Origin of the sequence: Allobosea sp. BE125 (genome assembly GCF_031456075.1) — a bacterium.
GTDB lineage: Bacteria > Pseudomonadota > Alphaproteobacteria > Rhizobiales > Beijerinckiaceae > Allobosea.
In genome coordinates, this window is record NZ_JAVDTY010000004.1 from 57334 (window position 1) to 112650 (window position 55317).

General features: G+C 67.0%; 55 protein-coding genes (1 of these 55 only partly in view). 26 read left to right on the forward strand and 29 right to left on the reverse strand.

The features are described from left to right. The 8 genes from J2Y55_RS11035 to mutL all read left to right on the forward strand — a co-directional run. Positions 1-988, forward strand: the 3' portion of a protein-coding gene (locus tag J2Y55_RS11035) for a bifunctional riboflavin kinase/FAD synthetase (protein WP_310152212.1). Its footprint begins 11 nt before the window's first position; 988 of the gene's 999 nt are visible here — the last part of the coding sequence; its start codon lies off the left edge, out of view; its stop codon occupies positions 986-988. A 206-nt stretch (positions 989-1194) separates the two neighbouring features. After that, positions 1195-4152, forward strand: a complete 2958-nt coding sequence (ileS, locus tag J2Y55_RS11040; RefSeq protein WP_310152215.1) for an isoleucine--tRNA ligase — start codon at positions 1195-1197, stop codon at positions 4150-4152. Continuing rightward, positions 4152-4631 carry a signal peptidase II gene (gene lspA, locus J2Y55_RS11045; protein WP_310152218.1) on the forward strand — a complete coding sequence of 160 codons (480 nt, stop codon included), beginning with the start codon at positions 4152-4154 and terminating at the stop codon, positions 4629-4631. Before ileS ends, lspA begins: the two co-directional genes overlap by 1 nt. 74 nt (positions 4632-4705) lie before the next feature. Then, a complete protein-coding gene (locus J2Y55_RS11050; RefSeq protein WP_310152221.1) occupies positions 4706-5371 on the forward strand; it encodes a hypothetical protein in 666 nt (221 codons plus the stop codon). A gap of 79 nt (positions 5372-5450) precedes the next feature. After that, positions 5451-6743: a M16 family metallopeptidase gene (locus J2Y55_RS11055; RefSeq protein ID WP_310152224.1), complete on the forward strand. Its 1293-nt coding sequence runs from the start codon at positions 5451-5453 to the stop codon at positions 6741-6743. A 56-nt stretch (positions 6744-6799) separates the two neighbouring features. Then, a complete protein-coding gene (locus tag J2Y55_RS11060; protein ID WP_310152227.1) occupies positions 6800-8095 on the forward strand; it encodes a M16 family metallopeptidase in 1296 nt (431 codons plus the stop codon). 45 nt (positions 8096-8140) lie between these two features. After that, positions 8141-9463, forward strand: coding sequence for a glucose-6-phosphate isomerase (locus J2Y55_RS11065; protein WP_310152229.1), 1323 nt, complete (start codon positions 8141-8143; stop codon positions 9461-9463). A 181-nt stretch (positions 9464-9644) separates the two neighbouring features. Then, positions 9645-11459 carry a DNA mismatch repair endonuclease MutL gene (gene mutL / locus J2Y55_RS11070; protein ID WP_310152233.1) on the forward strand — a complete coding sequence of 605 codons (1815 nt, stop codon included), beginning with the start codon at positions 9645-9647 and terminating at the stop codon, positions 11457-11459. A gap of 58 nt (positions 11460-11517) precedes the next feature. On the opposite strand, the gene J2Y55_RS11075 is transcribed toward mutL, so the two are convergent. From J2Y55_RS11075 to J2Y55_RS11085, 3 genes are all read right to left on the reverse strand, one after another. Further along, entirely contained in the window at positions 11518-12159 is a 642-nt protein-coding gene (locus tag J2Y55_RS11075) for a glutathione S-transferase family protein (RefSeq protein WP_310152236.1), read from the reverse strand. A 129-nt stretch (positions 12160-12288) separates the two neighbouring features. Further along, positions 12289-12849 (reverse strand): 16S rRNA (guanine(966)-N(2))-methyltransferase RsmD, encoded by a 561-nt coding sequence (rsmD, locus tag J2Y55_RS11080; RefSeq protein ID WP_310152239.1) that lies wholly within the window; start codon positions 12847-12849, stop codon positions 12289-12291. Positions 12850-12875: 26 nt separating this feature from the next. Continuing rightward, entirely contained in the window at positions 12876-14669 is a 1794-nt protein-coding gene (locus J2Y55_RS11085; RefSeq protein WP_310153312.1) for a pseudouridine synthase, read from the reverse strand. A 749-nt stretch (positions 14670-15418) separates the two neighbouring features. Between J2Y55_RS11085 and J2Y55_RS11090 the strand changes: the two genes are divergently transcribed. Beyond that, positions 15419-15880, forward strand: a complete 462-nt coding sequence (locus J2Y55_RS11090; RefSeq protein WP_310152242.1) for a nucleoside deaminase — start codon at positions 15419-15421, stop codon at positions 15878-15880. Positions 15881-16041: 161 nt separating this feature from the next. After that, positions 16042-16329 carry a hypothetical protein gene (locus J2Y55_RS11095; RefSeq protein WP_310152245.1) on the forward strand — a complete coding sequence of 96 codons (288 nt, stop codon included), beginning with the start codon at positions 16042-16044 and terminating at the stop codon, positions 16327-16329. A gap of 148 nt (positions 16330-16477) precedes the next feature. Here J2Y55_RS11095 and J2Y55_RS11100 read toward each other — a convergent pair whose 3' ends face one another. Together J2Y55_RS11100 and J2Y55_RS11105 are read right to left on the reverse strand one after the other, a co-directional pair. Beyond that, a complete protein-coding gene (locus J2Y55_RS11100; protein WP_310152248.1) occupies positions 16478-16795 on the reverse strand; it encodes a hypothetical protein in 318 nt (105 codons plus the stop codon). A gap of 61 nt (positions 16796-16856) precedes the next feature. Beyond that, positions 16857-17219: a hypothetical protein gene (locus J2Y55_RS11105; protein WP_310152251.1), complete on the reverse strand. Its 363-nt coding sequence runs from the start codon at positions 17217-17219 to the stop codon at positions 16857-16859. Here J2Y55_RS11105 and J2Y55_RS11110 point away from each other — a divergent pair. The 3 genes from J2Y55_RS11110 to J2Y55_RS11120 all read left to right on the forward strand — a co-directional run bounded on the left by J2Y55_RS11110 (position 17218) and on the right by J2Y55_RS11120 (position 21248). Next, complete coding sequence (locus tag J2Y55_RS11110) at positions 17218-19857, forward strand: methyl-accepting chemotaxis protein (RefSeq protein WP_310152254.1); 2640 nt, start codon at positions 17218-17220, stop codon at positions 19855-19857. The two genes, J2Y55_RS11105 and J2Y55_RS11110, sit on opposite strands and share 2 nt — an antisense overlap. A 67-nt stretch (positions 19858-19924) precedes the next feature. After that, on the forward strand, positions 19925-20254 hold the full coding sequence (locus J2Y55_RS11115) for a hypothetical protein (protein ID WP_310152257.1): 330 nt from the start codon (positions 19925-19927) through the stop codon (positions 20252-20254). Between the two features lie 160 nt (positions 20255-20414). Continuing rightward, positions 20415-21248: a GNAT family N-acetyltransferase gene (locus J2Y55_RS11120; protein ID WP_310152261.1), complete on the forward strand. Its 834-nt coding sequence runs from the start codon at positions 20415-20417 to the stop codon at positions 21246-21248. A gap of 195 nt (positions 21249-21443) precedes the next feature. On the opposite strand, the gene J2Y55_RS11125 is transcribed toward J2Y55_RS11120, so the two are convergent. Continuing rightward, the gene (locus tag J2Y55_RS11125) at positions 21444-22187 is read right to left on the reverse strand and encodes a sulfite exporter TauE/SafE family protein (RefSeq protein ID WP_310152263.1); all 744 of its coding nucleotides are present in this window, start codon (positions 22185-22187) and stop codon (positions 21444-21446) included. A gap of 107 nt (positions 22188-22294) precedes the next feature. Here J2Y55_RS11125 and J2Y55_RS11130 point away from each other — a divergent pair, with 107 nt between their 5' ends. Further along, positions 22295-23038, forward strand: a complete 744-nt coding sequence (locus tag J2Y55_RS11130; RefSeq protein WP_310152267.1) for an ArsR/SmtB family transcription factor — start codon at positions 22295-22297, stop codon at positions 23036-23038. On the opposite strand, the gene J2Y55_RS11135 is transcribed toward J2Y55_RS11130, so the two are convergent. The 5 genes from J2Y55_RS11135 to purD all read right to left on the reverse strand — a co-directional run bounded on the left by J2Y55_RS11135 (position 22998) and on the right by purD (position 27261). Next, positions 22998-23870 carry a patatin-like phospholipase family protein gene (locus J2Y55_RS11135; protein WP_310152270.1) on the reverse strand — a complete coding sequence of 291 codons (873 nt, stop codon included), beginning with the start codon at positions 23868-23870 and terminating at the stop codon, positions 22998-23000. The two genes, J2Y55_RS11130 and J2Y55_RS11135, sit on opposite strands and share 41 nt — an antisense overlap. Positions 23871-23882: 12 nt before the next feature. Next, positions 23883-24608: a haloacid dehalogenase type II gene (locus tag J2Y55_RS11140; protein ID WP_310152272.1), complete on the reverse strand. Its 726-nt coding sequence runs from the start codon at positions 24606-24608 to the stop codon at positions 23883-23885. 205 nt (positions 24609-24813) lie between these two features. Next, positions 24814-25728 (reverse strand): alpha/beta fold hydrolase, encoded by a 915-nt coding sequence (locus J2Y55_RS11145; RefSeq protein ID WP_310152275.1) that lies wholly within the window; start codon positions 25726-25728, stop codon positions 24814-24816. Continuing rightward, positions 25725-25925 carry a type II toxin-antitoxin system VapB family antitoxin gene (locus tag J2Y55_RS11150; RefSeq protein WP_310152278.1) on the reverse strand — a complete coding sequence of 67 codons (201 nt, stop codon included), beginning with the start codon at positions 25923-25925 and terminating at the stop codon, positions 25725-25727. Before J2Y55_RS11150 ends, J2Y55_RS11145 begins: the two co-directional genes overlap by 4 nt. Before the next feature lie 58 nt (positions 25926-25983). Beyond that, complete coding sequence (purD, locus tag J2Y55_RS11155; RefSeq protein ID WP_310152280.1) at positions 25984-27261, reverse strand: phosphoribosylamine--glycine ligase; 1278 nt, start codon at positions 27259-27261, stop codon at positions 25984-25986. A 92-nt stretch (positions 27262-27353) separates the two neighbouring features. On the opposite strand from purD, the gene xseA reads away from it, so the two are divergent. Next, on the forward strand, positions 27354-28883 hold the full coding sequence (gene xseA / locus J2Y55_RS11160; protein ID WP_310152283.1) for an exodeoxyribonuclease VII large subunit: 1530 nt from the start codon (positions 27354-27356) through the stop codon (positions 28881-28883). 48 nt (positions 28884-28931) lie between these two features. Here xseA and J2Y55_RS11165 read toward each other — a convergent pair whose 3' ends face one another. Continuing rightward, the gene (locus tag J2Y55_RS11165; protein ID WP_310152286.1) at positions 28932-29825 is read right to left on the reverse strand and encodes a dienelactone hydrolase family protein; all 894 of its coding nucleotides are present in this window, start codon (positions 29823-29825) and stop codon (positions 28932-28934) included. A gap of 168 nt (positions 29826-29993) precedes the next feature. Between J2Y55_RS11165 and J2Y55_RS11170 the strand changes: the two genes are divergently transcribed. Next, on the forward strand, positions 29994-30191 hold the full coding sequence (locus J2Y55_RS11170) for a DUF2093 domain-containing protein (protein ID WP_310152290.1): 198 nt from the start codon (positions 29994-29996) through the stop codon (positions 30189-30191). On the opposite strand, the gene lpxK is transcribed toward J2Y55_RS11170, so the two are convergent. The 5 genes from lpxK to J2Y55_RS11195 all read right to left on the reverse strand — a co-directional run bounded on the left by lpxK (position 30162) and on the right by J2Y55_RS11195 (position 34559). Beyond that, positions 30162-31181: a tetraacyldisaccharide 4'-kinase gene (lpxK, locus tag J2Y55_RS11175; protein ID WP_310152295.1), complete on the reverse strand. Its 1020-nt coding sequence runs from the start codon at positions 31179-31181 to the stop codon at positions 30162-30164. The two genes, J2Y55_RS11170 and lpxK, sit on opposite strands and share 30 nt — an antisense overlap. Next, positions 31181-32482: a 3-deoxy-D-manno-octulosonic acid transferase gene (locus J2Y55_RS11180; protein ID WP_310152298.1), complete on the reverse strand. Its 1302-nt coding sequence runs from the start codon at positions 32480-32482 to the stop codon at positions 31181-31183. Before J2Y55_RS11180 ends, lpxK begins: the two co-directional genes overlap by 1 nt. Continuing rightward, positions 32479-33228 carry a lysophospholipid acyltransferase family protein gene (locus J2Y55_RS11185; protein ID WP_310152301.1) on the reverse strand — a complete coding sequence of 250 codons (750 nt, stop codon included), beginning with the start codon at positions 33226-33228 and terminating at the stop codon, positions 32479-32481. Before J2Y55_RS11185 ends, J2Y55_RS11180 begins: the two co-directional genes overlap by 4 nt. A 164-nt stretch (positions 33229-33392) precedes the next feature. After that, positions 33393-33629, reverse strand: a complete 237-nt coding sequence (locus tag J2Y55_RS11190; RefSeq protein ID WP_148663372.1) for a DUF4170 domain-containing protein — start codon at positions 33627-33629, stop codon at positions 33393-33395. 117 nt (positions 33630-33746) lie between these two features. Continuing rightward, positions 33747-34559 carry a 3'(2'),5'-bisphosphate nucleotidase CysQ gene (locus J2Y55_RS11195; protein WP_310152307.1) on the reverse strand — a complete coding sequence of 271 codons (813 nt, stop codon included), beginning with the start codon at positions 34557-34559 and terminating at the stop codon, positions 33747-33749. A gap of 265 nt (positions 34560-34824) precedes the next feature. On the opposite strand from J2Y55_RS11195, the gene J2Y55_RS11200 reads away from it, so the two are divergent. Further along, entirely contained in the window at positions 34825-35346 is a 522-nt protein-coding gene (locus J2Y55_RS11200) for a DUF6101 family protein (RefSeq protein WP_310152312.1), read from the forward strand. Between the two features lie 24 nt (positions 35347-35370). Here the strand turns inward: J2Y55_RS11200 and J2Y55_RS11205 are convergent, their stop codons facing one another. The 3 genes from J2Y55_RS11205 to J2Y55_RS11215 are packed head-to-tail and all read right to left on the reverse strand — an operon-like array spanning position 35371 to position 37305. Continuing rightward, positions 35371-35823, reverse strand: coding sequence for a GNAT family N-acetyltransferase (locus tag J2Y55_RS11205; protein WP_310152315.1), 453 nt, complete (start codon positions 35821-35823; stop codon positions 35371-35373). Further along, positions 35820-36764, reverse strand: coding sequence for a 4-hydroxybenzoate octaprenyltransferase (ubiA, locus tag J2Y55_RS11210; RefSeq protein WP_310152318.1), 945 nt, complete (start codon positions 36762-36764; stop codon positions 35820-35822). The genes J2Y55_RS11205 and ubiA overlap by 4 nt, the downstream gene beginning before the upstream one ends. Positions 36765-36819: 55 nt before the next feature. Continuing rightward, positions 36820-37305 (reverse strand): hypothetical protein, encoded by a 486-nt coding sequence (locus J2Y55_RS11215; RefSeq protein WP_310152321.1) that lies wholly within the window; start codon positions 37303-37305, stop codon positions 36820-36822. 185 nt (positions 37306-37490) lie between these two features. On the opposite strand from J2Y55_RS11215, the gene J2Y55_RS11220 reads away from it, so the two are divergent. From J2Y55_RS11220 to J2Y55_RS11235, 4 genes are all read left to right on the forward strand, one after another. Next, positions 37491-38237, forward strand: coding sequence for a 16S rRNA (uracil(1498)-N(3))-methyltransferase (locus J2Y55_RS11220; RefSeq protein WP_310152327.1), 747 nt, complete (start codon positions 37491-37493; stop codon positions 38235-38237). Between the two features lie 198 nt (positions 38238-38435). Beyond that, a complete protein-coding gene (locus J2Y55_RS11225) occupies positions 38436-39608 on the forward strand; it encodes a carboxylate-amine ligase (RefSeq protein WP_310152331.1) in 1173 nt (390 codons plus the stop codon). A gap of 320 nt (positions 39609-39928) precedes the next feature. Then, positions 39929-41308 carry a glutamate--cysteine ligase gene (locus J2Y55_RS11230; protein ID WP_310152335.1) on the forward strand — a complete coding sequence of 460 codons (1380 nt, stop codon included), beginning with the start codon at positions 39929-39931 and terminating at the stop codon, positions 41306-41308. An 81-nt stretch (positions 41309-41389) separates the two neighbouring features. Beyond that, on the forward strand, positions 41390-41551 hold the full coding sequence (locus J2Y55_RS11235; RefSeq protein WP_310152338.1) for a Flp family type IVb pilin: 162 nt from the start codon (positions 41390-41392) through the stop codon (positions 41549-41551). A gap of 40 nt (positions 41552-41591) precedes the next feature. Here J2Y55_RS11235 and J2Y55_RS11240 read toward each other — a convergent pair whose 3' ends face one another. After that, complete coding sequence (locus tag J2Y55_RS11240) at positions 41592-42473, reverse strand: LysR substrate-binding domain-containing protein (protein WP_310152341.1); 882 nt, start codon at positions 42471-42473, stop codon at positions 41592-41594. Between the two features lie 168 nt (positions 42474-42641). Here J2Y55_RS11240 and J2Y55_RS11245 point away from each other — a divergent pair, with 168 nt between their 5' ends. Beyond that, a complete protein-coding gene (locus J2Y55_RS11245) occupies positions 42642-43025 on the forward strand; it encodes a DUF1127 domain-containing protein (protein WP_310152344.1) in 384 nt (127 codons plus the stop codon). 168 nt (positions 43026-43193) lie between these two features. On the opposite strand, the gene J2Y55_RS11250 is transcribed toward J2Y55_RS11245, so the two are convergent. The 6 genes from J2Y55_RS11250 to J2Y55_RS11275 form a co-directional block, all read right to left on the reverse strand. Then, a complete protein-coding gene (locus J2Y55_RS11250) occupies positions 43194-44123 on the reverse strand; it encodes a DUF937 domain-containing protein (protein WP_310152347.1) in 930 nt (309 codons plus the stop codon). 52 nt (positions 44124-44175) lie between these two features. Further along, on the reverse strand, positions 44176-45597 hold the full coding sequence (locus tag J2Y55_RS11255) for an MATE family efflux transporter (protein WP_310152350.1): 1422 nt from the start codon (positions 45595-45597) through the stop codon (positions 44176-44178). After that, entirely contained in the window at positions 45594-47456 is a 1863-nt protein-coding gene (locus J2Y55_RS11260; RefSeq protein ID WP_310152352.1) for a monovalent cation:proton antiporter-2 (CPA2) family protein, read from the reverse strand. The genes J2Y55_RS11255 and J2Y55_RS11260 overlap by 4 nt, the downstream gene beginning before the upstream one ends. A gap of 116 nt (positions 47457-47572) precedes the next feature. Continuing rightward, positions 47573-48370, reverse strand: coding sequence for an HAD family hydrolase (locus J2Y55_RS11265; protein WP_310152357.1), 798 nt, complete (start codon positions 48368-48370; stop codon positions 47573-47575). Positions 48371-48478: 108 nt separating this feature from the next. Continuing rightward, positions 48479-49147 carry a glutathione S-transferase family protein gene (locus J2Y55_RS11270; protein ID WP_310152360.1) on the reverse strand — a complete coding sequence of 223 codons (669 nt, stop codon included), beginning with the start codon at positions 49145-49147 and terminating at the stop codon, positions 48479-48481. Next, entirely contained in the window at positions 49144-49638 is a 495-nt protein-coding gene (locus tag J2Y55_RS11275) for a MarR family winged helix-turn-helix transcriptional regulator (RefSeq protein ID WP_310152363.1), read from the reverse strand. The genes J2Y55_RS11270 and J2Y55_RS11275 overlap by 4 nt, the downstream gene beginning before the upstream one ends. Positions 49639-49801: 163 nt before the next feature. On the opposite strand from J2Y55_RS11275, the gene ispH reads away from it, so the two are divergent. The 3 genes from ispH to rnhA all read left to right on the forward strand — a co-directional run bounded on the left by ispH (position 49802) and on the right by rnhA (position 52313). Then, positions 49802-50770, forward strand: coding sequence for a 4-hydroxy-3-methylbut-2-enyl diphosphate reductase (ispH, locus tag J2Y55_RS11280; RefSeq protein WP_244548467.1), 969 nt, complete (start codon positions 49802-49804; stop codon positions 50768-50770). A gap of 24 nt (positions 50771-50794) precedes the next feature. Beyond that, a complete protein-coding gene (locus tag J2Y55_RS11285) occupies positions 50795-51760 on the forward strand; it encodes a homoserine kinase (protein WP_310152371.1) in 966 nt (321 codons plus the stop codon). A 106-nt stretch (positions 51761-51866) separates the two neighbouring features. Next, entirely contained in the window at positions 51867-52313 is a 447-nt protein-coding gene (rnhA, locus tag J2Y55_RS11290; protein WP_310152375.1) for a ribonuclease HI, read from the forward strand. A gap of 24 nt (positions 52314-52337) precedes the next feature. Here rnhA and J2Y55_RS11295 read toward each other — a convergent pair whose 3' ends face one another. Together J2Y55_RS11295 and J2Y55_RS11300 are read right to left on the reverse strand one after the other, a co-directional pair. Then, positions 52338-53546 carry an ABC transporter substrate-binding protein gene (locus J2Y55_RS11295; RefSeq protein ID WP_310152378.1) on the reverse strand — a complete coding sequence of 403 codons (1209 nt, stop codon included), beginning with the start codon at positions 53544-53546 and terminating at the stop codon, positions 52338-52340. 56 nt (positions 53547-53602) lie between these two features. Beyond that, positions 53603-54547 carry an alpha/beta fold hydrolase gene (locus tag J2Y55_RS11300; RefSeq protein WP_310152382.1) on the reverse strand — a complete coding sequence of 315 codons (945 nt, stop codon included), beginning with the start codon at positions 54545-54547 and terminating at the stop codon, positions 53603-53605. A gap of 94 nt (positions 54548-54641) precedes the next feature. On the opposite strand from J2Y55_RS11300, the gene J2Y55_RS11305 reads away from it, so the two are divergent. Then, the gene (locus J2Y55_RS11305; RefSeq protein WP_310152385.1) at positions 54642-55151 is read left to right on the forward strand and encodes a MarR family winged helix-turn-helix transcriptional regulator; all 510 of its coding nucleotides are present in this window, start codon (positions 54642-54644) and stop codon (positions 55149-55151) included. Positions 55152-55317 lie beyond the last annotated feature (166 nt).

The following is a 55317-nucleotide window of genomic DNA, read 5'->3' on the forward strand; positions in this document are numbered from 1 at the left end:
CGCCGATGCGCCGCCTGCCGACGCGCAGCCTGCTGACGTACATGCCGCCTTCGTTCTCGACATCGAGAAACCGGTTCCGGACGCCTTGCGCGGTGCGGTCCTGGCGCTCGGCAATTTCGATGGGGTCCATCGCGGCCATGTCGAGCTTACCCGCGTGGCGGTCGCGATGGCGGGCGAGCGTGGGACGAAAGCCGCCGCACTGACCTTCGAGCCGCATCCGCGCAGCGTCTTCCGCCCCGACCAACCGGTGTTCCGTTTGACGCCGCCAGCCGTGAAGCTGGAGCTGCTCGGCCAGGCCGGCTTGCCATTGACCTTTATCCTGCCTTTCGACCGCGGTGTCGCGGCGATCAGCGCCGAGGCCTTCGTCGATGATCTGCTGCTCGGCAAGCTGGGGGCAGCCGGGCTCGTCTGCGGCTATGACTTCCATTTCGGCCAGGGCCGCGCCGGCTCGCCCGAGATGGTGCAGGCCCGCGCAGGCGCGCGAGGCGTGCCCGTCGCGGTCGTGCCGCCCTATGCCTGGGCCGGCGAGCCGGTCTCCTCGACATTGGTCCGTATCGCGCTCGAGGCCGGCGATGTCGCACGCGCCGCGGATTTTCTGGGCCGGCCCTGGTTCGTGCGCGGTGTCGTTGCCCATGGCGACAAGCGCGGCCGCGATCTCGGCTATCCCACCGCCAACATGCACCTCGCCCGCGATTGCAAGCTGCGCTACGGCATCTATGCGGTCAGGATGAAGATCGACGGCGTCTGGCATGATGGCGTCGCCAGCTTCGGCAGCCGCCCGACCTTCGACGACGGTGCGCCGCGATTGGAGACCTTCGTCTTCGATTTCTCCGGCGACCTTTACGGCAAGCAGGTCGATGTCGCGCTCGTCTCGTGGCTGCGCGGCGAGGCGAAGTTCGATACGCTCGAAGCGCTGATCGTGCAGATGGACGCCGATAGCGTGGCAGCGCGCGACATCTTGGCGAAAACGCCGCCCTTCCTTCCGTAGACCGCGTTTGCTAGAAGCCGCAGATGCTTGCTGATCGCGCCACGTTCATAGACCTCCGGCGAATTACGGGCCCGGCTGCCGCCCTGCGCTGACGCGCGGGCGCTTGCGCAAGCCGGGGTGACCATCGCTTCCCAGTTTCACGATGGACCAGCGCCGCGCCAGCCTCGAATGGCCCGCTTGTCCGCATTGCCCGAGCCGGACCCGAGATGACCGACAAAGCCGCCGACAAGACCGAAACCGTCGACTATTCCCAGACGCTGTTCCTGCCCCAGACCGAGTTCCCGATGCGCGCGGGATTGCCGCAGCGCGAGCCGGAACTGCTCGCCCGCTGGGCCAGGATCGACCTCTACAAGAAGCTGCGCGCCACCGCGAAGGGCCGCGACCGCTTCGTGCTGCATGACGGCCCGCCCTACGCCAATGGCAACATCCATATCGGCCATGTGCTCAACAAGGTGCTGAAGGATCTCGTCGCGCGCTCGCAGCAGATGCTCGGCTTCGATTCGAACTATGTGCCGGGCTGGGACTGCCACGGCCTGCCGATCGAATGGAAGATCGAGGAGCAGTACCGCGCCAAGGGCCTCAACAAGGACGATGTGCCGGTCGTCGAATTCCGCAAGGAATGCCGCGCCTTCGCCGAGAAATGGGTCGATATCCAGCGCGAGGAGTTCAAGCGCCTGGGCGTCGAGGGCGATTGGGCCGACCCTTATCTGACCATGGCCTATCCCGCCGAGGCGCAGATCGCCCGCGAGATCATGAAGTTCGCCGAGACCGGCCAGCTCTATCGCGGCTCCAAGCCGGTGATGTGGTCCGTGGTCGAGAAGACCGCGCTGGCCGAGGCCGAGGTCGAGTATGAGGAACATGTCAGCGACACGGTGTTCGTGGCGTTCCCGGTCGTCGCGCTTGCCGGCAGTCTCGCTGGTGCCTCGATCCTGATCTGGACGACCACGCCCTGGACGATCCCCGGCAACCGCGCGATCTCCTTCCACAACAAGATCGCCTATGGGCTTTACCGCATCACCGCAGCGCCCGAAGGCAATTGGGCCAAGGTCGGCGCGACCTATGTGCTCGCCAAGAACCTCGCCGAAGGCGTCTTCAAGGCGGCGAAGGCGGAGGCTTTCGAGCTGGTTTCGGATGTATCTGCCCATGAGCTCGCAGGCCTGACCTGCGCTCACCCGCTGCGCGGCCAGGGCTATGATTTCGACGTGCCCCTGCTCGATGGCGACCATGTCACGGACGATGCCGGTACCGGCTTCGTCCACACCGCGCCCGGCCATGGCCGCGAGGACTTCGACGTCTGGATGGCCAATGGCCGGATGCTGGCCGAGCGCGGCATCGAGACCCATATCCCCTACACCGTCGATGCCGATGGCCGCTTCACCAAGGATGCGCCCGGCTTCGAGGGCAAGCAGGTCATCACCGACAAGGGCGAGAAGGGCGACGCCAACGAAGCCGTGATCAAGGCCCTTGCCGCCAGCGGCCATCTCGTCGCGCGCGGTCGGTTGAAGCACCAGTATCCGCATAGCTGGCGCTCTAAGAAGCCGGTCATCTTCCGCAACACGCCGCAATGGTTCATCGCCATGGACAAGGCGGTCGAGAGCCTGGGCAATCGCACTTTGCGCGAGGTCGCGCTCGGTGCGATCAAGGACACGCAATGGGTGCCCGCCGCCGGTGAGAACCGCATCAACGGCATGATCGCCAACCGCCCCGACTGGGTGGTCTCGCGCCAGCGTGCCTGGGGCGTGCCGATCACCGTCTTCGTCGAGAAGGAGACGGGCGCCATCCTGGTCGACGCCAAGGTCAACGCCGCGATCGCCGATGCCTTCGAGCTGGAAGGCGCCGACGCCTGGTTTACCGATCTGGACGGCGCGCGCTTCCTGAAGCCTTTCGGCTACGATCCGGCTGCCTATGAACGCGTCACCGACGTGCTCGACGTCTGGTTCGATTCAGGCTCGACCCACGCCTTCACGCTGGAGAAGCGCCCGGATCTGCGCGCCCGCCGGCGCGGCGATGGCGGCAATGACCGGGTGATGTATCTCGAAGGCTCCGACCAGCATCGCGGCTGGTTCCATTCGAGCCTCTTGGAAAGCTGCGGCACGCGCGGCCGAGCGCCCTTCGACGTTGTCCTGACCCACGGCTTCTGCCTCGACGAGAAGGGCGAGAAGATGTCGAAGTCGAAGGGCAACGTCACCGCCCCGCAGGACATCATCAAGGATTCGGGTGCCGACATCCTGCGCCTATGGGTCGCGGCGGCCGATTATTCCGACGACCTGCGCATCGGCAAGGAGATCCTCAAGACCTTCGTCGAGACCTATCGCAAGCTGCGCAACACCACGCGCTGGATGCTCGGCACACTCGCCCATTTCAGCGAGGATACCCGGGTCAACGAGCCGCAGACGATGCCGGAGCTGGAGCGGCTGATGCTGCATCGGCTCGCCGAGCTCGGGCCGCAGGTCGAGGAGGCCTATCGCACCTACGACTACAAGAAGGTGGTGAACCTGCTCTCGCAGTTCATGAACACCGAGCTTTCGGCTTTCTATTTCGACATCCGCAAGGACGCGCTCTATTGCGATCCCTTGTCGAGCCATGTCCGCAAGAGCGCACTGACGGTCGTTGATCATCTCTTCCGTTGCCTGGCCACCTGGCTTGCGCCGATCCTGGTCTTCACCACGGAAGAGGCCTGGCTGGAGCGCTATCCCGACCAGAAGGCGATGGACGCCTCGGTGCATCTGGAACTCTTCGCGCAAGCGCCCGAAGCTTGGCTCGATCCGGAGCTCGCCGAGCGCTGGAGCAAGATCCGCCGCGTCCGCCGCGTCGTCACCGGCGCGCTGGAGTTGGAGCGGGCGGGCAAGCGCATCGGCTCCTCGCTGGAGGCCGCGCCCAAGGTCTATATCGACGATCCCGATCTGAAGGCGGCGCTCTCGGGCGTCGATCTCGCCGAGATCAGCATCACCTCGGGCATCGCGATCAGCGCGGGCGAGGGTCCGCAGGACGCTTTCCGCCTGGCCGATGTACCGGGCGTCGCGGTCGTCTCCGCGCGGGCGCCGGGCGTCAAATGCGCCCGCTCGTGGAAGTATTTCGATCCCGCTTTGGCCGATCCGGCCTATCCGGAGGTGACGCCGCGCGACGCCAAAGCCTTGCGCGAGCTTGGGCAGCGGGCGCGATGATGCCGGCGCGCCGCCTCGGCGTCTTCATCGTCGCTCTGGTCTTCGGGCTTGATCAGGCGCTCAAGCTCTGGCTGCTCTTCGGCGTTCGGCTGGCCGAGAACGGTCCCTTCGAGGTTGCGCCCTTCATGGAGATCGTGCTCGCCTGGAATCGCGGCATCTCCTATGGCCTGTTCCAGCAGGATGGCGACCTCGGCCGCTGGTTCCTGGTCGTGATCTCGTTCGTTGCCGCGATCTGGCTCGGGCGCTGGATGTGGCGCGAGACGCGGCGATTGACCGTCGTCAGCCTGGCGCTGATCGTTGGCGGAGCGCTGGGCAACGGCCTCGACCGTGCGGTCTATGGCGCCGTCGTCGACTTCGTTCACCTGCATCACGGCAGCTTCAGCTGGTACATCTTCAACATCGCCGATGCGGCGATCGTTGTCGGCGTGGCCGCTCTGCTATATGAGTCCTTCCGTTCCAGCCCGGATAAGCCGGCATGATGTGCGCTTCGCCATCGTTTTGCCGCGTGCCTGGGGTTGAAGTGGGGATGAAAAAATCCCGAGGGAGGTTTGAGATGGCTCATCGCATCCGCGTGACGCATTGGCTCCTGGCCGGTGGGCTGCTGCTTGCGGCCTCGCCCGCCTTCGCGCAGGAAGGCATGCTCTTCAAGAATCTGATGGAGGGCGTCATTGGCGGCAAGGGCAATAACGACATCGAATACCGGCAGCGGCCGCCGCTCGTGGTGCCTCCCGGTTCGACCCTGCCGCGGCCGCAGGAGCCGGCGAGCACGCGCAATGCCGCCTGGCCGAACGATCCCGACATCGCTAAGCGTCGCGCCGAGGATGCGCGCGCGCTGGTGCCCGCGACCGAACGCGAGAAGTACAAGGACAATCAGCGCCCGCTGCTGAGCCAGGAAGAGCTGCAGAAGGGCCGTGTCGCAGGCCGCGACAGCCGGCCGTTCCAGCCGCAGCAGTCGAAGACCTATGAGGAAAACATCGCCCCGATCCGGACCGGCCGCGACATCGCCGCGAACAAGAATGCCGAGGATCTGGCGAGCCTGACTTATGGCAGCGAGCCGGAGCGGAAATATCTCTACGAGCCGCCGGTCGGCTATCGTCGCCCGGCCGGGACGGCGCCGGTTGGACCCGGTCGGAATGGCCCGCGCGAGGACACGCAAGCCTCGGGGCAGAAGGAATTCGTTCAGGGTACGCCCATGCCGACCCTGCCCGCGATCAACTGAGACGGGCGTCGCGTCTGGTTCTCTCGGGGATGGCGGCCTATATGGGTTTGATAACCCGCCGCCAATCAAGGGTCCCGCGATGACGATCCATATCCCGCCGACCCGCATGAGCGCGCCTGTCGAGTCGTTTCGACTCGACAACGGCCTGGAGGTCGTGGTGGTGCCCGACCATCGCGCCCCGGTCGTCACCCATATGGTCTGGTACCGCAACGGCTCGGCCGATGACCCGGCGGGCAAGTCCGGCATCGCCCATTTTCTCGAACATCTGATGTTCAAAGGCACGGCCCGCTGGCCGGCCGGCGAATTCTCCAAGATCGTCGCCGGCTTCGGCGGGCAGGAGAACGCCTTCACCTCCTACGACTACACCGCCTATTTCCAGCGCGTGCCGAAGCAGCATTTGCGCGCCATGATGGATTACGAGGCCGACCGGATGACCGGGCTCGCCTTCGACGAGAGCGTCGTCGGGCCCGAGCGCGACGTCGTGCTCGAAGAGCGCCGTATGCGCGTCGATTCCGACCCGGCGGCTCAGCTCAGCGAGGAGTTCTCCGCGGCGCTGTTCGTGCATCACCCCTATGGCACGCCGATCATCGGCTGGGAGCACGAGATCGAGGAGCTGAACCGCGACGACGCCTTCGCCTATTACCAGCGCTTCTACACGCCCGAGAACGCGATCCTGGTCGTTGCCGGCGATGTCGAGGGCGACGAGGTACGTGAGCTCGCCGAGGCGACCTATGGCCAGATTGCAGCGCGCGGCGAGACCCCTTCCCGCAAGCGTCCAGCCGAGCCCGATCCGCGTGCGGCGCGGCGCGTCACGCTGAGCGATCCGCGCGTGCACCAGCCTTCGCTGCGCCGGGGCTGGCTGACGCCGACCTATCTCAGCGGCGATCGGACCGAGGTGTTCGCGCTGGAGATCGCTGCAGAAATCCTTGGCGGCGGCACCACATCGCGACTTTATCGCAGCCTCTGCGTCGAGCAGGAGCTCGCCGCCGGCGCCAGCGCCTATTTCATGGGCTCAATGGTCGATCGTTCGGCTTTCCAGGTCTCGACCAGCCCGCGCCCTGGCGTGGAGATGGCCGTGCTCGAAGCCGGCCTCGATGCCGCGCTCGCGACCTTCCTGGCGGAGGGGCCCAGCGAGGTCGAACTCACGCGCGCCCGCACACGCCTCGTTGCCGAGACGATCTTCGCCCGCGACAGCCAGTCTTCGCTCGCCCGCATCTTCGGGGCCTCGCTTGCCGTCGGTGAGACCGTCGAGGATGTGCTGACCTGGCCGGAGCGCATCGAGGCGGTTCCGCGCGAGGCTGTCGTCGAGGCAGCGCGCCGTTATCTCCGGCCCGACCGTTCGGTCACTGGCCTTTTGCTGCCGGTCGCCTGACCGCCTGCCCTCCTTTCAACCGGGCGGGGCGTCACGTCCCGTTTTCAGGAAGCGACATGAACGCGCCCATTCCCGTTGCCCATTCCGCGATCGCCGGCCCCTCCGTCGCAGTGCAGAAAGTCCGCTCCACTGCCGGCGTCGAGGCCTGGCTGGTCGAAGAGCATAGCCTGCCCCTGATCGCGATCGACTTCGCCTTCGACGGCGGCGCGACCCGTGACCCCGTGAACGCGGCCGGCAGCGCTTATATGATCTCCGGTTTGCTCGATGAAGGCGCTGGCGATCTCGATGCCGAGGCCTTCCAGGGCAAGATGGCGGATCATGCGATCAGCCTCGGCTTCGACGCGCGCCGCGACGATTTCCATGGCCAGCTCCAGACCCTGTCGCGCCATCGCGATACCGCTTTCGAGCTGCTGGCGCTGGCGCTCAACGCGCCGCGTTTCGATGTCGACGCGGTCACGCGGGTGAAGTCGCAGATCGTCGCCGGACTGCAGCGCCAGGCGCAAAACCCTGAGACGCTCTGCCGCAATGCGCTTTATGCGGCGGCCTATCCCGGCCACCCCTATGGCCGGCCCGAGAAGGGCGATATCGACAGCGTCTCGAAATTGCAGGCGGCAGGGCTGAAGACGCTCACCCGCGATCTGCTCAGCCGGGGTGGCCTCAAGATCGTCGTGGTCGGTGACATCACCGCCGACGAACTGGCGCAACGCCTCGACCAGGTCTTCGGCGCCTTGCCGGAAGGCAGGCCGCGCGCTCTGCCGGGCACGCCGCTGCCGATCCAGGGGCTGGGCCAGACCCATGTCATCGATCTCGACGTGCCTCAGACCGTGCTGCGCTTCGTCGGGCCGGGATTGATGCGCAATGATCCCGATTTCATCGCGGGCAGCGTGCTGAACCATATCCTCGGCGGCTCGGCCTTCACCTCCCGCCTCTTCCTCGAAGTGCGCGAGAAGCGCGGCCTCGCCTATGGCGTCTCCTCCAGCCTGCTGCCCCTGCGCGAGAGCGCCATGCTCGTCGGCGGCACCGCGACGCGCAACGACCGCGCGGCGGAATCGCTTGCCGTCATCCGCGAGGAGATGGCCAAGCTCGCAAATGAGGGGCCAAGCGAGCATGAGGTCGAGGAGGCCAAGCGCTACATCATCGGCTCCTATCCGCTGCGCTTCGACACCTCGCCCAAGATCGCCGCCGAACTGCTCAGCCTCGCGGTCAACGGCTTCGAGCCAGAGTTCCTGAGCGAGCGCAACCGGCTCTTCGCCGAAGTCACGCTCGCCGATATCGGCCGCGTGGCCAAGCGTCTGTTCGGCGATCCGCGCTTGCTGGTGCAGGCGGTTGGCCGGCCGGTCGGCCTCGTCTGAACCCTCTCGTCCTTTCCCTTAGGCACAGCGACGGACCTCATCACCATGCTGCAGCAAAGCTTCGATCTTGCGCTCGAATCCGGTGTCGGCAAGGGCGGCATTCCCGATGCCGCTTTCGAGCAGGCGCTGGCCGATCTTGCTCCCGCATTAGCGCGGCTGCAGGGCCAGGCGCGGGATCATTCGCTGCCGCTGCTCGGCCTGCCCGCCGACACGGCCGATCTGCCGCCGGTCCATGCCGCGGCCAAGCGCCTCAAGGCGGGCGCGACCGACATCCTCGTGCTCGGCACCGGCGGCTCCAGCCTCGGCGGCCAGACGCTGGCGCAGCTTGCCGATTACGGCATCTCCGGCCTGTCGCGCTTCGCGGCCGAGCCGCGCGTCCACTTCATCGACAATCTCGACCCCGACACCTATTCGCAGCTGCTCGCCAAGCTGCCGTTCAAGACGACGAAATTCGTCGCCGTCTCGAAATCGGGCGGTACTGGCGAGACCCTGCTGCAGAGCATCACGGTGATCAGCGCCCTGCGTGCCGCAGGCTTTAGCGATGCCGAGATCGGCGAGCGTTTCCAGGGCCTGTCCGAGCCGGCGATCCCCGGCAAGCTGCATCCGCTGCGCGCACTGCTGGAGCCCTTCGGCGTGCCCTTCCTCGAGCACCATACCGGGGTCGGCGGGCGCTATTCGGTGCTGACCAATTGCGGTCTGTTGCCGGCCGCTGCGCTCGGTCTCGACATCGAGGCTCTGCGTGCCGGCGCCGCCAAGGCCGTGGCGCCGGTCCTGGCCGGCAAGAGCGTGCGCGAAACGCCGGCTGCGGTTGGTGCGGCGCTGCATCTTGCCGCGATGCGCTCAGGCAAGAACATCGCCGTTCTCATGCCCTATGCCGACAAATTCGCGCTGCTGACGCGTTGGTGGATGCAGCTCTGGGCCGAGAGCCTGGGCAAGGACGGGCAGGGCACGCAGCCTGTCGGTGCGCTCGGCCCGGTCGATCAGCATTCGCAGCAGCAGCTCTATCTTGCCGGCCCGAAGGACAAGTTCTTCACGGTGCTGACGGTCGGCGCCAAGGGCAAGGGTCCCAGGATCGATGCCGAACTGGCCGGCAAGATCGGCCAGGACGATTTCGCCGGCAAGACGATCGGCGATCTCGTGGCCGCCCAGGGCGTCGCGATGATCGACACTTTCGCCCGGAACGGCTGCTCGGTGCGCCGCTTCCATATCGATGAGATCGACGAGACCATCCATGGCGAGGTGCTGATGCACTTCATGCTCGAGACGGTGCTGACCGGCTATGCCATGGGTGTGGACCCGTTCGACCAGCCGGCGGTCGAGGAAGCGAAACTCCTCGCCAAGCGCTATCTTGCCGAGGGGCGCAGCTGAGTCGCAGCCGTCATTCCGGGGCTTCGCCCTCGGGTCCGACCTTTGGTCGGCCTAAGGATAAACTCCGCGAATAACCCGGAGTCCATGACGAGTTGATCGGGAACAGTTTGCGGCCGGCTCGCCCGGTCGTAGGTTCCGGGTTCGGCTCTGCGAGCCGCCCCGGAATGACCGATGGAGCGCTATGACCGTTCGCCGCCTTGATCCCGTTCTCGTCGACCGTATCGCCGCCGGCGAGGTGATCGAGCGGCCGGCGGCTGCCGTGAAGGAGCTGGTCGAGAACGCGATCGACGCCGGCGCGCGCGCGGTTTCGGTCACGATCGCAGCCGGTGGTCGCGAATTGATCCGCGTCGTCGATGACGGCTCCGGCATGTCGCCCGAGGATCTGGCGCTGTCGGTCGAGCGCCACGCCACCTCGAAACTGCCCGATGGCGACCTTTTTGCGATCAAGTCACTGGGTTTTCGCGGCGAGGCGCTGCCCTCGATCGGTTCGGTCGCGCGGCTCTCGATCGCGACCCGCCGGCATGATTCCGCCCATGGCCACGGGCTTGTCGTCGAGGCTGGTGAGAAGGGCGTGGTGCGCCCGGTCGTGGCAGTGGCAGGAACGCGCATCGAGGTCAGCGATCTTTTCGCCTTCACTCCGGCGCGGCTCAAATTCCTGAAGAGCGATCGTGCCGAGGCGCAGGCCGTCTCGGAGATGCTGCGTCGGCTCGCCATCACCCATCCCACGATCCGCTTCGCGCTCGATGGCGATCACGTCTCCGGCTTCGACTGGCCGGCGGAGGCGCATGGCAGGGATGGCATGCTGCGCCGGCTGGCGCGCGGGCTCGGGCGCGATTTCCCCGAGAACGCGCTGCCGCTCGACGTGGCGCGCGAGGGCTTCCGCGTCACGGGCTTTGCGGGCCTGCCGACCTTCCATCGCGGCACCTCGGCCGGGGTGCATCTGGCGGTGAACGGCCGGCCGGTGCGTGACAAGCTGCTGCTCTCGGCCGTGCGCGGCGCCTATGCCGATGTCGTGCCCTCCGATCGGCATCCGGTGTTGTTTCTCGATGTCGCCTGCGAGCCGCGCCTCGTCGACGTCAACGTCCACCCGGCCAAGAGCGAGGTGCGTTTCCGCGATCCCGCCTTGGTGCGCGGCCTTGTCGTCTCCGGGCTGAAGGCGGCTCTGGCCGAGGCCGGCCATCGCGCCACCACGACCGGCGGGGCTCGGACGCTGGAGGCCTTTCGCGCAGTGTTCGCGGGCAATGGCAGTGCTTCCGTCCCGCGTCCGCATTTTCCCGAGACGCCGGCCTGGCCCAGGCCTGCCGCCGGCTTCGGCGAGGCGGCCCAGGCGGGCTTCGAGGGCTTCGCTGCGCCCTCTGCCGATGCACGCGCCCATGTTGCCGAGCCCGCTCCCGATGCGCTCGACCGGCCGCTCGGAGCGGCCCGCGCGCAATTGCACGAGACCTATATCGTTGCCCAGACCCGCGAGGGCGTCGTCATCGTCGACCAGCATGCCGCCCATGAGCGGCTGGTCTATGAGCGGTTGAAGGCCGAGCGCGCCAGGTCGGGCATCGCCCGGCAGGCGCTTTTGCTGCCGGAGGTCGTCGAACTCGACCCCGTCGATGCCGATCGCCTGAATGCGGCGACCGACGAACTGGCGACGCTGGGGCTCGGCATCGAGGCTTTTGGGCCCGGCGCGGTGCTGGTGCGTGAAGCGCCGAGCCAACTCGCCGGCGGCAATCTCCAGAAGCTCGTGCGCGATGTCGCCGATGCGCTGGCCGAGCACGGCCAAATCTCCTCGATTCCGGGTTCGCTGGAGCGCCGGCTCGACCATGTGCTGGCGACGATGGCCTGCCACAACTCGGTGCGCGCCGGCCGCCGCATGCGCCCCGAGGAGATGGACGCGCTGCTGCGCGAGATGGAGGTCACGCCCAATTCAGGCCAGTGCAACCACGGCCGGCCGACCTATGTCGAGTTGAAGCTCACCGATATCGAGAGGCTGTTCGGGCGGCGGTGAGGATCAGGTCGCGGTCTCATGAGAACGCTACGACGCTTCTGCGCCGCGTGCCTCGGTCTCATAGCCATGGCTGCGGTATGTGTTCTTGTGCATGGGCACGCTGAACGGCTGGCCGCTCGATCACGCGGCGTAAATACGCGCCCAAATGCGATCGGCTGGCGGCGGGCCGGGGCATACCGCGGGACCAGCACGCGAGGGTGAACACATAGGCGTCGACAGCCGAGTATGTATCACCCAGGAACCACGGGCCGCCATGACGCACCAGCTCGTCTTCCAGGCGGTCGAACTGGCTATTCACGCGCTGCTCTGCGGCCTGTTTGATCTCGGCTTGCGCTTCGGTGGAGACGGCGACCTTGTTGGGATGCAGGTAGAGCGACAAATTCGCGTGCAGTGCGGTTGCAAGCCACATAAGCCATTTGTAAAATTGCGGCCTGAGCACACTACCTTGTGCAGGTATGAGCGTTGCTCCTCCCTTCAACTCAAGCAAGTGAAGGATGATGGCCGTGCTCTCGTAAAGAACCAGGCCGTCGCTTTCCAGAACAGGCACGAGACCATCTGGGTGAAGGGCGCGATAGGATGGGTTGTTGCTCGGGCCTTTATGCAGATTGACGAATGAAAGTTCGTATTCCGTGCCGATTTCTTCAAGGACAATATGGGCGGCGAGGCTGATAAAGCCGGGGTAATAATGAAGTCGCAGCATGCAGATCTCGCAATCCGAGACGGCCTCAAGCTCGCTTGTCCCGAGCACTGACCTGGGGGAGGTCAAGTTGCGCCCACAGGATGAAGTGCTCCAGCTTCTGGCACAAGATCGACCCTGCGGGCTGATATCCTATGCCAGCCGCAGCAGAACCACCTGCGTCTCGCCATAATCACGGCGCTCGACCACGGTGAAGCCCTCCGGCACGGCGATCTCCACGCCCGCTGCCTCTTCCAGCACGATGAGCGCGTCCTGCGTCAGCCAGCCGCCCAGCTGGGCCGAGACGAGCGCCTTTTCGCCCAGGCCCTTGCGATAGGGCGGATCGCAGAACACCAGCCCGAACGGCGTCATCGGACTCGCCGGGCCGAGCTTGGTGGCATCGCGGCGGAAAACGCGGCTATGGCCGGCGAGGCCGAGATTCATCTGGTTCTCGCGGATCAGGCCGCGCGCCTCGGTGCCGTCATCGACCAGCAATGCGAACTCCGCTCCGCGCGAGAGCGCCTCGAACGCCATCGCGCCCGTACCGGCGAAGAGATCGAGGACGCGCGCACCCTCGACCACGTCGTCATAGGCGTGGGCGAGCACGTTGAAGAGCGATTCCCGCAAACGGTCGGAGGTCGGGCGAATGGTCCCGATCCCCGGTTTGGGGCCGGCGAGCGGCCGCCCGCCGAAGCGTCCGCCGACGATCCTCATCGCCTCAATCCTTAGTCGCCATTGCTTCAGTCACGCTTGCCGCGCCCGGCGCCGCCCGGGCGCGGACCCTTGCCGCCGCCACCCGGACGACCGCCGCCGGGCTTGCCGCCGAAGGGGCGACCGCCGGAGGGTTTGGCTCCGGAAGGTTTGCCCCCGAACGGCTTAGCTCCGAAGGCCTTGCCGCCGCTGCGCTCGCCGCCTGCGCTGCGACCAGCCGGCCGCTCGCTCGAGCGCGCGGCATAGCTCTTGGGCGCGCCGCCCGGCTTGTCACCGAAGCTGCGGCCGCGCGGCCTGTCATCGCCGCTGCGCTCGGTGAATCGGCGCGCGGGGCGTTCGCTGCTGTCTCGCGGCGCGCGTTCGGGACGCTCGCTGCGCGGCGCAGCATCCTGGCGTGGCACCGCATCCTGCCAGGGACGCTCGGAGGCGCGGTCGCGGCCGCCGGTCTCCTCGCGCGGGCGGCGGGCGGGGCGTTCGCCGCTGCTGGCGCGCTCCTGTGTGCGAGGCGGACGTCCCGCGGCTGCGCCGCGCTCGCTACGTGGCAGGCGGTCGGGCCGGCGCTTGGGGTTCACGCCCTCGCGGGCCGGGCGCTCCTCGCGGGCAGGGCGCACCGCGCTGGCCGAAGCGCTGACGCGCTCGACCAGCACGCGCCGGCCATTGGGATCCTCGATCGCTTTGTCACGGCGGCGGACCACCTCGCCGGTGGCCTCGCGCGTCTGGCGTTCGATCTTGGGGTCCGCGCCACGGCGCGGCGGTGCCTTGCGCTCGCGCTGCGGCTCCGCCTCGGCATCGCGCCAGACGGTGCGTTTCCACGGCTTCTCGCTGCGGTCGTCCTTGGAGGGCGTGCGCACGGCGTCGCTCTGCCAGCGCTCCCGCTCGGGCTTGCCGTCGCGGTCGCCGGCCTCACGCCGACGCGGCCGGTCGTCGCCGCTGGGCGCGCGCGGGGGCGCCGCCGGCATCTCGTCGCGACGCGGCGCCTCCAGATCGACGCCGGCTTTCGCGATCAGCTCTGTGCCGAGCTGGTCCCTGAGCACGCGCGAACGGATCTCGTCGACCTCGCCCTCGGGCAGGTCGCCGAGCTGGAACGGGCCGAACGAGACCCGGATCAAACGGTTCACGTCGAGGCCGAGATGCTCGAGCACCGTCTTGACCTCGCGGTTCTTGCCCTCGCGCAGATCGACCACGAGCCAGGTGTTCGAGCCCTGCTGGCGCTCGAAGCGGGCGACGATCGGACCGTAGGCAATGCCCTCGATGGTGACGCCGTCGCGCAGCGTGTCGAGCTTGTCCTGCGTCACGGAACCGAAGGCGCGCACGCGGTAGCGCCTGAGCCAGCCCGTCTCGGGCAACTCCAGCATGCGTGCGAGACCGCCGTCATTGGTCAGCAGCAGCAGGCCTTCGGTATTGATGTCGAGCCGGCCGATCGAGAGCACGCGCGGAAGCTCTTCCGGCAGCGAGTCGAACACGGTCGGCCGCCCCTCCGGATCATGGTTCGTCGTCACCAGCCCGCGCGGCTTGTGATAGAGCCACATCCGTGTGCGCTCGCGCGCCGGCAAGGGCTCGCCATCGACCAGAACGACGTCATTGGGGCCGATATCGAGCGCCGGGCTTTCCAGCACCTTGCCGTTCACGCTGACGCGGCCTTCCCCAATCATCGCCTCGCTGTCGCGACGCGAGGCGACGCCGGCCCGCGCCATCACCTTGGCGATGCGCTCGGGTTCCTGCGCGGCAAGCGAAGCGAGGAGCTTGGGCTCGGCTGCAGCGTCTTCACGGCGCGGCCGTTCGAAACGCGTATCGTCACGCTGGCCGGAGCTCTTGCCGCCCAAATTCTTGCTACCAAAGCTCTTGCCACGCGGCGCGGCGCCATCGCGGGGCGGACGGCTGGAGCTACGCTCACCCTCGGCTCTGGCGCGGAACGGCCTCTCGCCGCCTTCGCGGGGTGGCCGGCTCGCGCTGCGCTCGCCGTCAGGCCTGGCGCGGAAGGGGCGCTCGGCCCCGCTGCCGGCACCGCGGCTTGGACGGTCTTCGCTGCTGCGCTCGCGATAAGGCGCGCGCTCGCCTTCGGGCCTGGCCCGGAACGGACGCTCGCCACCGGCGCGCGGCGGGCGCGGAGCACCATCGCGCTGGCCGGCCGGCTTGTCGAAACGACGCTGGGGGCGTTCGCCGCCTTCGGACGTGCCTCGGCCCGGGCGTTCGCCACCCTCGGAGCGGCTGTGGAACGGCTTGCGCTCGCCACTTGGTGCGCCGGAGCGCGCTGGCCCGCGACCGGCGCCATCGCGTCCGAAACCGCCGCCGCGAGAGCCGCCATCCTTGCCGCCGCCTTGGCCGCCACCGCGGCCGCCGGCGCCGCCGCCCTTGCGCGGGCCACGGCTTTTCTGGTTGTTGTCGTCGCTCATGATCGCTCCGAAGCATGGTCCGCAGAAGTGGAATGCACTTTCGCGAAAGGCCGATGCTCAAATATTTGATGTCGCGCGCGTCCCCAACCGGCACAATCGAGCCGGACGGAACGCTGACTGATAGCCGGCGCTTGTAGCAGAGCGCCTTGCCGCTCGCGAGCGGTAAAGCAGGGTTTTTGATGGTGCAGGCGAAGGCAAATGGCGTGGACGGCATGGCGCTTGCCCTGAAGGAGGCGCGCGCGGCTGCCTCGCGCGGCGAGGTTCCGGTCGGGGCGGTGGTCCTGCGCGAGGGCGCCGTGCTGGCGCACGCGGGAAACCGCACGCTGGAACTGAAGGACCCGACCGCCCATGCGGAGATGCTGGCGCTGCGCCTGGCTTGCCAGGAGATCGGCAGCGAGCGATTGATCGGCTGCGATCTCTACGTCACGCTCGAACCCTGCCCGATGTGCGCCGCCGCGATCTCCTTTTCCCGCATCCGCCGGCTCTATTTCGGCGCAGGCGATCCCAAGGGCGGTGCGGTCGAGAACGGGGTCAGGCTCTATGCCAACCCGACCTGCCACCACGCGCCGGAGGTTTATGGCGGCCTGAGCGAAAGCGAGGCTGCGGGGTTGCTGCGGGAGTTCTTCAAGGCGAAGCGATAGGGTGCCGTCTGCCGATACGGTCGCCTTGATGCGATCTTTATCTTTCCGCTCCGCAACCGAATGGAACCACGACGCGGGAGCAGGGCACTCTCCGTATTCGGGCCGGCTGGTGTGGACCTTGACGCGCCATGACACCTCTGGCCGTTGAGGAGCTCAATCCAATGATCGCGCGTATCGATCCGGTCGCCCGTGGCCTCGTCGGCAGGTTCATTTTCAAGGTTTCCGTTTCAGCGGTGCTGGCGCTGTTCGGCAAATCAGGGTTTCTCCTGGCTTTGCCGGGATTGCTGGCGCTCTACGCAATGATCACGGCCATGACAGCCGTGATGCAGGGGCAGCGCTTCACGATGCATGCGCTCAATCAGTGGGATGAGGTGCTCTGGTTGAGCATCGCCGCACTGGGCTGTTCGCTGCTGCAGAAAGCCTTGTTGTTGCAACAGGCTGCGCAGTGACAATTTCGGCTTTCGATGTTTCAGGGCCTGTTCGGGACGATCGCAAGAGATGGTCGCGTGAATCGCGAGGCGGCGGTAGCGTCTCGATCAACGGTTTCTTGATGATGCGCCTGGACAGCCGATCTTAGCGGCCGACACCCGCCACGCCTCAATGAGGCATGTTCAGCCAAGCACGGAAGCCGACGATGCTGGCCAGAAGCACCAGCAGGACAAATGTGTGCAGCAGGTCACGACGTGCTCCGCCGTCGCGCCGAGATTGCGGCGTCGCCCGGCGAATGGGTTCACTGCGGCGCAGCAGCGTTTCATAGGTGACCATCACAACCTCCTGCGGGAGCCCGGATGATCGGTCGCCGATGCGTAAGATTGCGATCGGGAAGATCTGGTCGGGCATAAAAGACGCATAAGACGGCGTGAGCCTGATGCGCTGGCCGGGCGGCTGGATTCCGGAGATCTTGCGGGGCGTCATTTCAGGTGTCAGGGGCGCTACATGTTTCGTTCCGTTGGCGGCCAGCTTGGTTGCTCGCCATTCAAGGCTGAAAACCGCATTCGGTCAGCCGGATCTGTGACCAGACCCCTCCAACGCCAGCGATCTTGCAAGGAAACACTGCTTGAACATCCCGGCTGCAATCCGCTGCCGGCCGAAAATTTCCTCGATACCGGATGACGCCGGGCGGCCGTAGGCGTTTGATCCAGATCAAATGCCGCTTCAGCAGGGTAGCAGAAGAACCGATCGTTAAGGGATCGAGGCGGGTAGATGGATGCAAGGCGCCCGCCCGTGAATCAAGAATAATTGTGATGGTAGTTGCCATGCGACTGTCGCTTTTCAAGCCGATTTCCTGGAGCGTCGGCGCAAAGATCTCTGTAATCATGGCTTTGCTGATGATTCCCATGGGGCATTTGGCCTTTTTGTTCGTTCAGCAGGTCAGGAAGGATATCGCCTTTTCATCGCTCGAGTTGGATGGTGCAGGGGTCCTGACGAATCTCTGGCTGGCCTTGTCGGGCGCGACGCAGCCTGATGCAGGTTCGGTCAGCTGGAACACCGCCTTGGCCGGGGTTGCGGCGGTGGAGGCGGCCTCGGATCGGTTCAAGGCGCGCGAAACGGTTGCCGAATTCAAGCAGGCGCTGACGGATCCGAAGGCGCGGCCAAAGGCTTGGGAGGCAGGCCAGAGCGCCATCCAGAAGATCGCTGACGGCTCCAATCTGACGCTCGATCCCGATGTCGATTCCTACTATGTGATGGATGTCGCGACCGTGCGGCTGCCGGAACTGGCGGTTGCCAGGGCGAGCTTGACGGCAGCGCTGCTGCCCTATCTCGGCGGTGCTGCAGCCAAGCCGACGGCGGCACATCAGGATGCCCTGGTCCAGGCCGCGACGCGCTTCAGCATCGCGCTCGCCGCGGTTCAGTCCTCCGTCAAGTCAAGCATCGACGGCAATGCCGATGGCACGGTCGGCCGGGCTTTGAAGGCAGCCATAGCCGAATTCGATACGGCGACGGCGCGCGAGACGAAGCTCGTCGACAGCCTGCGCGCGGCTTTGGCTGGCGACCGGCCCAGCCCGCTTCTGAAGCCTGATGTCGACCAGGCCACAGCCGCAGCGGCGAAGTCTGCCGACGCATTGTGGCTCGGAACGCATCGGGAGCTGACGCGTCTGATTGAAGCCCGCATCGATGGCTTCAAGAATAAGATTTTGCGTGACCTGCTGATTGCTGCGGCCGCTGCCGTTGCCGCGATGGCGGTGGCTCTGGCTTTCGTCCGCACGATCCGTAATCCCATCGCCGACATCATCGCGACGCTGCGCCGCTTCCAGCAGAACGACTATGCGGCGCCCGTGCCGCATGTCGGGCTCGCCAATGAGATCGGCGAGATCGCCCGCGCGGTCGATCGCGGCAAGGCGGAGGCCGAGCGCACCGCCCTGACCGTAGCGGCGATGAATCAGTCGCCGAGCATGCTGATGATCACCGATCCCGACGAGAACATCTCCTTCATCAGCGCCTCTTTGACGATGCTGCTGAAGCGGCTCGAGCCGACCCTCCGCCAGGCCGATCCAGATTTCTCCGTCGAGGCGATGATCGGTCGGCATCTCGACTGTTATCGCACCAACCCCAATCTGACCCGCAAGCTGCTCGTCGACAATGAAGAGGTCCGCAAGGTTCGCTACGACATCGCCGGCGAAGTCGTTCTGGTCGACATGGCCTATGTTCGCGGAGCCGATGGCGTGAAGATCGGCCACACGCTCATCTGGCGCAACGTCACAGCGGAACTGCTCGGCGAAGCCGAGGTCGCGGCCGTAGTCACGGCAGCCCAGCAGGGGAATTTCTCGGCAAGGTTGCCGCTCTCGGGCAAGGAAGGCTTCGTGCGCGAGATTGCCATCGGCCTGAACAATGTTTCGGCGCTCGTCGAACAGGCGACCGGCGAGTTCGCCGAGGTGATTGATGCCGTTGCGAACGGCGATCTGACGCATGCGGTCAAGGGCGACTACCAGGGCGTACTGGGTTCGTTGAAGGACGGGATCAACGCGACGGTCGACCGCCTGTCCTCGACAGTGCGCACGATCCAGACGACCTCGGCGGATGTCGGCCTGGCCGCGCGCGAGATCACCATGGGCGCCGACGACCTGTCGAAGCGCACGGAGGAGCAGGCTTCCTCGCTGGAGGAGACCGCGGCCACGACCGAGGAGCTCGCAGCCTCGGTGAAGGCCTCGGCCCAGGCCTCGAAGCAGGCCGCCGCGATCGCGACCGAGGCGATGCAGGCGGCGCAGTCGGGCGGAACGATCGCGACTGAAGCGGTCGCCGCCATGGCGCGCATCGAGAGTGCCTCGCAGAAGATCTCCGACATCATCCGGGTGATCGACGACATCGCCTTCCAGACCAATCTCCTGGCGCTGAACGCGGCGGTGGAAGCCGCGCGCGCCGGCGATGCCGGCAAGGGCTTTGCCGTGGTGGCTTCGGAAGTGCGCACGCTGGCGCAACGCTCGGGCGCCGCAGCCAAGGACATTTCAGGGCTGATCTCCTCGTCCAACATGGAGGTCGGCGAGGGCGTCAAGCTGGTGCGCCAGGCCGGCGATGCCCTGACCCAGATCCTGGCGGCTTCGCAAAAGGTCGCGGCCACCATCGCCGAGATCTCGGCGGCCTCGGGCGAGCAGGCCAACGGCATCGACGAGATGAGCCAGGCTGTCGCCCATCTCGACGAGATGACGCAGGCCAATGCGGCGCTGGCCGAACAGAGCGCGGCCTCGGCCGGTTCGCTCTCGGGCCGCATCGTCCAGCTCAACGACCTCGTCGCCGCCTTCAGGACAGGCCCTGAGGGCGCGACCGCCTCATCGGCCAATTACGCCCCGGCGCCAGTCAGGGCAGCCCCGGTCGATCATGGCTCGGAGCCCGCGCGCCTGCGCAAGCTCGCCGAAGCCGCCTTCGGGCAGGCCAAGGCCAGGGTTCCAGAGAGGCATGCTCCTGCCTCGATGCGCGTTTCTGCCCCGGCCAAGCGCGCCGTCAGCGGCCGCGCCAGCAACGCCGGGTGGGAGGAATTCTGAACCTTAAGCAGGTTGGGCGCCCGCCGACTGCGCGCCCTTTCTCGCTGGACTGAAACATGGGTGCTTCATGGACGACACGGAAAGACTGAATATCTGTCAGCGCGCGTTGGGTATGATCCTGACCGAGCACGACAAGGCGCTGGAAAGGCTGCGGCGCGAAACAAATCTCTACGAAAGCGCGCGCTTCAGCCAATCCGCCGACACAGCGGCGATTGCCACACGGGCGCTTTGCCAAACAAGTGCGCTCAGCGCCCAAAATGCGCTTGCGCGCATGCACACTGCCTTGCTGGCCGTAACCACCGCACAGGCGATCATCAAGGCTGATGAAGCCGAAGCCTGCCTGTTGGACAGTGGCAATCAGTGCAGCTCCGGGCCTCCAGCCCGATCGTCGCTCTGAGCTTGATGCTGTGTCATGCGCGTCTCTGGCCATGCGCGCCTCTGAAAGCCGATCCGGACTTGAAAAGAGATCACCGCAGGCCGATCGGCCGTGCCTATGCAGCGCTTAACATGCAGCGCTAGAATGGGTTTATGCAGATTCCCCGACTGCGCGCAGCCGCATGAGCGCGCGCCTCATCCGCACGCTCGCATTGGCCGAGGTCGAGCAACTCATCGACTGGGCGGCCGCTGAGGGCTGGAATCCAGGCCTCGACGATGCTGCGGCTTTCCAGGCGAGCGACCCCGAGGGGTTCATCGGTGCCTTCGTCGATGGCGAGATGGTCGCTGCCATCGCAGCCGTCGCCTATGGGGCGAGCTATGGCTTCATCGGGCTCTATATCAGCCGCGCGGACAGGCGCGGTCAGGGCCATGGCAAGGCCGTCTGGGATGTCGGCATGGCGCGGCTCGCGGGGCGCACGATCGGGCTCGACGGGGTCGATGAGCAGTTCGAGAATTACCGCCGGAAAGGCTTTGCGCCGGCTTACCGCACCATTCGTTTCGGCGGCGCCTTTACCTGCGCGCCGGTGGAGCGACGGGAGCTGAGCATCATCACGCCCGAGCTCTTGCTTCAAGTCGTGGCCTTTGATCGCGGGAGCTTTCCGGAACCACGTGAGGCCTTTCTGGCGCGCTGGCTCATGCCACCGCATTCGGCCTGCGTCGCGACCTCGCAAGGCGCGGTCACAGGCTATGGCGTGATGCGCAAATGTCGTGCGGGCTGGAAGATCGGCGGATTATCGGCGCTGGATGACGCGGCCGCCATTGCGCTGGTTTCGCATCTGGCATCTTCCGTCGAAGGCGAGGTCTTCATCGATGTGCCGGCCGCGCGCCGGCAATTCATCGACCTGCTGACGGATGCAGGCCTTCGCCCGGGCTTCGAGACGACGCGCATGTATCGGGGCGAGCCGATCCCGCTCGCGCCCGAATTGTTCGGCGTGACCACGCTGGAGCTCGGCTAGATATTTTTCCGCACGACCTCTCACCTCCGCGGCCTCTCCAGTCATTGCGAGGAGGGTGAGCGACGAAGCAATCCAGGAGGTCTCGCTCGACAGCCGCTGGATTGCTTCGCTTACGCCCGCAATGACGGCTGGATCTGAATGAAAGCGCCCTGGGCCGGACCCTGAATTCGAGAGTTCTGGGAGCGCAGGCCGCGCTCAGCCAAGCGCTCTGATCACCAGATAGCTGCCCAGTGCCAAGAGCCCCGCGAAGAAACAGATCTTGAAGGTCGCGGCGGAAATCCGGGCGCGGATCGCCGTGCCGGCGGCTTGCCCGGCGAGCGCCGGCACCAGCGCCAGCAACGAGTGCCAGGCGACGCCCATATTCAATGCGCCGGCTCCGACCAGCCCGATCGACAGGGCCAACGTCGAGACGATGAAGGAGATGCCGAGCGCCTGGATCAGCTCATCCTTGTCGAGGCCGAGCGCCTGCAGATAGGGCACGGCCGGCAGCACGAAGACGCCGGTGGCGGCGGTCGCGACACCGGTCGCGATGCCGATGACGGGTCCGAGCCAGCGCTCAGTGTGGGTGGGCACGCGCAGCTTGGCGGCCTTCAGCCCGACCAGCGCATAGAGCACCAATGCGATGCCGAGCCAGAGCGTGGCCGAGCCGTCCTTCTGTTGCTGCAGCAGCCCCGCGCCCGCCCAGGTGCCGATGCAGATGCCCATCAGCATCGGCCAGAGCCGAAGCAGGATGGCTTTCAGCCCGGGGCCGGTCGCGATCTGCCAGCCATTGGTGACGAGGTTGGGCACGACCAGCAGGGCCGCCGCCTGGGCTGGCGCCATCACCACGCCGAGAATGCCGACCGCGATGGTCGGCAGGCCGAGCCCGATGACGCCCTTGACGAAGCCGGCAAGCAGGAAAGTCGCGGCGATGAAGAGGATGAGGTGCAGGTTTTCCATGGCCGGTTTTCTGGCATTGTTGCCGTATCCTGTCGCCGCCCGATACTACGGTCGCGGCCGTAGCATTCCGGCTTGGTCCCGCCCGTGCCGAGGAGCAAGATGCCGGCATGAGCACGCACGGTCCTTATCTCGCCGAGATCGCCCATCTGATGGGAGACCCCGCCCGCGCCAACATGCTGCACGCGCTGATGGATGGGCGGGCGCTGACCGCCAAGGAACTAGCCTATCTCGCCGGCGTCGCACCGCAGACCGCGAGCGGCCATCTCGCCAAATTGATGCAGGGCGGATTGCTTGGTGTCGCTGCGCAAGGGCGCCATCGCTATTACCGGCTGGCGAGCGCCGAGGTCGCGACAGCGCTGGAAGGCTTGATGGTGCTGGCCGGCACGCAGCCCACCAATCGCCGCTTGCCTTCGCGCGTCGGCGAGGAGCTGAGCCGGGGCCGCACCTGCTACGATCATTTCGCCGGCCGGCTGGGCATCGGCATCCATGACGCGCTCGTCATGGGCGGACATCTGAACGTCGCCGATGGCGGCTATGGCCTGCGCGTCTCCGGCGAGGCGGTTTTTGCCGCGCTCGGCGTCGATCCCGCGCTACTGAGGGGGCGCCGCGCCGCCCTGCGTCCCTGCCTCGACTGGAGCGAGCGCAAGCCGCATCTCGCCGGCAGCCTTGCCGCCGCTCTGGCTTGTCGTTGCTTCGAGACGGGCTGGGTGCGCCGCAAGAAGGACAGCCGCGCCGTGGTCCTGACCGAAGAGGGCAGGGCAGCCCTGGGCGCCGCGTTGCCGGGCTTCCGCTGCGATGAACCGGAGGCTGTCAGCCCCGCCGTTCGAGCGCCTGAGACAGCTTTCGCTTGACCTCGTCCTTGACCGGCTCGGAGGCTTCCAGGATCGTCTGCGCCTTGAAGAAGTCGAGCCCGCCAATGCCGTCGACGCCGGCGCGGATCAGTATATCGGGCGGCTGACGCTCGACCATGCGCTGCACGATCGTCCGCGTCAGGATCTGGCTGACGCCGAGCATCGCTTCCAGCGGCTCCGGGATGCGTATCTCGCTGACCGTTGCGGGCGCGCTGGTGTCGACTGCCATGACGATGCGGCCCGGCGCCAGCAGGCGGTCATAGGGCAGAGGATTGATCGCGCCGCCATCGATCAGGACATGGCCGTCGATGACGACCGGTCGGATCAAGCCCGGGATAGCAAGCGACGCCGCGACCGCCGGCGTCAGCGGCCCGTCGCGCAGCAGGACCTCGGCATGGAGGTGGTAGTCGGTGGCGAGCGCCGCGAAGGGGATCTGCAGTTGATCGAAACGGTCGGGCACGGCTTCCGGCCAGAACAGGTCGAGCATGCGCTCGCCGTCGATCAGCACGGGGTTGCCCAGCCCGCGCATCAGATCGGTGAACTTGCCGATGCGGGCGTCGAGCAGCCTTGCGATCACCCGGGCGCGGTCGCGGAAGGTCAGCGCGACATGCTCGCGCAGCTCCTTGCCTGAGATACCTGCCGCGAAGGCTGCCCCCACGATCGCGCCCATCGAACAGCCGGCGATCAGAGCAGGTTTGACACCGAGCTCGTCGAGCGCCTCCAGCACGGGAATATGGCTCAAGCCCCGCGCCCCGCCGGCTCCGAGCACCAAGAAGAGCTCGGGCTCGCCGGAGGCAGGCCGGGATGGAGCGAGTGAGGGCGAGCGCGACATGCCGACGACGCCTCAGGCGCTACCCGCCTCGGCCTTCACTGCCGCCGCGAAGTCGCCAAGGCTGGTGAAGCGGACATCGTAACGCGGCATCGCGCCCGGGTTCATCGTGGCGCCAAAACCCTCATCGGCATGGCGCCGATAGATCCAGCAGGAGGCGAGGCCGATCGCATTCGCCGGCTTGTGATCGTGGAACATGCTCTCGGCCGTGTGGAGGATGTCAGCCTTGGCGATGCCGCGATCGGCGAGCGCGGTCAGCATGTAGTCGAAATTGGCAGCGGCCGGCTTGTAGCTGCCGATATCCTCGGCTGTGTAGATCGCATCGAACGCCACGCCGAGCCTGGCATTGCTGAAGGCGAAGGACTCGTTGTCGACATTGGACAGGATGACGAGCTGATAGTGCTGCTTGAGTTCGCGCAAGGCCTCGACCGTGTCGGAGAAAGCCGGCCAGTCGCGGACCGAGCGGCCGTAAGCCAGGCATTCCTCCCAGCTCACGGTCACGTTCCATTCCTCCGCCAGCCGCTTGTAGACCACGGCGAGAAGCTCCCGGTAGAGCTTGCCCGGCGTCTGCAATTGCTGGCGCGATTCGTGCCGGGCATGGGCCTCGAGCACGTCATTGCGGCTCAGCGGCCGCGCGGCCTTGCTCACGAGCGGCTGCAGCGCCGCGACCATCCCGCTCTCCCAGTCGATCAGCGTGCCATAGCAATCGAAGGTCAGGGCTTTGAAATCGGTCAGTTTCATCGAAAGCTCCTGATCGGAATGCGGCGGAGGTTAGAGCATCGGCCCGAAAAGTGGGAACCGGTTTTCGGGACAAGCCGATGCAAGATCGCCAGGGCATCGGCCCGAAAAGTGGGAACCGGTTTTCGGGACAAGCCGATGCTGTAGGGCAGTGATGCCGGGCCGGGAACCCTGAACCGGCGACGCCCCGCCATTCCTCGCAGGCCAGTCAGGCGGCGGGCTTGGACAAAAATGGGCGCAGCGCCGCGAGCGTGGCCGAAGGGTTTTCCTCGGGCAGGAAATGGCCGCTATCGACCGCCAGCCCTTCCGCCTGCGGGGCGAAGGTCGTGCGCCAGATCTCAAGCGGACTTGCCCCCTTGGCCGGGATACCGGCCTCGCCCCAGAGCGCCAGCACGGGGCAGAGGATCTTTTTGCCGGCTGCGAAATCGGCCTGGTCCTGGGCGAGATCGGTCGTCGCGCCGGCGCGGTAATCCTCGCAGGCGGCATGGATGCGCGCGGGATCGTTGAAGGATTCGCCATAGGAGGCGAGAGCGAGCCTGTCGAACAGCTTGAGGTTCTTGGCGCGGGTCCAGCTTGCGATCGTGTGGTCGAGCCAGCCGAGCGGGTCGGCCTTGATCAGGTTCTCCGGAACCGGCTCGGGCTGGGCCAGGAAGGTCCAGTGATAGACCTGCATGGCGCGCGCCGCATTCATGCCTTCCCACATCGAGAGCGTCGGCAGGATGTCGAGCAGGGCCAGGCGCTCGACCCGACCGGGATGGTCGAGCGCCAGCCGATAGGCGACGCGCGCACCGCGATCATGCCCGACGACGGCGAAGCGGACATGCCCGAGCGCCTGCATCACCGCGACGATGTCCTCGCCCATGCCGCGCTTGCTGTAGGTCTCCTTGCCGCCATCGCCATGTGGCGCCGCCGACCAGCCATAGCCACGCAGGTCCAGGCAGATGACGGAATGCGTCTTGGCGAGTTCCGGCGCGAGCTTGTGCCATTCGGCATGGGTCTGCGGAAAGCCGTGGATCAGCACCACCGGCGGGCCTTCACCGCCGACGCGGGCGAAGATCCTGCCGACGGGGCCGCCGATCCAATGCGCCTTGAAGCCGGGAAAGAGGGAGTCGAGATTGCTCATGGGGAACCTGTCTCGCGGACTGAAACTTTCTGATCCGCATTCGTGGCGGCATCAGCCACCCGTTGGGCGGAGGCGATGAGGCGCTGGAGTCTTTGCTCCGCTGCGATCCGTACGGCCGTGTCGATAGGCTCGCCTGTTCGCTCAACGAGCTCTCGAATAAGTGCTTCCGTCTCTGCGTCGTCGATCTCGAAAGCCATGGAGGAACTCCCAAGTGCAGGTTTCTGCCGGAAGCCTACTATGGCTGCCGCTGCCGCGTCAGCCTTGCTCGCGCTTCACCGCCTGCCAGCCGATGTCGCGGCGGCAGAAGCCGCCGGGCCAGTCGATGAGAGCGACCGCCGCATAGGCACGTTCTTGCGCCTCGCTGACGGTCTTGCCGAGGCCGACGACGTTCAGCACCCGCCCGCCATCGGCGACGAGGTCGGTGGCTGTCTGCTTCGTTCCGGCGTGGAAGACGAGCACATCGTCCAGCGCCGCGGCTTTCTCGACGCCCTTGATCACGCTGCCCTTCTCGGGTCTGGCCGGATAGCCCTTCGCCGCCAGCACGACGGTCAGCGCAGCCTCGTCCGACCAGCGCAGATCGAACGCATCGAGCACGCCGTCGCAGGAGGCGAGCAGGGCTGGCACGATGTCGCTCTTGAGGCGCGGCATCAGCACCTCGCATTCGGGGTCGCCGAAGCGGACATTATATTCGATCAGCTTCGGCCCCTGCGCCGTGATCATCAGGCCGGCATAGAGAATGCCCTTGAACGGGATGCCGCGCGCGATCATGCCGGCGAGCGTCGGCCGGATGATCTCGGCCATCACCTGCTCTTCCAGCGCCGGCGTCATCACCGGGGCGGGCGAATAGGCACCCATGCCGCCGGTATTGGGGCCGGTGTCGCCGTCGCCGACGCGCTTGTGGTCCTGGGCGGAAGCCATCGCGATGGCATGCGCACCATCGCAGAGCGCGAAGAAGCTCGCCTCCTCGCCGATCATCCACTCCTCGATCACGACCTCGGCGCCGGCCGCGCCCAAGCCGCCCGAGAACATCATCTCGATGGCCTCGTTCGCCTCGGCCAGCGTTTCCGCCATGACCACGCCCTTGCCGGCGGCGAGCCCGTCGGCCTTGATCACGATCGGCGCGCCCTGGCGCGCGACATAGGCCTTGGCCTGGTTCGCATCGGTGAAGCGGCCGAAGCCGGCGGTCGGGATGCTGAATTCGGCGCAGAGCTCCTTGGTGAAGGCCTTCGAGCCTTCGAGCTGGGCTGCGGCCTTGGACGGGCCGAAGGTCTTGATGCCGGCGGCGATGAGATCGTCGGCGATGCCGTCGACCAGCGGGCCTTCCGGGCCGATAACGGCGAGACCGATGCCATGCAGCTTGCAGAAGCTCGCGACGGCGGAATGGTCGGCGATGTCGAGCACGACATTCTCGCCGCATTGCGCGGTGCCGGGGTTGCCTGGGGCGATATAGAGCCGGTCGCAGAGCGGTGAACCCGATATCGCCCAGGCCAGCGCATGCTCGCGTCCGCCCGAACCGATCAAAAGGATGTTCATCGTGTCGTCTCCACTGCCTGCCCGCGCAATAGCTGCCGGGAAGGCAGGGGGCAATGCTTCTGCTCCGGCGTTGAGGCCGCTAAGGTCGCGCCATGGATATCGAATCGCCTGACGTAAAACCCTCCAACACGCCGGAATGGTCGGTCTCCGACCTGTCGGGTGCGCTCAAACGCACATTGGAGGACGCCTTCGGCTTTGTGCGCGTGCGTGGCGAGATCTCGGGCTATCGCGGCCCGGTCGGCTCCGGCCATGTCTATTTCTCGCTGAAGGACCAGAACGCCAAGATCGACGCTGTGATCTGGAAGGGCGTCTTCGGCCGGCTGAAGACGCGGCCCCAGGAGGGGCTGGAAGTCATCGCCACCGGCAAGATCACCACCTTCGCCGGCAAGTCGAGCTACCAGATCATCATCGATTCGCTGGAGCCTGCCGGCGTCGGCGCGCTGATGGCGCTGCTGGAGGAGCGCCGCAAGAAGCTCGCGGCGGAAGGCCTGTTCGATGAGGCGCGCAAGCAGCTCATCCCCTATCTGCCTGGTGTCATCGGCGTCGTCACCTCGCCGACAGGTGCCGTCATCCGCGATATCCTGCACCGTCTGGAAGACAGGTTTCCGCGCAATGTGCTGGTCTGGCCGGTGCGCGTGCAGGGTGAGACCAGCGCCAACGAGGTGGCCGCGGCCATCGCCGGTTTCAATGCGCTGCCTCGGGGTGGGCGCATTCCGCGTCCCGACGTCATCATCGTCGCGCGCGGCGGCGGCTCGCTCGAAGACCTGATGGGCTTCAACGAGGAGGCGGTGGTGCGTGCGGCAGCCGCCTCGCAGATCCCGCTCGTCTCGGCCGTCGGCCACGAGACCGACTGGACCTTGATCGACCATGCGGCCGATCTGCGCGCGCCGACGCCCACAGGCGCTGCCGAGAAGGTCGTGCCGGTCCGCGCCGAACTGATGAGCCTGGTCGCCGACCTGTCGCGCCGGCAGGCCGGCGCGATGCGCCGCCTGTCCGACCGTCGCCGCAGCGAACTGCGCGCGCTCGCCCGCGCCTTGCCCGCGCCGGAGGCGGTGTTGTCGGGGCCTCGTCAGCGGCTCGATCTCGCCGCGACGCGGCTCGCGCCGGCGCTGGCGCGCAATGCCCGAGCCCATGAAACGCGCTTGGCTGGCCTTGCGCAGCGGCTTGGCCGGCATTCGCCGTCTGCGCGCCTGGCCGGCTATGCGGCCAGGCTCGATGGCTTGTCGAGCCGCTTGCGCGCCGGCCGCGATGCCTTGCTGCGCGCGGAGAGATTGCGGGTTTCGCGGGCGGCGGAGCGGGTCGAAGATCTCGCCCAGCGCTCTCGCCGCGCCTTTGCCCAGGGCCTCACGCGCCGCCGCGACGGGCTCGGTTCGCTCTGGGCGCTGATGCGTTCGCTGGGCCCGGACTCCGTCCTGGCGCGCGGCTATGCGCTGGTGCGCGACGAGGCCGGAGCGCTGGTGCGTGGTGTCGCGCAGGCGCATGCCGGCCAGGGCTTGAGCGTTCAGGTCAGCGATGGCCGCTTCGCCGTCACGGTCTCGGGAGGAGGGGACGCACCGCCGCCCCGGCCCGCGCGCCCGCCGCGCAAGGAGGCGCCGAAGGCAGGGCAGGGCGATCTGTTTTAGCTCGCGACCTGCTTTACTCGGTTGCGTATGGAGCAGGGCTTCAGGGGCTCAGAGCCCCTTCAGGAAAGCCTTCACGCGCTTGAGCGCATCCTCGCGCGCGGCAGGGTTGGTGCCGACCATGGCCTTGCCCGTCCCCGTCGCCGAATAGGCGATGTCGGAGCGCTCCTTCACCTCCAGGCGCGGATGGTCGAAATCGTGCACGGCGCCCGCATAGACCACGAGGTCGACCTTTTCGCCGCGAGCCTGCGCGGCTTTCGCCAGAAAGTCGCAAGGGGCGGGCGGTGTCCAGTCGTCGGCCTCGCCGACAAGGATCAGCACCGGCAGCCTTGCGGCGAAGCTGGCCGATTCCGACTGCAGGCGGCAGCTCGGATAGAAGGCGATGGCGCGGGCGAAGTCCGGCTTGCCGTCGGCCGGCCGCCGGTCCTTGCGGATCGCCGCCAAGACGGCCGATCCGCCACCCGACCAGCCCATCAGCGCGATCATGTCTGCCCGGACATCCTCGCGCGTCTGCAGCCAGCGGCGTGCGGCGGCCGCGTCCGCGACGCGTTCCCGGCTCGGGCGCACGGTCACGTCCTTGACGCCGCATTGCGAGCCGAGCCGGCGTGAGCCGTAGCTGTCGGGTATCAGGACCATCAGCCCGGCTTGCGCGAGCTGCTCGCCCCAGTCGGAATGCCGCAGCGACAATGTGCCGTTGTCGCGCCATAAACCGTTGCAACCATGCAGCGCCACGACGGCCGGAAATGGTCCCGGCCCCTCCGGCCTGTAGAGCACGGCGTCGATCTGCCCGTCGTCATTGGGAATGCGCACATGCTCGTAACCGCCTGCTGAAGCAGCCGAAGACAGAAGCAGCGCAGCTCCGGTCAGGGCTGCGAGAGCATTGCGCGAAAAAGTGGGTACCGGCTTGTCGCGTGAGCCATGCGCTGGACCGTTAGAATCGATCACGTCCGACGCCTTCGGACGGAAGCGTCGGCAGGCGACGTGATCGAGGAAACGCATCAAACTGGACATCATCGACGGGCACGCTATCACAGAGTCAGGATTATTTCGATAATCCGTTTTCCGATCAACGGTTTCGATGCATTCGAGATGAATATCAGCGAACGTCCCCCGATGCCTGGACCAGAGGCCGCCATCGACTACGGCCATGGCGAGTTCCGCGTCGTGCGGCCCGGCGCCTTCGTGCGCTGCGCGGTCACGGGCGCGCCGATCCGTCTCGACGATCTGCGTTACTGGTCGGTCGAGTGGCAGGAAGCCTATGTCTCGCCCGAGGCCGTGCAATTAAGGCTGCGCCGCGCCGGTCGCGGCTGAGGCCAGCACGCTCCTCACCAGGCCCGCAAGGCGCGCCGGATCCTCGAAGACGAGCGCGACCGGCACGACGACGAGCCGCCCCCGCTCGGCTTCGGGCCAGAGCGGGCCGAGCTTGGTCATGTCCTTCTCGGTCGTCGCGATCAGGCAGCCCAGCCTCCGCGCCTCCGCGATCAGGCTGGAGACATCGTCCGCGCTATAGGGATGGTGATCGCCGAAGGTGCGTTGCGACAGGATTTTGGCCTTGGCCGCGAGCAGCGTCGCGGCGAATTTCTCCGGCCGGCCGATGCCCGAGACGGCGATGACCGGATGTCCCTCCAACCGCGAGGCCATCTCCCGCGACGGCTCGAGCCGGGCCCGCAACAGCTCCAGGCCTGCCATTTGCGCCGCGAGCGCCACGGCGTCTCCGGCCGCTCCGTCGCCGATCATGAGGATGGCGTCGGTCGCCGCGAACTGGCCGGCGAGCGGCGCCCGCAGCGGCCCGGCGGGAACGCACAGGCCGTTGCCGACTCCGCTCGCGCCATCGACCACCGCGATCCTCAGATCCTTGGCGAGCGAGGGGTTCTGCAGCCCGTCATCCATGACGATGACGCTGGCGCCGAGCCGCTTGGCGAGGCCTGCGCCGGCGGCTCGCTCGCGCGCCACGATCGTGCGTGCTTGGGCGGCCAGAAGCAGCGCCTCGTCGCCGACATCGCGGGGGCCGTGGCGCGGCTCGACCTCGAGCGGCCCCGCAAGCGCGCCGCCATAGCCGCGCGTCAGCATGAAGGGCGTCTCGCCCAGGCTCCGCAGCAGCGCCGCCAATGCGATCGCGGTCGGGGTCTTGCCGGCGCCTCCAGCGACGAAATTGCCAACGCAGATTACGGGAATGCCGGCCTTCGCGCCGCGCCTGCGCATGCGCAGGCGCGTGATCGCGCCATAGAGCCAGCCGAAAGGTTGGAGCAGGCGCGCTCGCGTTCCGGGGCGTGGCCGCCACCAGAATTCCGGCGAGCGCATCAGGAGGCCGTCTCGCGCTGGCCGATCGCGACGCGCATCAGCAAGGGCTCGATCGTCTGCATCGTGCGGTTGAGCGCTCCACCGAGCTGGTGACTGGTCTGGGCCGCCGCGCGCGCCGCCTGCCGGGCCGCGGCCGGTTCGCTCAGCCAGCGATGCACCGCGCCGGCCAGCGCCTGCGTGTCGGCGACTTCGCGAGCGCCGCCGCCGCGGTCGAAGGCCGCGAAGACGTCGGCGGCGTTATGGACATGGGGGCCGTGCAGCAGGGCGCAGCCGAGCTTGGCCGGCTCGATCGGATTATGGCCGCCGACAGGCGTGAGCGACCCGCCGATGAAGGCCACTTGCGAGAGTCGGTAGAACAGGCCGAGCTCGTTGACCGTATCGGCGATGTAGAGTTCGACATCACGCTCCGGCATGCCGCCTTGTGAGCGCAGAGCTGTGGCGATGCCATTGGCCTGCGCCAGCGCATCGACCTCGGCGCCTCGCTGGGGGTGGCGCGGCGCGATGATGGTGAGCAGCTTCGGCAGATGCGCCTTGAGGCCGAGATGCGCCGCGATCACCTGCTCGTCCTCGCCGGGATGGGTGCTGGCCGCGATCCAGACGGGCCGCCCGGTGGTCAGCCCGTCGAGGATCGCCAGCGTGTCGGCATCGGCGGGCGGGGCGGGTACGTCGAATTTCAGATTGCCAGCGATGCTGACCCGGGGTGCGCCGAGCTGCGCCAGGCGTTCGCCGTCCCCCTGGGACTGGGCGAGGCAGGATTCGAAGCAGGAGAGCAGATAGCGCGAGGTCTGCGGCAGCTTGTACCAGCGCCTGAAGGAGCGCTCCGACATGCGCGCATTGACCAGGACCAGCGGGATCGCGCGCTTGCGCGCCTCGATCATCAGATTGGGCCAGATCTCGGACTCGCAGATCAGGCCGAGTTCCGGCCGCCAATAGTCGAGGAAGCGGCGCATATAGCGCGGCACGTCGAGCGGCAGATATTGATGGATCACGCCGGCGGGCAGCCGCGCGGCGAGCAGTTTCGCCGAGGTCACCGTGCCCGAGGTCACCAGCACCGCAAGCCCGCGCCGCTTCAGCTTCTCGACCAATGGCAGCAGCGTCACCGTCTCGCCGACGCTGGCGCCGTGCAGCCAGACCAGGGTCTTGTCCGGGCGCCGGACGCCGGGATAGCCGCGTCGCTCGGCAAAACGTGTTGGATCTTCCTTGCCGCGCCGCCGTCGCCAGAGCAGCAGCCCGGCTGCCGCCGGTTCGAGTAGCGCGGTCATCACGCGGTAGCTCTGCAGGATGGAACCCTTGCCGATCATGCCGCTTTGCCCGCCGTCGCTCGTGCGGCCGGTTGGGCCTGTCTCAGCCCTTCGCCAGGGTCGCGCGCGCCGATCAGCGCATAGGCGCGGGCATGGACGGCATCGAGCCCGGCTTCCAGGGCGAGGCGCGCGGCCTCGCAGCTCGCCTCATCCGCCTCCCGCTCGACGCGGATCGCCTCGCCGACGACGATCGCGCCGCGCCCGAAGGGCAGGCCGATCGAAGCACGGTCCCAGCTCTTGAAATCGATGCGCCGGCTGGTGACGACGGCGATCGGGTGGATCGGCCGGCCCGAGGCGCGCGCCAGGGCGATGATGCCGGGGCCGGCGATGCGGGCGCGCTTGGGGATGTCGGCGGTCAGCACCATGGTCTCGCCGGCGGCCAGCCGCCGCATCATGGCGAGGAAGGCGCTGGCGCCGCCCTTTTCCCGGATCTTCTTGCCCAGAGCGCCCGAACCCCGGATCGCGCCGATGCCCAGCTGGCGCAAGGCGACAGCATTGAAGCCGCCATCGCCATGGCGCGAGACCAGGGAGCAGGCCGGCATCCAGTCCGGCCGGGAGAACGGGATCATGATGTGCTGGCCGTGCCACATCGCAATGATCAACGGCAGCTCCGGGCGCACCTTCTCATAGATGTCGGCCGGCTCGACGACGAACCGGTTCGTGCGGCGCACGAGCTTGAGATAGCCGGCCAGGAGCCGGCCGAGCGTCTCCTGCGCCGCGCGTGTCTTGAGAAGGGAAAAGCCCATTGCTGATGATTGAACCGATAGGGGAAGATTGAGGCCGCGATCTGACCGTGGGCGCGAGAGCAGGATGCGAAAAAGTGGGAACCGGTTTTTCGCGTCGATCCGGCTCTCGCGTGTCCGCTGCAGCCTGACGGTTCAGGACTTGACGGGTTCAGGAGTTGGCGATTTCAAGACTTGGCGGGCTCGGGATCGAGCAGGCGGTGCAGGTGGACGATGAAATAGCGGGTCTGCGCCTGGTCGACGGTCGCCTGCGCCTTGGCCTTCCAGGCGGTATGGGCACTGGCGTAGTTCGGGAACACGCCGACGATGTCAACCTTGGCGAGATCCTTGAAGGTGATGCCTTCGAGCGAGCTCAACTCGCCACCGAAGACGAGATGGAGAAGCTGTTTCTGTTCCGGTTCCATATCGATCCCTCCAGCCATGTTCGTCCGATTGCGGCACCAGATAAGCCATTCGCGTTGAAGGCGCGAGTGCCGAACGCCCCGCGTTCGGCAATTCCCGGTCCGTAAACTGCTTGAAACTCAGATGCGCTGCGGCTGTCCGTCGCGCAGGCGCTGCAAGGCGCGCAGCAGCGGCTCCGCCAGGCTGCCGCTGCTGGCGACGAGCATGCCGTGAACCGGGGTCTCGCGGTTGTAGATCGCGGGCTGGCCCTCGCCGCTGGTCATGCGGCCGCCGGCCTCGCTCAGGATCAGATCGGCTGCGGCGAGATCCCAATCGCGCGCGTCGGGCGAGATCAGTCCGGCATCGATCGTGCCGTCGGCGATCCGCGCCAGTCTGAGCGCGAGCGACGGAATCTTGTCGGCCGGCTCGAAGGCCTCCAGCCGCGCCAGCGCGTCGAGCATCGGCTTGGGGCCGGCGATGCGCGCCTCCTTCAGGCTCGCGATTTGCGAAGCCACGATCGCCGCGCCGTTCAGGAAGGCGCCGGCGCCGCATATCGCGGTATAGGTTGCGTGGCAGGCCGGCGCATGCACCACGCCCAGGATCGGGACGCCCTCGTCGAGCAGGGCGACGCAGACGGCCCAATCCGGCGAACCGCTCATGAAGGCGCGCGTGCCGTCGATGGGATCGACGACCCAGACGAAGCGGCGCGACAGCCGCAGGGCATCGTCGACAGTTTCCTCGGAGAGCCACGCTGCGTCGGGCAGCAGCACCGAGAGTTGGATCCGCAGAAAGGTGTCGACGCCGATATCGGCTTCGGTGACGGGCGAGCCGCCGCTCTTCGACCAGGTCCGTGCCGCCGTCTTCTCGCCGGGGCGAAATAGCGCGAGCGCAATTTCGCCCGCTTCGATGCAGCTTGCGCGAACCGCCGGCAGGAGATCTGAGGCGATGGGCATCGGGGGCCTGTTCATGATGCTTTCCGTATCGAATGTGGAGCCTGCGGACACAAGCCGAAAATACGCTCGCGCACCGAAAGATTCCGTCAAGCATCATGCATGAAACAGGCCATTCAGCGGCGCTGAGGCCGAAAAACACGCTCCTTTAACCCAACCGCTTAAGCGCTCGGAGAGAGCTTGGACGCAATCTCGACCTGCAAGCAGGAGAGCCCCGGACTGCACAGAGGGCTCCGTAGCGGCAGGGACATAGAGAGGCGTTATACCGATGGCCAGCGTCACGCCGGCTGCCGGAGAGACCGGCTTTGCGTCAGGTCTCTCCGGCCGCCCGACACACACGACCACCGTTCCGAAAAACCCGATGCCGGCGCAGCCAGACGCGTCGCGGATCGAACGTATCGCCTCGGTCAGAATCCTGCGCGGCGGCGCCGGATGGCGCGGCATCGCGATGCGCATGACGAATACCGGGCGCGAGGACGAGCGCTTTGAGCTGGCGCTGACGGCCGGCGACGGCCGCTCGATCACGGTCGCCGTGCTGGATCAGGACGATGTCGTCGCGATCTGGCGCGATTGCGGCCGTGCCAGCGGCTTGCCCTTGCTGATCGAGACCAGCGATGGGGTGATCTCGGAGCCTTATCCGCAGCTCGGCCGGCTCGCGCTCGGCCCGGTGCGGATCAGGCGGCGCCATTCCTTCCTCAATGGCCGCCGGCCGCGCTTCCTGGTGCGGCGCAAGACCGGCCGCCTCAGCGAGCGCCCGGTCGTCGTCGCCGGCGAGCGCCTGACGGATTGATTATCCTACGGCTTCCCGCCGGCATCACAGCCTCAGCAAGAGGGCGCTTTCGCCGTTTGGCCGGATTTCGCCCGTCAGGTTGAAGCCGAGCGAGCGATAGAAATCCAGCGGGCTTGCAGGTCCAAGGACGACGCTCGTCGTCACCAATCGGATACCGTCCTTGTGACGCTGCTGCAGCCATAGATTGAGCGCCGCTTTGCCGTAGCCTTTGCCCTGATGGTCTCGGTCGATCATGAAGCGCCATAAGCTCATGACGCGATCGGGATCGTCGGAATCCGGGCGCCACATGATGAAGCCAACCGGCGTCTCCTCCGCATAGGCGGCTCTGAACGTTGCGGTCGGCTCGAAATGCGCCTGAGCGATCGAGACCGCATTGGCCGCGACATAACCGCTCTGGCTGTCGGCAACCTTCAATGCGCAGATCGCGCGGACGGATGCGGCGGTGACCTCTCGCAAGGACAGGCCGGGGTCGGTCACGGAAGTCCGAACCGAACCAGCGCATCGAGCACGAAGCCGGCCGCCAGCAGCAGTCCGGTGTGCCAGTTCGAGCGGAACAGACGCAGCGCCAGCATCGGCGTCACGCCGCTGATCTGCGAAACCTGCCAGCCAAGATGCGCCGCGAAGCCCGCGACGCCGAGCCAGGCGAAGACGCCGCCGCCGACTATCCAGGTTGCGACAGCGATCAGCAGCACGGCGCACCCGAAGCAGGCTCCGATCGCCTCCCGACCATACTGCCCGAAATAGCGCGCGCTCGACTTGATGCCGGCGATGATGTCGTCCTCGATGTCCTGCAGCGCGTAGATCGTGTCGTAGCCGATGGTCCACAGGATCGCCGCCGCATAGACCAGATAGGCCGGCGGATCGAGCCGGCCGAAGACCGCGCTCCAGCCGAGAAGCGCGCCCCAGGAGAAGGCAAGGCCGAGCACGAATTGCGGCATCTGGGTGATGCGCTTCATGAAAGGGTAGATCGCCACGATCGCCAGCGAGGCGATGCCGGTCACGATCGTGAAGCGGTTGAACTGCAGCAGCACCAGCAGGCCGACGAGCGAGAGCCCGATCATGAACAGCGCCGCCGCCTTCGCCGAGACCTGGCCGGAAGGGAGCGGCCTGCCGCGCGTCCGCGCCACCTGTGCATCGAGCTTGCGGTCGACGATGTCGTTGAAGGTCGAGCCGGCGGCGCGCATCACCACAGCGCCGATCAGGAACAGCAGGCAATGCCAGGGATTGGGGAAGGCCTGCCTGTCGGCGATCGCCGCAAGGCCCGCCGACCACCAGCAGGGCAGGAGCAGAAGCTGCCAGCCGATCGGCCGCTCGATCCGCGCGAGCTTGAGATAGGGCCTGAGACGTCGCGGCGCGCGCGTATCGACCCAATGGCCCGTCAAGGCGTCGGGAAGCGGAGCATCCGTCGTCGAAGCCATATTTGTCGTCGAGGTTGGGGGCCGTGCCGGGGCGGGAACCAGGGTTACGAGATGGTCAGAGCGCGCCCTGGGGAATCCGCAGCGATCCGCCGGTGATCGAATCGGCGCCGCCGAACGGGCTGCCGCCGCCCTGCTGTTGGGCCTGCTGCTGGGCGCGCTTCTGCATCGCCGCCTGCTGCTTGACCGCGTTGCAGGCATTGTTGCGGATGCCGGCAGCCTTGTCGTTGTCGACCTTCAGGCCGTCGACGAAGCTGGCCGGAATCTGGCACCAATCCTGGTTCGCACTGGCGAATTTCAGGGCCGCATTGCCGTTCCCGACCAGGCGGCCGAGCGTGCTGCAGGCCTGCGCCGGGGTGAGCTTCTGCTTGGATTTCGACGACGAGTTCAGCGAAGCCACGATCGCCTGGCGCTCCGCCAGCAGCTTCTGGATCTGCTCGCAACCGGAAGCCTGCGCAGCGGCTGGCGCGGCATCGAGCAACGATACTGCCGCCAGACCGAGCGTCGCGATCACTCCCGAAGCGATCTTGCTCGAAGTCATCATGCGCCGCATATGTCTTGCTCCGAATTGTTCATGCTGGGAGCGTTTCCGCTCCGGAATGTTCATTACAGCCTCACCGTGTTAGCGCCAAGCGCCCATGCGAGTCCACTTGCTGTTACGCCCGGATTGTGGCGGTTTTCGCGCCGGTTCGGCGGCGCGGCGGCAGGTGACAGGAGAAGACCGCGCCGATGTCCACCCCCGATTTTGCCCGCTACCGGCTTCATGTCGCCGATGATCTCGCCATTGGCACGCGCCTGCCGCTGGCGCGCGAACAGGCGAATTACCTGCTCAACGTGCTGCGTCTGAAGAGCGACGATAGCGTCATCGTATTCAACGGTCGCGACGGCGAATGGCTCGCGGCATTGACGGCGGAAGGGCGCAAGCAGGCGAGCCTCGGCCTGCTCAGGCAGACGCGCCCGCAGCCGGACGCCCCCGATCTGCATTATCTGTTCGCCCCGCTGAAGCATGCGCGGCTCGACTATATCGCGCAGAAGGCCGTCGAGATGGGGGCGGGCCTGCTGCAGCCGGTTCTGACGCGCCGGACGCAGGTGTCGCGGCTCAATCTCGATCGGCTGCGCGCCAATGCGATCGAGGCGGCCGAGCAATGCGGCATCCTGTCATTGCCCGAGATCCGACCGGAATGCGGGCTCGACGCTGCGCTCGACGCGCTCGACCCTGAAAGGCTCCTGATCTTCTGCGACGAGGCGATGGCCCAGGAGAGTCCGCTCAAGGCGCTGACCGCCGCCTCGCCAGGCCCGCTTGCCGTGCTGATCGGCCCTGAAGGCGGCTTCGACGAGGCCGAGCGCGCGCGCGTCCTGGCGCGGCCGAAAACACTCAGAATCTCGCTTGGGCCGCGCATCCTACGCGCCGATACGGCCGCCGTGGCGGCTCTCGCGCTCGTCCAGGCGGTTTTGGGCGACTGGCCGCGCGGTTAGCGCTGCAGGCGACAGGGAACGCCAGGGCGTCTCGGGCGTTTCCGCGATTGTGCGACGGGAGCCGTATTCTCGACTCATTGGCAGCCAGGCTGTGGCGCGATTCCCGCCGAGGGGCGCGCGATTCTTGCTGAGAGCGCGATGGCGCAAGCCCACCCCTCCGCACGGCCTGTAGCCCTTTTGCCCGACGAGGATGACGCCATGAACGAAGCCAACCGCTTCGGCATCGAAGAAGAATATTTCCTGTCCGATGCCGATAGCCGTGGGATCGCCCGCAAGGTTTCTCCGAAGTTCTTCGCCGCGGTTCAGGACGCCTTTCCCGACGAGGTGCAGCGCGAAATGCTGCAATCGCAGATCGAGGTCGCGACGCCGATCTGCGAATCGATGTCGCAGGCGCGGCATTCGCTCTCGACCTTGCGCAAGGGGCTGGCCGGCCTTGCCCTCGAACATGAGATGCTGTTGCTGGCCTGCGGCACGCATCCCAGCGCCGTCTGGTCGCGCCAGCGCGCCACCGAGGCCACGCGTTACGACCAGATCATGCGCGACCTGCAGATGCTCGGCAGCCGCAACCAGCTTTGCGGGCTCCATATCCATGTCGAGGTCAAGGACGAGGATGAGCGCATCCGGCTGATGGTGCGCATCCTGCCGTTCCTGCCGCTGCTCCTGGCGCTGTCGACCTCGTCGCCCTTCTGGCAGGGGCAGCGCACCGGCCTGATGGGCTACCGCCTCTCGGCCTATGCCGAACTACCACGCACCGGCCTGCCCGAGCTCTTCACCGATGCCGCAGGCTACCGAAGCTATGTCGAGACCCTGGTCGCGGCCGGCGCGATCAAGGATGCGAGCTATATCTGGTGGGCGATCCGGCCCTCCGACAAGCATCCGACGCTCGAACTGCGCATCGCCGACAGCTGCACGAGGCTCGACGACACGCTCGCCATCGCTGCGCTCTATCGCTGCCTGATCCGGCATCTGCAGCGCCATCGCGGGCTGAATGCAGAGCTCACCCCGGCGGCGCGCGCCATTGCCGCGGAGAATATCTGGCGCGCGCAGCGCTACGGCATCCATGGCGGGCTGATCTGCAACCAGAGCCGGACCATGCGCCCGGTGCCGAGCCTGATCGACGAGTTGCTCGGCGACCTGGCGGATGATGCCGCCGCGCTCGGCTGCAAGGCCGAACTCGCATATTGCCGTACGCTGGCGGCGAACGGCACCAGCGCCGATGTCCAGCTCGCGGTCTTCGAAGAGGCTCGGGGGAGGGCCGGCGGACAGGCCGCGGGGCTTGCCGCGGTGGTCGATTGGCTGGCCTCCGAGACCCGCCTCGATGGCGTCGCTCTCTCTCCGGGCTGGCAGCCGGCCATGCGCGGCGCAGCCTAGAGCAGGATGCGAAAAAGTGGGAACCGGTTTTCGCATCGATCCGGCTCTAACTCTTTAAGATGAGAGACGGATTCAGGCTTCAGATGGGATGACTTTGTGATCCCATCTGAAGTCATCCGGCTCTAGCGTATGCCCGCCGCCGACGCCGCACGCCGCGCCGCCTTGCGTTGGCGCGGGGATCAGTCTTGCATCAATGCGTGACGGGGGTCGTTGTCGAGCGCCTGAGGCTCGCCTATGTCTGGCGCTCCCGAGCCTGATCCGCCCGCGCCGAAACGCGCGGGCGGCCGCATGGCTGCATGCCTTACTCTGCCGGAGCGCCCATGGCTCGCGATGTGTCCGATTCGACCCCGATCGGTTCCAAGGACGAATTGATCTCCTGGATCGCTGCCGGCGAGAAGCCGGCCTCCGCGTTCAGGATGGGGACGGAGCACGAGAAGTTCCCGTTCTATGCGCATGACCTCTCCCCTGTGCCCTATGAGGGGCGCGACGGCCGCGGCGGTATCCGCCATCTGCTGGAAGGCATGCAGGAGAGGCTCGGCTGGGAGCCGATCGTCGATGACGGCCACATCATCGGCCTTGCCGGTCCCGAAGGCGGCGGCGCGATCTCGCTGGAGCCCGGCGGCCAGTTCGAGCTCTCAGGCGCGCCGGTCGAGACGCTGCACGATACCGCCGACGAGCTCGCCAACCATCTCGCCGACGTCAAGGCGGTCGCAGCGCCCCATGGCATCGGCTTCGTCGCGCTTGGCCACTCGCCGCTCTGGACGCGCGCCCAGACGCCGATGATGCCCAAGGGCCGCTACAAGATCATGGCGAACTATATGCCTAAGGTCGGCACGCGTGGCCTCGACATGATGTTCCGCACCTGCACCGTGCAGGTGAACCTCGATTTCGCGACCGAGGCCGATATGGTCAGGAAGCTCAGAGTCTCGCTCGCCCTGCAGCCGCTGGCCACCGCGTTGTTCGCGGCCTCGCCCTTCACCGAAGGCAAGCTCAACGGCCTCCAGTCGGTGCGTTCGGAAGTTTGGCTCGATACCGACAAGGCGCGCTCCGGCATGCTCGCCTTCGCCTTCGACGAGGGCATGTCCTATGAGGGCTATGTCGACTGGGCGCTCGACGTTCCCATGTATTTCGTCAAGCGCGGCGCGGTCTATCACGACGTCGCCGGCGCCTCCTTCCGCGATCTGCTTGCCGGCAAGCTTGCGCAACTGCCGGGCGAGCGCGCCACGATCTCGGACTGGGCGAACCATCTCTCGACGCTGTTCCCCGAGGTCAGGCTCAAGCGCTTCCTTGAGATGCGCGGCGCCGATGCCGGACCGCCCGAGATGCTGAACGCCCTGCCGGCCTTCTGGGTCGGCCTGCTCTACGACCAGGTCGCGCTGGATGCGGCCTGGGATCTGGTCAAGGGCTGGAGCGCCGAGGAGCGCCAAGCGCTGCGCGATGCGGTGCCGAAAGCCGGCCTCTCTGCCCGCATCGGCGGCCGCACACTGCGCGATCTGGCACGGGAGGTGCTGGCGCTGGCGCGCGGCGGCCTCGCCCGGCGGGCGCGGCTGGATGGCGCGGGGCGGGACGAGACGGGTTTCCTCGCGCCGCTCGATGCGATCGTCGCGCAGGACCGGACTCTCGCGCAGAGCCTCGCATCACGCTTCGAGGATGAGTGGTCGGGCGAGATCGCGCCCTTGTTCCCGGCGCTCGCTTTGTAAGGCATTCCGGCCAGTTTCGGCAGTCATGTTAACGATTTGGCCGAATTTATTCGGTATCTCCAAGACATGGAACGGATCAGAATGGCCATTTCCGACTTTGCCAGCGATGCGCGCGGCGCAACGGCAATCGAGTATGGTCTTGTCGTGAGCCTGATATCGCTCACCATCGTGGTCTGGGCGACGCAAATCGGCCAGTCGGTGCTCGGCTTCTTCCAGAGGGCGGCGGCCGGGTTGAGTCCCTGAAGCGCTGCGCCCAACCTTTGTCCGGCGCTATAGCTGCCCCTTATTCCGCTGCCGTCTTGAAGCTCTGCAGATTGTCGAGGCTCTGGATGATGTGCTCGGCCAGCGCATTGGACAGAACCGAAGGGTCAAAGCGCGTGCGCAGCAGGCCGATCTTGCAGGACGGCAGCGCCGCATAGCCGTCCGTCGGCCCCAGGATGCGCATACCGGGCCTGACCGCGCTTTCCGGCAGGACCGAGACGGCGAGCCCTGCGATCACCGCCGCGCCCACCGCCGTCGAATTCCAGCTCGCATACAGCACGCGGAAGCGCCGGCCCTTGGTCTCCAGCGCCTCGACGGCAGCTTGCCGCCAGTTGCAGGTCGGGCGGCCGAGCGCCAGCGGCAGCGGATCCTCCTCATGCACGCCATGGCGCGCCGAGGTTACCCAGAGCAGCGGCTCGATGCGGATGATCTCGCCCTGGCCGCGACTCTCGACATGGGTGATGATGGCGAGGTCGATGTCGCCGGTGGCGATCCGCTCGGCCAGCATCGGCGTCGGCTCGCAGACGACGGTGACTTCGGCGCGCGGGTTGGAGCGGGCGAAGCGGGCGAGAATCTCAGGCAAATAGCGGTCGGCATAGTCGTCGGGCACGCCGAGCCGGATGCGGCCCTTGAGGTCGGCATCGGTGAAGCTCGCGACGCATTCGAGGTTCAGCCGCACGATCCTGCGGGCATAGTCGAGCAGGCGTTCGCCATCCTCGGTCAGCTTGGCATGGCGGCCGTCGCGCCCGAAGAGCGGCCGGCCGACGCGCTCCTCGAGCCGCTTCATCTGCATGGAGACGGCCGATTGCGTCTTGAATACGATCTCGGCAGCGCGGGTGAAGGAGCCTGTATCGGCGATGGCGACGAAGGTCTTGAGCTGGTCGGCGTCGAGAACATGCGCCATGGCGGCCCCCAAACTGGATCATCAATATCCGTGCTGTGAAGCATCATAAGCATTCGTTTGGCTGATGACCAGCGGAAAGCTATCCTTTGGTCAGTCTCGAGGTCTTGCCAGCGGTGCGTCCGGGCGGGACCTGGGAATGCCCGTCGTTTGGACCCTTAGGAGGTCGTTATGCTGATCATGACCATTGCCACGAAGCCGTTCGCGTCCGTTTTGGGTGTCGTCACGCGCATCGGTGCGCGAGGGTTTGCCGGTGTAACGTCGCTCACGAAAGCGATCATCCATCGCCGCGAGGTTCTGCGCCTGACAGAGCTGGACGAGCGTGGCCTCAAGGATATCGGCCTCGTCCGCTCCGATGTCGAAGGCGCGCTCGCGACCTCCTGGCTCGACGATCCCTCGACCATTCTCGCCGCCCGCTCCGGTGCGCGTTCAGGCGTCGCCTCGGCGCGGCGCGCGGAAGGGGCTCGGCAGGCTCAGGTGAAGGCTCCCGCCATGAAGGCCGGGCCGGTCGCCAGGCAATCAGTCACCAAGCAAGCGGTTGCGTGCAGCGCCTGACCCCTTGGGGCTGCGCGTTCCTGTGGGCGGAGGCTTCGTGCTTCCGCCCTTTTTCTTGTCCGCTTCGCTAGAGCAGGATGCGAAAACGTGGGCACCGGTTTCTCGCATTGATCCGGCTCTGGAGCGAGCGGGCGCTTGTTGCTTCGGCGCCCGCCTTCCTTTTCTGGGTCAGCGCCGGCCCGGCCCGCCGAACATGCCGTCGAGGATCGATTTCAGCGCGTCCTGATGGCTGTCCTGCACCTGCCGGCCATGCTCGAACATCTGGTTGAGCGCATCGAGCCCGATCGAGCCCGGTCCGGTTGCCGAAGAGGGCGGCGGAGCGTCGTCGGGCTCCTCCTGCGGCTCGGCCTGAGTGCTGCGGCCCGTCGGGGCCGGCGCGGGCTGGGTTTCCGGCTGCTGCGCACCGCCCAGCATGCCGGTCAGGATCTGGCCGAGCAGCCCGCCATCCAACGGGTTGAGCGGGTTGCCGCTGGCCTGGCCGCCCGGCATCTGCCCGCCGCCGAAGGGGCCGCCCTGGGTCTGGCCCGTCGGGGACTGACCGTTGCCGAACAATCCGCCGAGGATGGCGTCGAGCGGGTTGGCCGGGGTCTGCTGGGGCGGGGGCGATGTGGGCTGCTGGCCCGGCATCTGCCCGCGCATCATCTCGGTGAACTGGCCGAGGATGCCGCCGAGGCCCTGATTATTCGCCGATTTGAACAGCCCGCCCATCACCATGGAGGCGATCACCGGCAGCATCTGCTTGAGGATGGCCTGGCCGACGCCGCTCGTCGCGGCTGCCTGCGCCGCGACGGCGTTGCTGATCTCCTTGGAGCCGAAGAGCTGGCTCAGCACATCGTTGCCCATCGTCTGGGCATGGGCGGGAATGGCGCCACCGCCGGTCTCGAACATCTGGCCGAAAGGCGTCGCGGTCATCATCTGCGCGAGGTTCCCGAAGGCCTGGGGATTCTGCGTCTGGCGCTGCAGCCCCATCGAGAAGGCGGGCAGCAAGGCCTCTATCGCCGACTGCGTCTGCTGCTGGCTGAGTCCATATTGCCGGGCGATGTTCTGCATGGCCTGCCCGTTCTGGGCCTGCTGCATCATCTCGAACAGGTTCATCATGGCGCGCCTCCGGTTCAGGCATCGCGCCGGAAAGCGGGAGCGATGCGATGATCTATCTGCGGTCTGCCGCCGCCTGGAGTGGAACGATAGCAGCGCCAGTTCGCGAGGCAAGGGAAGCGGCGCGCGACGCGCCCTCGCGCTCCAGCCGGGCGATGCCGCGATAGGCGAAGACGAGCGCGACGATGCCGAAGACGACGGCGCCGAAGACGCAGCCGACCAGGGCGCCCTTCGGCCCGGCATAATGGGCTCCCACGAAGGCGAGCGGTATCGTGCCGAGCGTGGCCCGGCCCCAGCTGAACAGCGTCGAGAGCAGCGGCATGCCGAGATTGTTGAAGGCGGCGTTGGCGACGAAGAGCAGGCCGACGAAGATCCACATCGGCCCCGCGATCAGGCAGAAGAACGCCACCAGCTCCGCCGTCAGCCCGGTCGCGCCGAAGACCGTGACGATAGGCCCGCGCAGCAGCACGAGCAGGAGCCAAGCGGCGACGACGCAGGCGACCGCGAAGAGCGCCGAGTCGGTCAGACCGCGCCGCATCCGGTCGAAGCGGCCGGCGCCCCAGTTCTGGCCGAGGATCGGCCCGACCGCGCCCGACAGCGCAAACAGCGCGCCGAAGGCAACGGGCACGAGCCGGTCGATGATCGCCAGCGCCGCGATCGCGGCATCCCCGAAGCGCGCCATCAGGCCGGCGAAGACGGCGTTGGCGATCGGCGTCGACAGATTGGTCAGGATCGCCGGCCCCGCGATCGCCATGGTCTTGCCCGTATCCTCCGCAAGCGCCGCATAGCTGGGTCTGGCGACGATGTCGTGGACCTTGACCGCGCCATGGAAGCCGACCGCCGCGATGATGACGCGCGCCAGAACGATGGCGCAGGCCGCGCCATTGGGGCCGAGACCGAGGCCGAAGATGAAGAGCGGGTCGAGCACCGCGGTCGCCAGCCCACCGCCGAGCGTGACGAACATGGCGCGCCTCGCATCGCCGACGGCGCGCAGCACGCCGGAAAAGCCCATGCCGAGCGCCATCAGCATATTCGACGGCAAGACGATCCAGAGGAAGGAATAGGCCACCGCATAGGATTCGCCATGGGCGCCGAGCGCGCGCAGCAGCCAGGGCAGCCCGGGCAGGACAATGATGCTCAGCGCCAGCGCCGCCAGCGTCATCAGCGCAAGCGTCGAGCCGGCGAGGCGCCTTGCGCCGCCGCGGTCGCCCGCGCCGAGTGCGCGCGCCGTCAGGGCCGTGACCGCGATCATCAGCCCGATATTGATCGAGATCATCAGGAACAGGACGATGGTGGCATAGCCGACGCCTGCCGTCGCCTCCGGCCGGCCGAGCCAGGAGACGTAGAGCAGCGAGAGCAGGTCGACGACGAAGACCGCCATCAACCCCGCCGAGCTGGTCGCGGTCATTACCGCGACATGGCGCATGATCGAGCCGCTGACGAAGACCGCCTGCGGCCCGGCTGGAGGCGCGCTCACCGCTCGGGCTCGCCGACGCCGCCGACAGCGACCTCGGCCCCGCCATCCTCGATGACCTCCTGGGTCTCGGGCGTGAGTGCCTTGGATTTGCCCTTGGGCTGGACCAGCGGCTCGGGCGTGACGCGCGGCACCTTGTTGAGCGCGGCGGCAATGCCTTCGGTGAACTGGATCTCCATGCGCTGGGCGTCGCGGTCGCGGACATGGTCGATCACCAGGCTCGCCTCGTCATAGTTCAGCCCGAGCCCTTCCAGGGTGACGCGACCGAAGCCGAGCGCGGATTCGAACGTCTCGCGCATCTGGTAGTCGACATTGGCCTTCATCAGGTCGATGGCGTGGATACGGTCATAGGCGCGCGCATGCAGGCGCACATTCGGGAACTCGGCCTTGGCCATCTCGACGATGCGCAGGGCCGCATCCTTGTTGTCGATGCAGACGCACAGGATGCGGGCCTTGCCCGTCCCCGCCGCGCGCAGCACGTCGAGCCGCGTGCCGTCGCCATAATAGATCTTGAAGCCGAACTTGGCGGCGGAGCGGATGCGCTCGACATCGGAATCGATGATCGTGACATCGACATGCTGCAGCAGCAGTGCCTGCGTCACGATCTGGCCGAAGCGCCCGAAACCGATGACCACGACGGAGGGTGTGTCCACCCCCTCGAAATCCTCGTCCATCGTCTCGGGCGTGACGCGCGAGAGCAGGATGCCGTCGATGAGCTTGGCGACGACCGGGCCGATCAGCATCGAGATCGCCGCCAGCGCCGTCGCGATCGCGCCCTGACGCTCGTCGAGCAGTCCCAGCGAGACGCCCAGCGGCAGCAGCACGAAGGCGAATTCGCCGGCGGGCGAGAGCAGGGCGCCCGCCCGCACGGCCTCCGTCATCGAGGAGCAGGAGGCGCGCAGGATCGAGGCCGCGACCGCGATCTTGAACAGCACCAGGAGCGGCGCGGCCAAGGTCAGCAGCAGCCAGTTGTCGAGCACGAGCTTCAGGTCGAGCGACATGCCGACCGCCATGAAGAACAGGCCGAGCAGCACGCCGCGGAACGGCTCGATATCGGCCTCCAGCTCATGGCGGAAATGCGAATCGGCCAGCAGCACGCCGGCCAGGAACGCGCCCATCGCCATGGAGAGCCCGACATGCTCCATCAGCAGCGCCGCGCCCAGCACGATGAAGAGGGCGGCAGCCGTCATCACCTCCTTGGCGCCGGTCTTGGCCAGGATGCGGAAGAACGGGTTCAGCACATAGCGCCCCGCCAGCACGATCACCGCGATGGCGAGGAAGGCGATGCCCAGACCCGCCAGGGCCTGGCCTGCGCCGCCGGGCTTGGCCTCGGTCGTCGTCGCCAGCAGCGGCAGGATCGCCAAAGCGGGCGCGATCGAGATGTCCTGGAACAGCAGGATCGAGAAGGTGCGCCGGCCATAGGGCTCGTTGCCGTCGCCGCGCTCCTCCAGCAATTGCAGCGCGATCGAGGTCGCAGACAGCGCCAGGGCCAGCCCGACCGCGACCGCCCCGCCGACGGATAGGCCGAACCACCAGGCCGCCGCGCCGATGACGCCCGCGCTTAGCGCCATCTGGGCGAGCCCAGCGCCAAGGATGTCCTTGCGCATCGAATAGAGCCGCGACGGCTGCAATTCGAGCCCGACCAGGAAGAGCAGCAGCACGACGCCGATCTCGGCTGTGCCGCGGATCGCGTCGGGGTCCTTGATCACGGCCAGCACCGAAGGGCCGATGATGATGCCGGCTGCGAGGTAACCCAGCACTGCCGAAAGCCCGACCCGCCGGAACAGCGGCACCGCGATCACGGCGCCGGCGCAGAACGTCAGGATCGGCGGCAGATAGCTGGTATGGGAGACATCGGCCATGAGGTTCTCTTCGCGGGCGGGGGTGAGGCCAGCGCCCGCATGCGGAACCGGCCTGCCGTCAATCTAAGGGCGCCGGCGCATTTCTGCGAGGGGGGCGAGCGCGATCACGCCATGGCTTATTGCCGCTGCAGGAAGTCGGTGGCGATCATATCGACGTCTCGCCACGAGGCCGCAATATGCGTCGCGCCGGCTGCGCGCAGTGCTTCGTCATGGCCCACCCGGATATGCGAAGCCGCGCAGAGGCCGATGCTTTCCATTCCGGCAGCAGCGGCGGCCTTGATGCCCCCAATGCTGTCTTCGATCACGAGGCAGGATCTGGGGTCTGCGTCGAGCTTGCCGGCGGCGAGCAGGAAAATATCGGGATGCGGCTTGCCCCGCGCGACCATCTCGGCGCTGAAGACGTTCTGACCGAATTGGGAGGCAAGGCCGAGCACGTCGAGGCAGAGCGTCAGCCGCTCGATCGAACTCGACGAGGCGATGCAGCGTGGCAACGCGTCGAAGCGCGCGATGAAGGCGCTCGCGCCTTCGACCTCCCTGAGATCCGAGCGAAATCTGGCGAGCGTCGCAGCCTTCAGCGCGTCGGAGAAACCGGGTGGCAGATCTGTACCAAGGTCATCCTCGATCGCGATCAGCGCATCGCTCCATCTGCGGCCGCAATAGCGGGCGAGGGCGTCGTCCAGCGTGGTCGGGCGACCGAGCGCGCTGACGGCCTCGGCGAGAACCAGGTTCGCGAGAGACTCGCTGTCTGCCACCACGCCGTCGAAATCGAAAATCAGGGCCGCCATACTGCTCTCGGTCGAAATATCTGTCTGAACGCCGCGTGCCATCGTCACGTGACCGCACGGGTCTAGATCAGGCTCTGTGTCTTCCGTATGTCGGCCCTGCCGATGTCGCTCGGTCTTCTTTGCCGACATGCCACGTTCACGCCGGCGGCCCCAATCAACTGGCCGACGGCGATCCGGCGAGAGCCGTGCGCCCTCGACCATGATGTAGCGCAACGCCGAGCCTGCGCCCGATGCCGGTCAGGCGGCGGCCGGCGCGTTCTCGCGGAATGGCGCCAACTGCGCCTCCAGCGCGCGGGCGAAGGCCGGGCGAGCCAGGCAGCGCGCGCGATAGGCTGCGAGTGTGGGGAAGCGCGCGAGGATGTCGTCGGGCACATCGCGCAGCACCGTCGCCATGATCAGGTCGCCGGCCGTGAAGCGCCCGTCGAGATAGTCCTTGCCGGCGAGCCAGTTGCTCAGGGCCTGCAGGCGCATGACCACCATCTCGACGATCTGCGGCCGGCGCTCGATCGTCCAGGCCTCGCTCTTGTGGAAGATGTCGGTGCTGGCGAGGCCGGAGACATGCGGCTCGATCGAGTTCAAGGCCGCCAGGACCCAGGTCGCAACGCGGGCGCGGCCGGCCTCGTCCTCCGGCGCCAGCGCCGCTGATTTCCGCGACAGATAGAGCACGATCGCGCCCGATTCGAACATCTCGACGCCGCCGTCGCGATAGGCCGGCACCTGGCCGAAGGGCTGCCAGGCGCGATAATCCTCGGATGTCTGGTCGTCGCGGCCGATCAGCGTCGCCTCATAGGGGATGCCGGCTTCTTCCAGCGCCCAGCGCACGCGCAGGTCGCGGACATGGCCCTGCGCGAAGGGCGGAACCCAGCGGAAGGCGGAGACATGGGGCGTAGAGACATGGGTCGTCATGGCGTTCTCTCCTGGTTGTGCGAACTGTCGGTCATGCCCGGCCAAGTCATGCCCGGCCAATCGGCCAGGAGGGTGAGACCGTGTCGCGTTTGTGCAGGGTCTGGAGCGTCGAGCGTCGCCTCCAGAGCCTCGTGCATGGCAAGCCAGACCGGCAGCGCGGCTGCGAGCCGCTCATGGCCGGCCGGCGTCAGGGCGGCGCGGCGAGTCCGGCGGTCTCTGGTATCGGCATGGATCGTGGCAAGCCCGTCGCGCACCAGCGGCTTCAGGGCGGCGGTCAAGGTCGTGCGGTCGGCGCCGAGCACGCTGGCGACCTGGCTGATTGAGGCCGCGGTCGGGCGGTTGAGCGCCATCAGCAGCGAGAATTGCTCATTGGTCAGGCCGTATGGGCGTAGCGCCTCGTCGAAGCGCCGCGCCAGAACGCGTGCCGCGCGCTGTGCGTGCAGGCACAGGCAACGGTCGCGGACCATCAGGGTCGTCTCGAACGGGATCATGACGGTAGGCATGCGGCGAAGATAAGTTGATATCAACTTATCTGTCAACGGTCTGCCCCGCTGCGATGGCTGCCCGGCTATGCGGCCGCCGATGCGGGGTTTCCTTGACATCGCCCCTTTCACCCCGAAAGAAGACGCTCATTCTCTGGAACGATATCCGCGCGTGAAACCGCCGCTCGACATCCTGCTCTGTGCTCCCCGCGGCTTCTGCGCCGGGGTTGTGCGCGCCATCGACGCGGTCGAGAAGGCGCTGATCCTGCATGGCGCGCCGGTCTATGTCCGCCATGAGATCGTGCACAACAAATACGTCGTCGAATCGCTGAAGCGGAAGGGCGCGGTCTTCGTCTCCGAATTGTCGCAGGTGCCCGATGCGACGCGGCCGGTGATCTTCTCCGCCCATGGCGTGGCGAAATCGGTTCCCGCCGAAGCCGGCGAGCGCAATCTCTTCGCCATCGACGCGACCTGTCCGCTGGTCACCAAGGTGCATCGGGAGGCGGAGGTGCATCACAAGCGCGGCCGCCACATCCTGCTCGTCGGCCATGCCGGCCATCCCGAGGTGATCGGCACGATGGGGCAACTACCGCCAGGCGCGATCACCTTGATCGAGACGCTCGACGATGTCGCCAAGCTCGAGCCGCCGGTCGGCCAGCCACTCGCCTATGTCACGCAGACGACGCTCTCGGTGGACGACACCCGCGAGATCGTCGCCGCCCTGCAGACGCGCTTTCCCGATCTGATCGCGCCGCATAAGGAAGACATCTGCTACGCCACGACCAACCGCCAGGAGGCGGTCAAGCGCGTCGCGCCGCAGGTCGATGCGCTGATCGTTGTCGGCTCACCCAATTCCTCGAATTCGCAGCGCCTGCGCGAGGTCGCCGAGCGCGCCGGCTGCCCGGCGGCGCGGCTCGTTCTGCGCACCGACGAGATCGACTGGTCGGTCTTCGGCAATATCCGCAGCCTCGGCATCACGGCCGGCGCGAGTGCGCCGGAGGTGCTGGTCGAGGAGATCATCGACGCCTTCGCCGAGCGTTACGAGGTGCGCGTCGAGACGGTCTCGACGGCCGATGAGAACGTGTTCTTCCCGCTGCCGCGCGAATTGCGCGGTGAAGCGGCGCCGACCGCGGCCGAGTGAGCGCGAGTAGGAGAGAGCGAGCTTTTGGCCGTCTATACCGAAGTACCTGATGATGAGCTGGCCGCCTTCGTGGCGCGCTACGGCATTGGCGACCTGCTGGCGGTCAAGGGCATCGCCGAGGGCGTTTCCAACTCGAATTTCCTGCTGCACACGACGCAGGCCTTCTTCATCCTGACGCTCTATGAGGAGCGGGTGGATGCAGGCGATCTGCCCTTCTTCATCGGGCTGATGGAGCATCTGGCTGGGCGCGGCCTGATCTGCCCGCTCCCTGTCAAGGACCGGGATGGGCAGGCGGTGGGCCAGCTTGCGGGCCGCCCGGCCGCGATTGTCACCTTCCTCGACGGCATTTCGGTGCGCCGCCCCAATGCGACGCATTGCGCCGAGGTCGGGCGCGGGCTCGCCTTGCTCCACCAGGCCGGCGCGGATTTTGGCATGGAGCGGGCGAATTCCCTGGCGGTGCCTGGGTGGCGGCCTCTCGCCGAGCAGGCTGGCGCCGCGGCCGACACGGTCTCACCGGGGCTCGGGCGGCGCGTGATGGCCGAGATCGAGGCGCATGAGCGCTCCTGGCCGCAGGACCTGCCGCGCGGCATCATCCATGCCGATCTCTTCCCCAACAATGTCTTCTTCATCAAGGACAGGCTCTCGGGGCTGATCGACTTCTATTTCGCCTGCACCGACGCCTTCGCCTACGACCTCGCCATCTGCCTGAACTCCTGGTGTTTCGAGGCCGACGCCTCCTTCAACCTGACCAAGGGCCGGGCGCTGCTGGCGGGCTATGAGAGCGTCAGGCCGTTGAGCCCGGCCGAGGTCGCGGCGCTGCCGCAGCTCTGCCGCGGCTCGGCGTTGCGCTTCCTGGTGACGCGGCTGGTCGACTGGCTGAACGTGCCGCCCGGCGCCCTGGTGAAGCCGCTCGATCCGCTCGAATATGATCGCAGGCTCGCCTTCCACCAGCGCGTGACCGATGCACGGGATTATGGATTGAGGCGATGAGCGACGTGGTCGAAGTTTGGACGGACGGGGCCTGCTCGGGCAATCCCGGGCCCGGCGCGCTTGGGGCTTGCCCCATTCGCGCAAAAGAAAATCGCCGGGGCTTGCAATGAGCGACGTGGTCGAAGTTTGGACGGACGGGGCCTGCTCGGGCAATCCCGGCCCCGGCGGTTGGGGCGCGATCCTCTCCTTCAAGGACACGCAGAAGGAGCTCTCGGGCGGCGAGGCGATGACCACCAACAACCGCATGGAGCTGATGGGCGCGATCTCCGCCCTGGAGACGCTGACGCGGCCCTGCACCGTGGCGCTGCACACCGACAGCCAGTATCTGCGCCAGGGCATCACCGCCTGGATTCATGGCTGGAAGAAGAACGGCTGGAAGACCGCCGACAGGAAACCGGTCAAGAACGAGGAGCTCTGGAAGCGCCTCGACGCTGCGCTCGGCCGCCACAAGATCGAGTGGAAATGGGTCAAGGGCCATGCCGGCAACGAGATGAACGAGCGTGCCGACGCCTTGGCGCGCGCCGGCATGGCGCCGTTCAAGCCGGGGCGCTGAGGTGAGCAGGCATGCCCGCGTCGCCTATGGCTTCGCCACGGCCGGGCATTTGCTCTCGGATAGCGGCCAGACCGTCTCCTCCGGAGCGATTGTCCGGACGATCTCGAAATAATCCCAGGGCCCCTTCGAATCCGCCGGCTTCTTGACGCGGGCGAGGTACATTTCGCGCAAGACACGGCCATCGGCGCGGATCGTCGCGCCCTTGGTGAAGGCGTCGTTGATCGGCATGGCTTTCATCGCGGCGGCGACCTTGCCCGGATCGTCGGTGCCCGCCTCCTTGATCGCCTTGAGGTAGTGCAGCACGGAGCCGTAGACCCCGGCATGGAGCATCGAGGGCATCATGCCCGTGCGCTCCATGAACTGCTTCGACCAGGCGCGCGAGGCTTCGTCCCGATCCCAGTAGGAGGCCGTGGTCAGATAGGTGCCCTGGGTCGCCTTCAGCCCGAGGCTGTGGACGTCCTGCAGGAAGAAGATCAAGGCCGCCAGGCTCTGCCCCTGTTCCGTCAGCCCGAATTCGCCGGCCTGCTTGATCGCGTTGATGGTATCGTTGCCGGCATTGGCGATGCCGATCACCTTCGCGCCGGAGCTCTGCGCCCGCAGCAGGAAGGAGGAGAAATCGGCGTTGTTCAAGGGATGGCGCACGGAGCCTATGACCTTGCCGCCATTGGCCTCCACCACATCGGTCGCGTCCTTCTGCAACCGGTGGCCGAAGGCGTAGTCGGCGGCCAGCATGAACCAGGAGCTGCCGCCGGCCTTCACCACTGCCGCGGCCGTGCCGTGCGACACCGCATAGGTGTCGTAGGTCCAGTGGAAGCCGTAAGGCGAGCATTGCTCGTTGGTCAGGGCCGTCGTGCCGGCGCCGGAATACATCACGATCTTCTTCTTTTCGCGGGCGAGCGACTGGATGGCCAGCGCCACGGCTGAATTGGGCACGTCGACGATCGCATCGACCTTGTCGATATCGAACCACTGGCGCGCGATCGTCGTGCCGAGATCGGCCTTGTGCTGATGGTCGGCGGCGACGATCTGGATCGGCTTGCCGAGCACCGTGCCGCCGAATTCCTTCACGGCCAGTTCGGCCGCCACGACCGACCCCTTGCCGGTGATGTCGGCGGTGACGCCGGCCATGTCGGTGAGCACGCCGATCTTGACGACGTCGTCGCTGACCTGCGCCTGTGCGGTGCCCAGGCCGGTCAGCGCCAGCAGCGCCCCGGCCAGCAGAGTGGTCTTCATGGTGTTTCTCCCCTCTTTACGGCCGCTTGCCGCGGCGTCTCGATTGAATGCGGTTTTCAGAGGCTGCGGCTGCGCAGCCAGCCGATCAGTCGGTCGGCGACGACGTCGCTGTTGTCCTCGATCATCGGCATATGGCCGTTGCCGGTGATGCCCTCATCCCGCAGCCAGACGAATTCGGCGCCGAGATAGCGGGCCGTCGCCTCGTCCATGGCCCGCGGATGGCGCGGGTCATGCTCACCGGTCACGATCAGGATCGGGGTGCGCGCAAGCGCGGCCGGGTCGGCGATCCGCAGGCCGCGCCCGCCGATATTGAAGCGCTCGTTGAAGAGCCGGGCGCTCTCGGGAACGATCGAGAGCCGATATTGCGCGAAGGCCTCGTGCGGGAAGCGCGGCGCATTGGCCCAGAAGCTGCGCATGAAGGCATCATCGACCGTGACGGGGCGATCCTCCGGCAGCATCACCGGGCAGCCGAGGCTGACATCGTGGCTCAGCCGGGCGATGGCGGCGGGATCGTCCGGCAGAACCGGCAGGATATTGGCCGGAGCACCCGGCGCGACGCCGATGATGGCGGCAACCGCATGCGGCGCGCGCTCCGCGATCCACCAGCCCATCGGCCCGCTGGCGGAGTGGACGAGCAGGATGGCCGGGCCGACCCTGTCAAGGAGCGCGAGCAGCGCCTCGGCGATGTCGCGGGTCGGCAGCCGCGCGAGGTCCTCGCAAGCCGGCGAGCGCCCATGCCCTGGCCAGTCGACGACGAAGGCGGCATGGCCTGCCGCGGCGAAACGGGCAGCCCAGCCTTCGCGACCGTCGGGCGTTGCGAGATAGCATTGTCCGGTATGGCATCCGCCATGCACCATGACGATCGGCAGGCGAGGCTGCGCTGTCATGGCCGGGACATGGTCGACATAGATCGGATGCGCCGGCGTGCCGCTGAAGAAGGCGCGGCCGTAGGGTGTTGCCGGTGCGACCGCCCGCAAGCCCGCAGGTGCCGTGATGTCCATGCGATCCTCCCCGGGAGATCGCTACGAGGCGATGTCCTCTCATTGCCGGGGATGGTAGGACTGCCGCGTCATGACAGCAACAAAAAAGTCTCATATGAGACCGATATCGGAATCTGATGATGCAGGCGACGGCGAGGACGGGCTGCGGGCCATCCTCAACGGCACGGATATCCCGACCGCCTACAAGATCGGCTACATCCTGAACTTCTACCGCGAGCCGTCATTTCGCCGGATCGAGGCGGAGTTCGGGCTGACGCGGCCGGAGATCGTCATCCTGCTCGCGCTGCATTTCCGCGACGGGATCACGGCGGCCGAGTTCTGCGAGTTCTCCGGCCATCTCAAGGCGGGCGTCAGCCGGGCCGTCATCGCGCTGGAGAAGAAGCAGCTGATCCGCCGGCAGGCCGATAGCGCCGACAGCCGCCGCCAGCGCCTGTTCATCACCGATGCCGGCCGTGCGCTCTACCAGCGCTACGCGCCCGCTTTGCGCAGCCGCGAGGCGGCCATGCTTTCCTGCCTGTCACTGGCGGAGCGCGAGCAGTTCGACCGGTTGCTCGACAAGCTCGCGGCGCATGTGCCGCATTGGGGCTCGCTTTCGGAGCTGTAGGGGGCAAGCGCGCTCGGCCGCCACAAGATCGAGTGGAAATGGGTCAAGGGTTATCGGGATGAGATGAATGAGCGCGCCGGCGCGCTCGCCCGTGCCGGCATGGCGCCGTTCAAGCCGGGTCGGTAGGGCGCACGGGCATGGCGCCGCCCCTTCCCAGCTCGGACCA

Bases quoted from the DNA above. Each gene is read 5' to 3' on its own strand.
- ubiA (WP_310152318.1), bottom strand. From the start codon at position 36,764: ATGGCTTCGACGACGGATGCTCCGCTTCCCGACGCCTTGACGGGCCAT.
- J2Y55_RS11150 (WP_310152278.1), bottom strand. From the start codon at position 25,925: ATGGCTTTCGAGATCGACGACGCAGAGACGGAAGCACTTATTCGAGAG.
- J2Y55_RS11250 (WP_310152347.1), bottom strand. From the start codon at position 44,123: ATGATGAACCTGTTCGAGATGATGCAGCAGGCCCAGAACGGGCAGGCC.
- rnhA (WP_310152375.1), top strand. From the start codon at position 51,867: ATGAGCGACGTGGTCGAAGTTTGGACGGACGGGGCCTGCTCGGGCAAT.
- J2Y55_RS11190 (WP_148663372.1), bottom strand. From the start codon at position 33,629: ATGGAACCGGAACAGAAACAGCTTCTCCATCTCGTCTTCGGTGGCGAG.
- J2Y55_RS11050 (WP_310152221.1), top strand. From the start codon at position 4,706: ATGGCTCATCGCATCCGCGTGACGCATTGGCTCCTGGCCGGTGGGCTG.
- J2Y55_RS11125 (WP_310152263.1), bottom strand. From the start codon at position 22,187: ATGGAAAACCTGCACCTCATCCTCTTCATCGCCGCGACTTTCCTGCTT.
- J2Y55_RS11105 (WP_310152251.1), bottom strand. From the start codon at position 17,219: ATGGGAATCATCAGCAAAGCCATGATTACAGAGATCTTTGCGCCGACG.
- J2Y55_RS11135 (WP_310152270.1), bottom strand. From the start codon at position 23,870: ATGTCGCGCTCGCCCTCACTCGCTCCATCCCGGCCTGCCTCCGGCGAG.
- J2Y55_RS11170 (WP_310152290.1), top strand. From the start codon at position 29,994: ATGCCTGGACCAGAGGCCGCCATCGACTACGGCCATGGCGAGTTCCGC.
- J2Y55_RS11245 (WP_310152344.1), top strand. From the start codon at position 42,642: ATGCTGATCATGACCATTGCCACGAAGCCGTTCGCGTCCGTTTTGGGT.
- J2Y55_RS11220 (WP_310152327.1), top strand. From the start codon at position 37,491: ATGTCCACCCCCGATTTTGCCCGCTACCGGCTTCATGTCGCCGATGAT.
- J2Y55_RS11090 (WP_310152242.1), top strand. From the start codon at position 15,419: ATGGTGCAGGCGAAGGCAAATGGCGTGGACGGCATGGCGCTTGCCCTG.
- J2Y55_RS11195 (WP_310152307.1), bottom strand. From the start codon at position 34,559: ATGCCCATCGCCTCAGATCTCCTGCCGGCGGTTCGCGCAAGCTGCATC.
- J2Y55_RS11215 (WP_310152321.1), bottom strand. From the start codon at position 37,305: ATGATGACTTCGAGCAAGATCGCTTCGGGAGTGATCGCGACGCTCGGT.
- J2Y55_RS11185 (WP_310152301.1), bottom strand. From the start codon at position 33,228: ATGGGCTTTTCCCTTCTCAAGACACGCGCGGCGCAGGAGACGCTCGGC.
- lspA (WP_310152218.1), top strand. From the start codon at position 4,152: ATGCCGGCGCGCCGCCTCGGCGTCTTCATCGTCGCTCTGGTCTTCGGG.
- J2Y55_RS11100 (WP_310152248.1), bottom strand. From the start codon at position 16,795: ATGACGCCCCGCAAGATCTCCGGAATCCAGCCGCCCGGCCAGCGCATC.
- J2Y55_RS11065 (WP_310152229.1), top strand. From the start codon at position 8,141: ATGCTGCAGCAAAGCTTCGATCTTGCGCTCGAATCCGGTGTCGGCAAG.
- J2Y55_RS11275 (WP_310152363.1), bottom strand. From the start codon at position 49,638: ATGATCCCGTTCGAGACGACCCTGATGGTCCGCGACCGTTGCCTGTGC.
- J2Y55_RS11240 (WP_310152341.1), bottom strand. From the start codon at position 42,473: ATGGCGCATGTTCTCGACGCCGACCAGCTCAAGACCTTCGTCGCCATC.
- xseA (WP_310152283.1), top strand. From the start codon at position 27,354: ATGGATATCGAATCGCCTGACGTAAAACCCTCCAACACGCCGGAATGG.
- J2Y55_RS11260 (WP_310152352.1), bottom strand. From the start codon at position 47,456: ATGGCCGATGTCTCCCATACCAGCTATCTGCCGCCGATCCTGACGTTC.
- J2Y55_RS11300 (WP_310152382.1), bottom strand. From the start codon at position 54,547: ATGGACATCACGGCACCTGCGGGCTTGCGGGCGGTCGCACCGGCAACA.
- J2Y55_RS11140 (WP_310152272.1), bottom strand. From the start codon at position 24,608: ATGAAACTGACCGATTTCAAAGCCCTGACCTTCGATTGCTATGGCACG.
- J2Y55_RS11305 (WP_310152385.1), top strand. From the start codon at position 54,642: ATGAGACCGATATCGGAATCTGATGATGCAGGCGACGGCGAGGACGGG.
- mutL (WP_310152233.1), top strand. From the start codon at position 9,645: ATGACCGTTCGCCGCCTTGATCCCGTTCTCGTCGACCGTATCGCCGCC.
- purD (WP_310152280.1), bottom strand. From the start codon at position 27,261: ATGAACATCCTTTTGATCGGTTCGGGCGGACGCGAGCATGCGCTGGCC.
- J2Y55_RS11060 (WP_310152227.1), top strand. From the start codon at position 6,800: ATGAACGCGCCCATTCCCGTTGCCCATTCCGCGATCGCCGGCCCCTCC.
- J2Y55_RS11265 (WP_310152357.1), bottom strand. From the start codon at position 48,370: ATGTCGGCAAAGAAGACCGAGCGACATCGGCAGGGCCGACATACGGAA.
- rsmD (WP_310152239.1), bottom strand. From the start codon at position 12,849: ATGAGGATCGTCGGCGGACGCTTCGGCGGGCGGCCGCTCGCCGGCCCC.
- J2Y55_RS11180 (WP_310152298.1), bottom strand. From the start codon at position 32,482: ATGATCGGCAAGGGTTCCATCCTGCAGAGCTACCGCGTGATGACCGCG.
- J2Y55_RS11235 (WP_310152338.1), top strand. From the start codon at position 41,390: ATGGCCATTTCCGACTTTGCCAGCGATGCGCGCGGCGCAACGGCAATC.
- J2Y55_RS11055 (WP_310152224.1), top strand. From the start codon at position 5,451: ATGACGATCCATATCCCGCCGACCCGCATGAGCGCGCCTGTCGAGTCG.
- J2Y55_RS11115 (WP_310152257.1), top strand. From the start codon at position 19,925: ATGGACGACACGGAAAGACTGAATATCTGTCAGCGCGCGTTGGGTATG.
- J2Y55_RS11200 (WP_310152312.1), top strand. From the start codon at position 34,825: ATGGCCAGCGTCACGCCGGCTGCCGGAGAGACCGGCTTTGCGTCAGGT.
- lpxK (WP_310152295.1), bottom strand. From the start codon at position 31,181: ATGCGCTCGCCGGAATTCTGGTGGCGGCCACGCCCCGGAACGCGAGCG.
- J2Y55_RS11120 (WP_310152261.1), top strand. From the start codon at position 20,415: ATGAGCGCGCGCCTCATCCGCACGCTCGCATTGGCCGAGGTCGAGCAA.
- J2Y55_RS11095 (WP_310152245.1), top strand. From the start codon at position 16,042: ATGATCGCGCGTATCGATCCGGTCGCCCGTGGCCTCGTCGGCAGGTTC.
- ileS (WP_310152215.1), top strand. From the start codon at position 1,195: ATGACCGACAAAGCCGCCGACAAGACCGAAACCGTCGACTATTCCCAG.
- J2Y55_RS11230 (WP_310152335.1), top strand. From the start codon at position 39,929: ATGGCTCGCGATGTGTCCGATTCGACCCCGATCGGTTCCAAGGACGAA.
- J2Y55_RS11295 (WP_310152378.1), bottom strand. From the start codon at position 53,546: ATGAAGACCACTCTGCTGGCCGGGGCGCTGCTGGCGCTGACCGGCCTG.
- J2Y55_RS11075 (WP_310152236.1), bottom strand. From the start codon at position 12,159: ATGCTGCGACTTCATTATTACCCCGGCTTTATCAGCCTCGCCGCCCAT.
- J2Y55_RS11130 (WP_310152267.1), top strand. From the start codon at position 22,295: ATGAGCACGCACGGTCCTTATCTCGCCGAGATCGCCCATCTGATGGGA.
- J2Y55_RS11110 (WP_310152254.1), top strand. From the start codon at position 17,218: ATGGGGCATTTGGCCTTTTTGTTCGTTCAGCAGGTCAGGAAGGATATC.
- J2Y55_RS11270 (WP_310152360.1), bottom strand. From the start codon at position 49,147: ATGACGACCCATGTCTCTACGCCCCATGTCTCCGCCTTCCGCTGGGTT.
- J2Y55_RS11145 (WP_310152275.1), bottom strand. From the start codon at position 25,728: ATGAGCAATCTCGACTCCCTCTTTCCCGGCTTCAAGGCGCATTGGATC.
- J2Y55_RS11225 (WP_310152331.1), top strand. From the start codon at position 38,436: ATGAACGAAGCCAACCGCTTCGGCATCGAAGAAGAATATTTCCTGTCC.